The 44150-nt window shown below is 70.1% G+C and carries 48 protein-coding genes, 1 tRNA gene and 1 pseudogene; 24 read left to right on the forward strand and 26 right to left on the reverse strand.

Annotation, left to right across the window (positions count from 1 at the left end):
* The 3 genes from E1258_RS03145 to E1258_RS03155 form a co-directional block, all read right to left on the reverse strand.
* Positions 1 to 703, reverse strand: a 703-nt coding sequence (locus tag E1258_RS03145) for a lytic polysaccharide monooxygenase (protein ID WP_243715147.1), incomplete at its 3' end; no start/stop codon positions are given.
* Between the two features lie 234 nt (positions 704 to 937).
* Positions 938 to 2527, reverse strand: coding sequence for a cell wall anchor protein (locus E1258_RS03150; protein ID WP_243715148.1), 1590 nt, complete (start codon positions 2525 to 2527; stop codon positions 938 to 940).
* Positions 2528 to 2566: 39 nt separating this feature from the next.
* Positions 2567 to 3373 (reverse strand): SDR family NAD(P)-dependent oxidoreductase, encoded by an 807-nt coding sequence (locus tag E1258_RS03155; protein ID WP_207919374.1) that lies wholly within the window; start codon positions 3371 to 3373, stop codon positions 2567 to 2569.
* 137 nt (positions 3374 to 3510) lie between these two features.
* Here E1258_RS03155 and E1258_RS03160 point away from each other — a divergent pair, with 137 nt between their 5' ends.
* Positions 3511 to 4428: an aldo/keto reductase gene (locus tag E1258_RS03160; RefSeq protein WP_132396644.1), complete on the forward strand. Its 918-nt coding sequence runs from the start codon at positions 3511 to 3513 to the stop codon at positions 4426 to 4428.
* A gap of 50 nt (positions 4429 to 4478) precedes the next feature.
* On the opposite strand, the gene E1258_RS03165 is transcribed toward E1258_RS03160, so the two are convergent.
* Positions 4479 to 4715 carry a VOC family protein gene (locus E1258_RS03165; RefSeq protein WP_165949615.1) on the reverse strand — a complete coding sequence of 79 codons (237 nt, stop codon included), beginning with the start codon at positions 4713 to 4715 and terminating at the stop codon, positions 4479 to 4481.
* 10 nt (positions 4716 to 4725) lie between these two features.
* Positions 4726 to 5565, reverse strand: coding sequence for a DeoR/GlpR family DNA-binding transcription regulator (locus E1258_RS03170; RefSeq protein WP_132396646.1), 840 nt, complete (start codon positions 5563 to 5565; stop codon positions 4726 to 4728).
* A 295-nt stretch (positions 5566 to 5860) separates the two neighbouring features.
* Between E1258_RS03170 and E1258_RS03175 the strand changes: the two genes are divergently transcribed.
* From E1258_RS03175 to E1258_RS03195, 5 genes are read left to right on the forward strand one after another with little or no spacing between them, the layout of a single operon-like run.
* Positions 5861 to 7150, forward strand: coding sequence for a sugar ABC transporter substrate-binding protein (locus tag E1258_RS03175; protein ID WP_132396648.1), 1290 nt, complete (start codon positions 5861 to 5863; stop codon positions 7148 to 7150).
* 55 nt (positions 7151 to 7205) lie between these two features.
* Complete coding sequence (locus E1258_RS03180; RefSeq protein ID WP_132396650.1) at positions 7206 to 8159, forward strand: carbohydrate ABC transporter permease; 954 nt, start codon at positions 7206 to 7208, stop codon at positions 8157 to 8159.
* 1 nt (position 8160) lies between these two features.
* Positions 8161 to 9003, forward strand: coding sequence for a carbohydrate ABC transporter permease (locus E1258_RS03185; RefSeq protein ID WP_132396652.1), 843 nt, complete (start codon positions 8161 to 8163; stop codon positions 9001 to 9003).
* 31 nt (positions 9004 to 9034) lie between these two features.
* A complete protein-coding gene (locus E1258_RS03190; RefSeq protein ID WP_132396654.1) occupies positions 9035 to 9898 on the forward strand; it encodes a ketose-bisphosphate aldolase in 864 nt (287 codons plus the stop codon).
* 1 nt (position 9899) lies between these two features.
* On the forward strand, positions 9900 to 11108 hold the full coding sequence (locus E1258_RS03195) for an ADP-dependent glucokinase/phosphofructokinase (RefSeq protein ID WP_132396656.1): 1209 nt from the start codon (positions 9900 to 9902) through the stop codon (positions 11106 to 11108).
* 216 nt (positions 11109 to 11324) lie between these two features.
* Here E1258_RS03195 and katG read toward each other — a convergent pair whose 3' ends face one another.
* Positions 11325 to 13601 carry a catalase/peroxidase HPI gene (gene katG / locus E1258_RS03200; RefSeq protein WP_132396658.1) on the reverse strand — a complete coding sequence of 759 codons (2277 nt, stop codon included), beginning with the start codon at positions 13599 to 13601 and terminating at the stop codon, positions 11325 to 11327.
* Positions 13602 to 13624: 23 nt separating this feature from the next.
* A complete protein-coding gene (locus tag E1258_RS03205; protein ID WP_132396660.1) occupies positions 13625 to 14053 on the reverse strand; it encodes a Fur family transcriptional regulator in 429 nt (142 codons plus the stop codon).
* Positions 14054 to 14375: 322 nt separating this feature from the next.
* Here E1258_RS03205 and E1258_RS03210 point away from each other — a divergent pair, with 322 nt between their 5' ends.
* Positions 14376 to 14678, forward strand: a complete 303-nt coding sequence (locus E1258_RS03210; protein WP_132396662.1) for a helix-turn-helix transcriptional regulator — start codon at positions 14376 to 14378, stop codon at positions 14676 to 14678.
* Between the two features lie 113 nt (positions 14679 to 14791).
* On the opposite strand, the gene E1258_RS03215 is transcribed toward E1258_RS03210, so the two are convergent.
* Complete coding sequence (locus tag E1258_RS03215) at positions 14792 to 15781, reverse strand: helix-turn-helix transcriptional regulator (protein ID WP_132396664.1); 990 nt, start codon at positions 15779 to 15781, stop codon at positions 14792 to 14794.
* A 149-nt stretch (positions 15782 to 15930) separates the two neighbouring features.
* Here E1258_RS03215 and E1258_RS03220 point away from each other — a divergent pair, with 149 nt between their 5' ends.
* Complete coding sequence (locus E1258_RS03220) at positions 15931 to 16836, forward strand: oxidoreductase (protein WP_132396666.1); 906 nt, start codon at positions 15931 to 15933, stop codon at positions 16834 to 16836.
* 286 nt (positions 16837 to 17122) lie between these two features.
* Here E1258_RS03220 and E1258_RS03225 read toward each other — a convergent pair whose 3' ends face one another.
* The 4 genes from E1258_RS03225 to E1258_RS03240 all read right to left on the reverse strand — a co-directional run bounded on the left by E1258_RS03225 (position 17123) and on the right by E1258_RS03240 (position 19238).
* Positions 17123 to 17611, reverse strand: coding sequence for a YcxB family protein (locus E1258_RS03225; RefSeq protein ID WP_132396668.1), 489 nt, complete (start codon positions 17609 to 17611; stop codon positions 17123 to 17125).
* A 110-nt stretch (positions 17612 to 17721) separates the two neighbouring features.
* On the reverse strand, positions 17722 to 17865 hold the full coding sequence (locus E1258_RS03230; RefSeq protein ID WP_243715149.1) for a DUF664 domain-containing protein: 144 nt from the start codon (positions 17863 to 17865) through the stop codon (positions 17722 to 17724).
* Positions 17866 to 18045: 180 nt separating this feature from the next.
* A complete protein-coding gene (locus E1258_RS03235) occupies positions 18046 to 18666 on the reverse strand; it encodes a YdeI family protein (RefSeq protein WP_132396670.1) in 621 nt (206 codons plus the stop codon).
* 209 nt (positions 18667 to 18875) lie between these two features.
* Positions 18876 to 19238: a helix-turn-helix domain-containing protein gene (locus E1258_RS03240; protein ID WP_132396672.1), complete on the reverse strand. Its 363-nt coding sequence runs from the start codon at positions 19236 to 19238 to the stop codon at positions 18876 to 18878.
* Between the two features lie 96 nt (positions 19239 to 19334).
* Here E1258_RS03240 and E1258_RS03245 point away from each other — a divergent pair, with 96 nt between their 5' ends.
* Positions 19335 to 20216: an NAD(P)-dependent oxidoreductase gene (locus tag E1258_RS03245; RefSeq protein WP_132396674.1), complete on the forward strand. Its 882-nt coding sequence runs from the start codon at positions 19335 to 19337 to the stop codon at positions 20214 to 20216.
* A gap of 130 nt (positions 20217 to 20346) precedes the next feature.
* Here the strand turns inward: E1258_RS03245 and E1258_RS03250 are convergent, their stop codons facing one another.
* Together E1258_RS03250 and E1258_RS03260 are read right to left on the reverse strand one after the other, a co-directional pair.
* Positions 20347 to 20598 carry a hypothetical protein gene (locus E1258_RS03250; RefSeq protein WP_132396676.1) on the reverse strand — a complete coding sequence of 84 codons (252 nt, stop codon included), beginning with the start codon at positions 20596 to 20598 and terminating at the stop codon, positions 20347 to 20349.
* A gap of 204 nt (positions 20599 to 20802) precedes the next feature.
* Positions 20803 to 21642 carry an SAM-dependent methyltransferase gene (locus E1258_RS03260; RefSeq protein WP_132396678.1) on the reverse strand — a complete coding sequence of 280 codons (840 nt, stop codon included), beginning with the start codon at positions 21640 to 21642 and terminating at the stop codon, positions 20803 to 20805.
* A gap of 767 nt (positions 21643 to 22409) precedes the next feature.
* Between E1258_RS03260 and E1258_RS03265 the strand changes: the two genes are divergently transcribed.
* Positions 22410 to 22622: a hypothetical protein gene (locus tag E1258_RS03265; RefSeq protein ID WP_132396680.1), complete on the forward strand. Its 213-nt coding sequence runs from the start codon at positions 22410 to 22412 to the stop codon at positions 22620 to 22622.
* Positions 22623 to 22941: 319 nt separating this feature from the next.
* Positions 22942 to 23592 (forward strand): annotated as a pseudogene (locus E1258_RS03270) (tyrosine-type recombinase/integrase); the annotation flags it as partial.
* A 137-nt stretch (positions 23593 to 23729) separates the two neighbouring features.
* Here E1258_RS03270 and E1258_RS03275 read toward each other — a convergent pair.
* Both E1258_RS03275 and E1258_RS03280 read right to left on the reverse strand, forming a co-directional pair.
* Complete coding sequence (locus tag E1258_RS03275) at positions 23730 to 24002, reverse strand: hypothetical protein (RefSeq protein ID WP_132396682.1); 273 nt, start codon at positions 24000 to 24002, stop codon at positions 23730 to 23732.
* A gap of 4 nt (positions 24003 to 24006) precedes the next feature.
* Complete coding sequence (locus E1258_RS03280) at positions 24007 to 24381, reverse strand: hypothetical protein (protein WP_207919375.1); 375 nt, start codon at positions 24379 to 24381, stop codon at positions 24007 to 24009.
* Positions 24382 to 24495: 114 nt separating this feature from the next.
* Between E1258_RS03280 and E1258_RS03285 the strand changes: the two genes are divergently transcribed.
* Entirely contained in the window at positions 24496 to 25914 is a 1419-nt protein-coding gene (locus tag E1258_RS03285; RefSeq protein WP_132396718.1) for a helix-turn-helix domain-containing protein, read from the forward strand.
* A gap of 3 nt (positions 25915 to 25917) precedes the next feature.
* Here E1258_RS03285 and E1258_RS03290 read toward each other — a convergent pair whose 3' ends face one another.
* The 4 genes from E1258_RS03290 to E1258_RS03305 form a co-directional block, all read right to left on the reverse strand.
* Complete coding sequence (locus tag E1258_RS03290; RefSeq protein ID WP_132396686.1) at positions 25918 to 26484, reverse strand: NUDIX hydrolase; 567 nt, start codon at positions 26482 to 26484, stop codon at positions 25918 to 25920.
* Positions 26485 to 26723: 239 nt separating this feature from the next.
* Positions 26724 to 27053, reverse strand: a complete 330-nt coding sequence (locus E1258_RS03295) for a hypothetical protein (RefSeq protein WP_132396688.1) — start codon at positions 27051 to 27053, stop codon at positions 26724 to 26726.
* Between the two features lie 35 nt (positions 27054 to 27088).
* On the reverse strand, positions 27089 to 28006 hold the full coding sequence (locus tag E1258_RS03300) for a hypothetical protein (RefSeq protein ID WP_132396690.1): 918 nt from the start codon (positions 28004 to 28006) through the stop codon (positions 27089 to 27091).
* Between the two features lie 377 nt (positions 28007 to 28383).
* Complete coding sequence (locus tag E1258_RS03305; RefSeq protein WP_132396692.1) at positions 28384 to 28977, reverse strand: TetR/AcrR family transcriptional regulator; 594 nt, start codon at positions 28975 to 28977, stop codon at positions 28384 to 28386.
* A 183-nt stretch (positions 28978 to 29160) separates the two neighbouring features.
* Here E1258_RS03305 and E1258_RS03310 point away from each other — a divergent pair, with 183 nt between their 5' ends.
* The 5 genes from E1258_RS03310 to E1258_RS03330 all read left to right on the forward strand — a co-directional run bounded on the left by E1258_RS03310 (position 29161) and on the right by E1258_RS03330 (position 35194).
* Entirely contained in the window at positions 29161 to 30369 is a 1209-nt protein-coding gene (locus E1258_RS03310) for a YbfB/YjiJ family MFS transporter (protein WP_132396694.1), read from the forward strand.
* A gap of 83 nt (positions 30370 to 30452) precedes the next feature.
* Positions 30453 to 31127, forward strand: coding sequence for an alpha/beta fold hydrolase (locus E1258_RS03315; RefSeq protein ID WP_165949616.1), 675 nt, complete (start codon positions 30453 to 30455; stop codon positions 31125 to 31127).
* Positions 31128 to 32235: 1108 nt separating this feature from the next.
* Positions 32236 to 33780: a replication initiator gene (locus tag E1258_RS03320; RefSeq protein WP_132396696.1), complete on the forward strand. Its 1545-nt coding sequence runs from the start codon at positions 32236 to 32238 to the stop codon at positions 33778 to 33780.
* Positions 33777 to 33974, forward strand: a complete 198-nt coding sequence (locus E1258_RS03325) for an excisionase family DNA-binding protein (protein WP_132396698.1) — start codon at positions 33777 to 33779, stop codon at positions 33972 to 33974. The genes E1258_RS03320 and E1258_RS03325 overlap by 4 nt, the downstream gene beginning before the upstream one ends.
* A complete protein-coding gene (locus E1258_RS03330; protein ID WP_132396700.1) occupies positions 33974 to 35194 on the forward strand; it encodes a site-specific integrase in 1221 nt (406 codons plus the stop codon). The genes E1258_RS03325 and E1258_RS03330 overlap by 1 nt, the downstream gene beginning before the upstream one ends.
* A gap of 78 nt (positions 35195 to 35272) precedes the next feature.
* On the opposite strand, the gene E1258_RS03335 is transcribed toward E1258_RS03330, so the two are convergent.
* A tRNA-Val gene (locus E1258_RS03335) sits at positions 35273 to 35344 on the reverse strand.
* A 50-nt stretch (positions 35345 to 35394) separates the two neighbouring features.
* Complete coding sequence (locus tag E1258_RS03340) at positions 35395 to 35970, reverse strand: TIGR02611 family protein (RefSeq protein WP_371688558.1); 576 nt, start codon at positions 35968 to 35970, stop codon at positions 35395 to 35397.
* A 274-nt stretch (positions 35971 to 36244) separates the two neighbouring features.
* Between E1258_RS03340 and E1258_RS03345 the strand changes: the two genes are divergently transcribed.
* Complete coding sequence (locus E1258_RS03345) at positions 36245 to 36676, forward strand: SsgA family sporulation/cell division regulator (protein WP_007075525.1); 432 nt, start codon at positions 36245 to 36247, stop codon at positions 36674 to 36676.
* Positions 36677 to 36744: 68 nt separating this feature from the next.
* Here the strand turns inward: E1258_RS03345 and E1258_RS03350 are convergent, their stop codons facing one another.
* Positions 36745 to 37521, reverse strand: a complete 777-nt coding sequence (locus E1258_RS03350; protein ID WP_132396702.1) for a RhlG family 3-oxoacyl-ACP reductase — start codon at positions 37519 to 37521, stop codon at positions 36745 to 36747.
* A 221-nt stretch (positions 37522 to 37742) separates the two neighbouring features.
* On the opposite strand from E1258_RS03350, the gene E1258_RS03355 reads away from it, so the two are divergent.
* Both E1258_RS03355 and E1258_RS03360 read left to right on the forward strand, forming a co-directional pair.
* Complete coding sequence (locus E1258_RS03355; RefSeq protein ID WP_132396724.1) at positions 37743 to 38777, forward strand: AraC family transcriptional regulator; 1035 nt, start codon at positions 37743 to 37745, stop codon at positions 38775 to 38777.
* Positions 38778 to 38799: 22 nt separating this feature from the next.
* A complete protein-coding gene (locus E1258_RS03360; RefSeq protein ID WP_132396704.1) occupies positions 38800 to 39255 on the forward strand; it encodes an Rrf2 family transcriptional regulator in 456 nt (151 codons plus the stop codon).
* Positions 39256 to 39377: 122 nt separating this feature from the next.
* On the opposite strand, the gene E1258_RS03365 is transcribed toward E1258_RS03360, so the two are convergent.
* Entirely contained in the window at positions 39378 to 39926 is a 549-nt protein-coding gene (locus tag E1258_RS03365) for a flavin reductase family protein (protein ID WP_132396706.1), read from the reverse strand.
* Between the two features lie 590 nt (positions 39927 to 40516).
* Here E1258_RS03365 and E1258_RS03370 point away from each other — a divergent pair.
* On the forward strand, positions 40517 to 40696 hold the full coding sequence (locus tag E1258_RS03370; RefSeq protein ID WP_131056659.1) for a DUF4236 domain-containing protein: 180 nt from the start codon (positions 40517 to 40519) through the stop codon (positions 40694 to 40696).
* 247 nt (positions 40697 to 40943) lie between these two features.
* A complete protein-coding gene (locus E1258_RS03375) occupies positions 40944 to 41186 on the forward strand; it encodes a hypothetical protein (protein WP_243715151.1) in 243 nt (80 codons plus the stop codon).
* Here the strand turns inward: E1258_RS03375 and E1258_RS03380 are convergent.
* Both E1258_RS03380 and E1258_RS03385 read right to left on the reverse strand, forming a co-directional pair.
* A complete protein-coding gene (locus E1258_RS03380; protein ID WP_132396708.1) occupies positions 41149 to 42120 on the reverse strand; it encodes a hypothetical protein in 972 nt (323 codons plus the stop codon). The two genes, E1258_RS03375 and E1258_RS03380, sit on opposite strands and share 38 nt — an antisense overlap.
* Positions 42121 to 42187: 67 nt before the next feature.
* Positions 42188 to 42709, reverse strand: coding sequence for a VOC family protein (locus E1258_RS03385; protein WP_132396710.1), 522 nt, complete (start codon positions 42707 to 42709; stop codon positions 42188 to 42190).
* A gap of 47 nt (positions 42710 to 42756) precedes the next feature.
* Here E1258_RS03385 and E1258_RS03390 point away from each other — a divergent pair, with 47 nt between their 5' ends.
* Positions 42757 to 43218: a MarR family winged helix-turn-helix transcriptional regulator gene (locus E1258_RS03390; RefSeq protein ID WP_207919376.1), complete on the forward strand. Its 462-nt coding sequence runs from the start codon at positions 42757 to 42759 to the stop codon at positions 43216 to 43218.
* 60 nt (positions 43219 to 43278) lie between these two features.
* Positions 43279 to 44150: tetratricopeptide repeat protein (locus E1258_RS03395; protein WP_132396712.1), on the forward strand; the 872-nt coding region annotated here is incomplete at its 3' end.

Genomic DNA, 44150 nt, shown 5'->3' on the forward strand with positions numbered 1-44150 from the left:
GCGTGGTCGGGGGCGGCGTGGTCGGCGGCGGGGTGGTCGTGCCGCCGAAGTTCACGTCGCTGCACAGGTAGTAGGACTGGTCCGAGTGGCTGGCCTGCCAGATGGTGTAGACGATGTGCCGGCCGGTGCGCCCCGGCGCGTTGGCCGGGATCTGGATCGACACCCCCTGGCTCTCCTTGGTCGGCCACTGCGACGCCGGGGTGTTGCCGATCTGGCCGACCAGCTCCAGGTCACCCCAGGCCAGCGGCTTTGTCAGGGCGTCGAAGCCCTGCTTGGTCACGTACACCCGGATGTAGTCGGCGCCGTGACTGGCCTGGTCCCAGAGCTTGACCCGGAAGCTGTTGGCGACGTTGGTGGTCTTCCACGCGCCGACCGCGTCGAGCGAGTTGTACCGGCCGTCGCCGGTGCGGCCCGCGCTGCACAGCTGGCCGTCGGGGATGGCGGCCTGGTGGTTGCCGGCGACGCCCTCGCGGTACAGGCCGTTCCAGTTCCACATGGCCGAGCTGTTGTACTGCCAGGCCTGCCAGCACATCGGGTCCTCGGTGGCCATGGCCGGGTTCTGGAAGTCGGCGCCCCAGCGGGCCCAGCAGCCGTAGTTGCGGGACGCGGGGTCGACGGTGGAGCCGTGGGCGGCGGCCGGGTTGGCCAGGGCGGTGGTCAGCAGCAGCACGGCGGCCGCACCGACGGCGAGTAGCCACGCCACGAGGGGAATGCGACGTGGTCGGACAAGTGTGGACACGGAGCCCTCCAGGGAGAGTCGGACGACGACACCCGGACAGCCGGGAGTTGCCCGCTCCCGCGCCTGATTGGGTGGCTCCCGCTGCGGCCCTGCCTGGCAGACTCCCACATGCATTGAAACTAGTCAATCTATATCAGGTGGGCGCTACGGCACGCAGCGCCCACCTGATATGGCACAGGTCGAGGTGGTGCCGCCGGATCAGGCGGCGAAACGGGTGCGACGACGGCGGGCCAGCAGGTAGCCGCCCGCGCCGGCGGCGACCAACAGGCCACCGAGACCGGCGAGCAGGCCGGTGGGGGCACCGGTGATCGGCAGCGACCCGCCGTCACCGCCGCCGGTGCCGCCGGCCTGCTTGACCGTGATCTTCGCGGTGTCGTTGGCCGGGTCCAGGTCCTTGACCGGGCCGTCGCCGTCGAAGGTGTGCAGCTTCACCGTTCCGGTCTGACTGCCGGCCCGGTCGACCCGCAGCGTGAAGTCGAACGCCACCCGCTCGCCCCGGGGGATCGTGCCACGGGCAGAGCACTCGTAGACCCGCGCGCCGGGCTTGCCCGGCTTCCACTCGTCCTCGTCCGGGTCGACGCAGGACTTCGACACCGTCACGGCGGTGACACCCTCCGGCAGCGTCACCATGGTGGCGATGTTGAGGCCCCGCTGGCCGTTGGGCCCGATGCGCGCCGGGCCGTTGTTGCGGTAGCCGACGGTCAGCGGCACGGTGGCCCCGACCGCACCGGTGACGGTGGCGCCCTGCGCGGCGGCGTCGCCGCGCTGGTCACCGGCGACGGTCAGCGTGACCCGGGTTTCGTTGTCCACCGGGTTGGTGTCGGTCTGATCGAGCGCCCGGGCCTGTTGCGCACCGCCGGCCGACACCAGCGTCAGGGCCGCGTCGGTGCCCCTGCGGCCCAACGGCTCGGCCGGCGAGTACTGGGCACGGAACTCCTCCCAGTCGGCCGGGGTGAACCACAGGGCGAAGCTGTAGTGCAGGTTCGGCGCCCAGGCGTCGGCCGGGATGGTCCCGCCGAACGTGGGGTCCACCCGGACCGTCGCCCCGGGTGCCAGCGAATCGTCGAAGGTGCAGGCGAAGCTGCTGTCGTCGAGGGCCGGGTCGGTGTACTCGCAGTTCTCGTACCGCTTCGACGGGGTGAACCCGTAGGAGCCGGACAGGTACAGCACCAGGCCGTGCACGGTCTTCGTGCCCCGGTTGGTCACCGTCAGCGGGACGTCGACCCGGGCACCGGGCCTGCCGTCGAGCGGGAGTTGCCGCTCGACGGCGAGGTCGACCCCCTCGCCGGTGGTGACGGTGGAGCGGTAGGTCGCGGTGCCCACGCCGGGCGCGGTGACCGTGAACGCCAGGGTGCCCCGCTGGCCCGCCGCCGCGCCCGCCCGCGCCGTCACGGCCAGGCTGAGCAGGCTCGAATCCTCGCCGTCGTCGGTCATCGCGCAGGTGAGGATCTCGCCCGCCGTCGTACACGAACCCCGGTCGTCGCCCTCCTCGACCTCGGCGAACGCGGCGACCTCGCTGCGGTCCACCCGCACCGTGTACGTGCCGAAGGGCCGGTCGGGCAGCGAGCGGAGCGAGACCCACTTCTGCGGGCCGCCGGGCGCGACGGTCACGCTGTTGGCGTAGAGCGTGACGTCCTCGGCAGGTGCGGCGGCCACAGCGGCACCTGTGGAGACCGCGACGAACGCGACGGGCGCGACGAGCGCGGCCAGCCCGCGTCGGACGGGATGCGGGTGCATGGCGGGTGCCTCCGGTCGGGGGAAGAGGACGAGGTGCGGCCAGGCTCTCACGGATGATCCCGCCGTGGGGACCCGTACCGCGCCACGAGGTCACCGCAGGTGGATGCGGTTGCCGCTGATCAGGGCGGCGGCGTCGGAGGCGAGATGGCAGATCACCTCGGCGACCTGTTCCGGGGTGGCCAGGTGGGTGCCGCTGTCCGCGACGTACTGCCGGACGGAGTCGGTGACCCAGCCGGTGTCGGTCACCGGCGGGTGGACCATGTTCGCGGTGATCCCGAACGGGGCCAGCTCCGCCGCCGCGGACATCGTGTAGTTCTCCTGCGCGGCCTTGGCCGCGCCGTAGGAAACCTCCTCCGGGAAACCGCCGCTGCTGCCGGAGGTCAGCCCGACGATCCGTCCCCAGCGCGCGCCGCGCGCCGCGTGCCGGCGGGCGAACTCGCCGATCAGCAGCGCCGGAGCCATCGCGTCGACGGTGAACTGCTGCGACCAGGACGCCGCGGTGACCGGTTGCAGCGCCCGCCCGTGCCGGTCGGTCGAGGCCGGGGTGAAGGTGTCCGCGACCCAGCCGGTGGCATTGTTGACCAGGATGTCGACCGGCCCGAACGCCTCCTCGGCCGCGTCGAAAAGGAGGCCGGCGGCCTCCGGGACCCGCAGGTCCTGCTCGACGGCGACCGCCCGGCCGCCCGCCTGACGGATCGCCGACACCACCGGATCGGCGTCGCGGGCCCGGCTGCGGCGGTACTCGTCGGGCAGGCCGCGGCCGGCCGGGTCGTGCACCCGCCAGTACGCGCAGAGCACCGCGCAGCCGGTCCGGGCGAGCCCCTGGGCGATCGCCGCGCCGATTCCGTGGTTTGCTCCCGTGACGATCGCGACGTGGCCGTTCTGCGGACTGCTCACCATCTCACCTCCGATACGGCCGGTGTGGTTCCGGCTCCCGGCAGCATGGGCTGGGGGTCGCGGGCGATCAACCGCGTTTCCGCACACCTGGCATCCGCGCCGTCCCCGCCCGGCGGCCGGGGGTGTTAGATGGGATCGTGGACATCGTCGACCGGCTGGCCGGAGCCTCGCGGATCGGGCTGGGGCTGGCGGCCGTGGGTCGGCCGGGCTACATCAATCTCGGCCGCGCCACGGACCTGCCGGCCGACCGCACGGTCGAGGCCATGCGCGCCCGCGCCCACGAGCTGCTCGATCGCGCGTACGCGGCCGGCATCCGGTACGTCGACGTCGCCCGCTCCTACGGCCGGGCCGAGGAGTTCCTCGCCCAGTGGCTGCACGCCCGGCCGGACGCCCACGACGTCGTCGTCGGCAGCAAGTGGGGCTACACCTACACCGCCGGGTGGCGGATGGATGCCGAGGTGCACGAGGTCAAGGACCACGGCGTCGCCACGTTCGAGCGGCAGCTCGGCGAGACGCGGGCGCTGCTCGGCGACCGCGTCGACCTGTACCAGGTCCATTCGGTCACCGTGGACAGTCCCGCGCTGCGCGACGCGGAGCTGCACCGGCGGCTCGCCGATCTCGCCGCGCGGGGCACGGTGACCGGGCTTTCGACCAGCGGCCCGTCGCAGGCCGAAACGATCCGGGCGGCACTCGACGTACGGGTCGACGGACGGCCGCTGTTCCGCAGCGTGCAGGCCACCTGGAATCTCCTGGAGCCCAGCGCCGGGCCGGCGCTCGCCGAGGCGCACGAGGCGGGGTGCCTGGTCATCGTGAAGGAGGCGCTCGCCAACGGCCGTCTCGCCGTGGGTGCGCACGCCCCCGGCGACGCCGCCGCGCTCGCGGCGGCGCTGCGCCAGCCCTGGGCGACCATGGTGCTCTCCGGGGCCGCGACCGTCGACCAGTTGGCCTCGAACCTGCGGGCCGAGAGGGTCAGCGGCGATCCCGCCCGGCCCGAGGACATGGCCGTACCCAGCGTCCGGTACTGGGACGAACGGTCGCGCTTGCCCTGGGGCTAGGGCTCCGCCCATCTGCCGGCCCGGGTCGGCGGCGCCGGCGCGCCGGCCGGTCAGAGCGGGTTGAGCCGGGCCTTGCGCAGGCAGAACTCGTCGCCTTCGGGGTCGGCCAGGACATGCCGCTGCCCCTGTCCTGTCTGGCCGATGTCCGCCGGGCGCACGCCGAGCGTCAACAGGCGTTCGCGCTCGGCGTCCTGATCCCGGTCGGTGGCGTCGGCGTCGATGTGCAGCCGGGACTTCCCCTGCTCCGGCTCAGCCCTGCGGCTGGGGGAGCCAGGCGCGAACCTCACGGCCTTCGGCCTAGCTTCTGGCCTCGCGCGGTCGCGGTGTGGCCGCCGGGGTGATCAGTTGCACCTCGCTCGCGGCGAGGGCGTCCCTCAGGTCGGGCGGCGGCATCGCGTCGGTGACCAGGTAGTCAGCGGCGCCGAGCTCCGACACCTGGGCGAACAACCGGCGGCCGAACTTGGACGAGTCGGCGAGGATCGCCACGCGGGCCGCGCGCGAGAGCATCTCCTGCATCATCGCGGCTTCGGCGAGGTTGCTCGTCGTGTAGCCGGCGTCCGCGGAGACCGCACCGACGCCGATCAGCGCCAGGTCGCAGCTGATGTCCAGCTCCGCGCCGGTGTTGGCGCGGAAGCTGACCGGGCCGATCGTGGCCAGCGTGAGCGAGCGCACCGCGCCGCCGAAGATGTAGATGTCGCGGATGGCCGTCGACGGCAGCGCGCCGGGTACCAGCAGGTTGTTCGTCGCCACCGTGAGGTCGCGATGCTGGCGCAGGTTACGGGCGAGCGCGAGGGTTGTCGTCCCACCGTTGATCATGATGGTCGAGCCGTCCTGGACCAGTGCCGCAGCCAACGCCGCAATCTTTTCCTTCTCCTGCTCCTGAATGGTGAGCCGCTGGTCGACGGCGCGGTCGGTGCGGGAGATAGTGGCCAGGCTGACGGCGCCGCCGTACGTGCGCACGAGGACGCCCTCGGCGCTGAGCTGGTCCAGGTCGCGTCGCACAGTGTCGATGGAGACGCCGAAGCGCTCGGCCAACTCGCCCACCGTGACCTGACCGACGTCGGCGACGTACGCGGCAAGCTGGGCCTTGCGCCCGGCAGGCAGATGGCGCTGCCGCTCGTCCCTGTCCTCGCTCACTGATCCCCCTTCATCAATGCGGCAGTATGCCACGGACGCGCTTCAGTCACGCACATCACCGCACGGAACAGCAAAGGCAGGCCAGGACAGGCAGACGCCGCCACACCTGCCCCCAGCGACGAACCCACGACCCCGACCAGGTCGACCGACCATCTTCACCCGTCACCTCGCACAGCACTATGCCACAGTCCGCAGTTCTCTGCCGTTCTTCTCTTGTTTACATCCGTAACACGCTGCTAACGTGACCGCCAACACAGCACAGAACAGAGAGATCTAGATATAGAAGGAGCTCGCCATGACGACTCGCACTCTCCGGCTCAAGCGACTGATAGGGGCGGCGACGGTGGCCGCGACGCTGGCCGCCGTCGCGGCGTGCGGCTCGGGCGACTCGGGCGACGTCGCGGCGGACGGCACCGTGACGCTGGAGTTCGCCCAGTGGTGGGGAGCGGAACTCCCGGCCGGGGACTTCAACAAAATCATCGATGACTTCACGGCGCAGAACCCGAACATCAAGATCAAGCTGCTGAGCGCGCCCTACGCCTCGACCAAGCAGCAGTTGGTCACCGCCGCGGCGTCCAAGACGCTGCCCGACGTGGTCGGCCTCGACGGGGCCTGGGTCAACGACTTCGCCAAGCAGGGCGCGATCACCGATCTGTCCAAGCTGATGGCCGACTCGAACTACGACGCCAGCCAGCTCGCCAGCCAGATTCAGCGCGACGGCAAGACCTACATGATCCCGGTGGTCAACTTCGTCTACCCGCTCTTCGTCAACAAGGACCTGCTCACCAAGGCGGGCGTCGCAAACGTGCCCACCACGCGCACCCAGTTCCTGGACGCGGCCAAGAAGGTCAGCGCGACCGGCGACAACGTCAAGGGCTGGGCGCTCCCACTCGACACCGCCGTCCCCAACGGCATCCAGAACGACGTCATGTCCTGGCTCTGGGCCTCCGGCGGCAGCATGCTGACCGACGGCAAGCCGAACCTGACCAGCCCGCAGGTCAAGAGCACCGTCGAGTTCGTCAAGAGCCTGAACGACGCGGGCGTCATCGCCCCCGGCTCGCTCACCATGAAAGAGCAGGACAAGGTCGAGAAGTTCACCAACGGCCAGGTCGGCATGATGATCGACTCGCTCGCGCACATCAACCTGATCAAGAAGAACAAGCCGGACCTGAACTTCGAGGTGGCGGCCCTGCCGGCCGAGGACGGCTACACCGGCAAGCGGGGCATCCCGTACGCGTCGTGGGGCATCGGCATCTCCAACTCGACCAAACACAAGGCCGAGGCGTTCAAGTTCGTGTCCTACCTGATGAGCCAGGAGACCAACGCGAAGCTCAGCACGATCGCGAACGGCTTCCCCGGCAACAAGAACGCGCAGCCCGACTTCGGCAACAGCGACCCGCTGTTCAAGACCGCCTTCGACATCTACAAGCAGGGCTACCCGGCCAACGAGTTCGTCGGCCTACCCAAGGCCGAGGACCTGATGCGCAGCTTCGACGAGCAGCTCCAGCTCGTGCTGACCGGCAAGCAGAGCGTCGACGAAGCCCTGACCAAGTCGCAGCAGTCCTGGTCCTCGGTGATCGGTTAGTCCGCCAGGGCGCCGCGCCGGGCCACCGGCGCGGCGCCCGACCAAGGAGACAGCGATGACATCCGCCCAAGTCGAGCCCGTGAACGCGCCGGAGAGCGCGGCACCGGCCGAGCGGGCCGCCCCCGGCCGGACCCGCTCCAGCCCGGCCCGGCGCCTGGTCCCGTACGCCTACCTGTCCCCCACGATCCTGCTGATCGTGGTGCTGATGGTGATCCCCATCGTCATGGTGATCAGCTACTCGTTCCGCGACAACGTGATCGTCCAGGAGAACCCGGTGTTCGTCGGGTTCGCCAACTACACCAAGGTGCTCACCGACCTGGACTTCCTGGCCGCGCTGAAGAACACCGCCGTCTTCATCTCGGTCAGCACCGCGGCCCACCTGGTCCTCGGCCTCGCCTTCGCGATGATGCTCAACACGCAGTTGTTGAGCGGGGTCACGAAGGCCATCTTCCGGATCGTCTACATCCTGCCCTGGCTGTTCACGATCGCGGTGATCGCCGTCATCTGGCGGCTGCTGCTCGACCCGGCCGGCGTGGTCAACTACGTGCTGCACTCGCTGGGCCTCATCGAGGAGGGCGTGAACTGGCTCGGCGACCCGGGCAAGGCGCTCTGGGCGGTCACCTTCGTCAACATCTGGTCCGGCTACCCGTTCTTCATGATCAGCCTGCTCGCCGGGTTGCAGGGCATCTCTGCCGACCTGTACGAGGCCGCCGCCGTGGACGGGGCGAGCCCGTGGCGGCGCTTCCTCAACGTGACGCTCCCGCAGCTACGGCCGGTGATCGTCAGCATGGCGGTGCTCGACCTGATCTGGACCTCCCAGCAGTTCGCGCTGATCTGGATGATGACCGGCGGCGGGCCGCTGAACACCACCGAGATGCTGAGCACCTACACCTACAAGCAGGCCTTCAGCGAGTACGAGTTCGCGACCGCCTCCGCCGCCGCCGTGATCGTGCTGCTGCTGACGATGGTCCTGGCCTTCTTCTACGTACGACAGCAAAGGGAGCGGTGAGATGGCAGGCGTCAAGCGGCGGCACACCCTCGCGAAGGCCGGGGTCGTCACCGGGCTCCTCCTCGGCGCGCTGTTCGCCGTGCTGCCGGTGCTGTGGATGCTCTCCACCTCGTTCAAGAGCAACGGGGAGGTCTTCCAGAACCCGCCCCGCCTGGTCACCGAGAGTTTCTCGCTCGACGCCTACCGCGAGATCCTCGGCAACGGCGAGCAGCTCCGGTTCTTCCTCAACAGCTACCTCGTCGCCTTCGCGGTGACCGTCCTGACGCTCCTGGTGGCCATCCTGGCCGGGTACGCGTTCAGCCGCTTCACCTTCCCGTTCCAGCGCACCATCAACGCCATGATCGTCAGCGTCCAGGCGGTGCCGCCGATCACGCTCGTCATTCCGTACTTCGGGCTCGTCGTCGCGCTCGGCCTTTACAACACCTATTCCGGCCTGATCCTCACCCACATGGTGTTCACCCTCCCGTACGCGATCATCATGACCACCGCGTACCTGAACACGCTGCCCCGGGAGCTGGACGAGTCGGTCAAGGTCGACGGCGGCAGCGGCTGGACCGCGCTGTGGCGAATCCTGGTGCCGATCTCGGTGCCCGGCCTCATCGCGGTCGGGGTCTACACGTTCATGCTCTCGTGGAACGAGTACCTGTTCGCGCTCACGCTGACCCGGACCAACGACATGCGCACGGTGCCCATCGGCATCCAACTGCTCATGGGCCAGCACTCGTACGAGTGGAACCAGATGATGGCGATGAGCATCCTCGGCTCCATTCCCGTTCTCGTGCTCTTCCTTCTTTTCCAGCGCCGGTTCATCGGTGGGCTCACCGCCGGCGCCGTCAAGGCCTGACCCACCCTTCCGCAAAAGGAGAAACACCGACATGCTGACGACCGGCAAGGCGATCCTGGACGTCGCCAACGAGCACAGCTTCGCCGTGCCCGCGTTCAACATCAGCGACTGGGCGATGTTCCGCGGCATCGTGGACATCAGCGAGGAGAAGAACGCTCCCCTGATCGTCGGGATCCACCCCGACGAGGTGCGGCACATCGGCCGCGAGATGATCACCGGCATCGTCGAGCGCGCGCACAACGCGAGCGTCCCGATCGCGATCCACTGGGACCACGGCGCGACCTACGAGCAGATGCTCCAGGCCATCCAGTACGGCTTCACGTCCGTTATGATCGACGGCTCGCTGAAGCCGTTCGACGAGAACCTCGCCATCTCCAAGAAGGTCACCGATTCCGCGCACGCTCTCGGCCTGTCGGTGGAGGCCGAGCTCGGCACGATCGGGGCCAACGACAGCTACGCCGAGGCGGGTGCCGCCGAGATCATCTACACCGACCCCGACGACGCGGTCACGTTCGTCGAGGCCACCGGCGTGGACAGCCTCGCCGTCGCGATCGGCACGTTTCACGGCTTCTACCCGGCGCACCTGTTGCCGGAGCTGAAGCTCGACCTGCTCAAGGAGATCAAGAGCCGGGTGCGGATCCCGCTGGTGCTGCACGGCGGCTCCAACAACCCGGACGACGAGATCAGCGAGGCCGCGCGGATCGGCATCAACAAGATCAACATCTCGACCGACATCAAGGTCGCCTACCACAACAAGATGCGGGAGGTGCTGGGCAACGACCCGAAGGTGCGCGAGCCCAACGCCATCCAGCCCGCCTGCGTCGAGGCCATGAAGGTGGTCGCCGCGCACAAGATCGACCTGTTCGGCGCCACCGGCAAGGGGGCGCTCTACTGACATGGCCGACGCATCCCGGGTAGTCCTGGGCCTCGGCGGGTGCGTCGACCACGAGTTGACGCTCACCGCCGACGTCCTGGAACAGTTGGTCGTCGACCACGACATCGTCGCCGCGGAACTGACGTCGCCGCCCGTGGTGACCAGCGAGCGGGACCTCGTGGTGTCCATTCTCGGCTACGTCGCCCGGGGCGGGGGCGGCGAGCACTTCGTCGCCTCCGCCCCGGCGCTGGGGACCTTCGCCGGCCGGTTCCCGCACCGGACGACCCTGGGCGGCACCTCGGTGCGGGCCGGGATACTGCTGAGCCGGCTGGGCGTGCCCTCGACGCTTCACCTGGTCAGCGTCAACGACACCGTCCGGCGGCTCCTGCCGCCGGACGGCGAGTACGTCTCCAGCGGCGTCGAGGACACCTACCACCCCCACCTGATCGTCCAGTACCACCAGGGCCTGCGCGTCCACGTCGGCGACCTCGACATCACCGCGCCGTTCCCGAACCGGCTGATCTACGTCAACGACCCGGCCAACAGCGCGATGCTGCTCACCGACGACCTGGGCGACCGGCTCGGCAGGGCGGACGTGTTCCTCGTCTCGGGCTTCAACGCCATGCGGGACGAGGAGGAACTCGTCCGGCGGCTCGCCGAGCTGCGCACGCACATGCGGCGACTGCCGCCCGGGGCGGTGACCTACTTCGAGGACGCGGCGTACCACGAGCCCGCCTTCAGCCGCCGGGTCCGCGACGCGCTGCTCGACGTGATCGACGTGTACGGGCTCAACGAGGACGAGTTGCAGTCGTACCTCGGGCACCAGGTCGACCTGCTCTCGGCGGGGCAGGTCGCCGACGCGCTCACGGCGGCGCACGCGCTCATCCCCGCGCCGACGCTGGTGCTGCACACTAAGTACTGGGCGGCGGCGTTCGGCGAGCACGCCGGGCAGTACGCCGACGCCCTCGACACCGGCACCGTGCTGGCCGCGACCCGCTACGCCCACGGCGACGACTTCACCGACACCGACGTCGACCGGCTGCGCCGGCGACCGCGACGGCCCGAGTCGGTCGCCTTCGCCGAGGCGCTGCGCGAGCGGATGGATGGGGTGGTCCACTGCGTCCCCGGCTTCTCGCTCGACGTGCCGCAACCCACGACCGTCGGGCTGGGGGACACCTTCGTCGGCGGCTTCCTCGCCGCGCTGGCCAGGGAGAAGGCCGATGACTGTTGAGGTGCTGTCCGCAAACCAGCCCGAGACGTGCGTCGACCGGGCCGCGTGGACGCCATCTCGCCTCGACGGGCTTCGGGGCACGGCGGCGCGGCTGCTGCCCGAGGCCGCCGACGAGTTCTTCGCCGCCCGCCGCGTCGGCGGCGGCGACCGCCGCGGTGCGGGCGAGCCCCGGTCGATCGCTGGTGGATCGACCGGGGCTCGCCGGTGGAAACCGGATCAGGCGAGGTCGAACCGGTCGAGTTCCATGACCTTGGTCCAGGCCGCGACGAAGTCGGTCACGAACTTCTCGCGCGCGTCCTCGCTGGCGTAGACCTCGGCGAGGGCCCGCAGCTGGGAGTTCGAGCCGAAGATGAGGTCGACCGCGGTGGCGGTCCACCTCACCTCGCCGGTGGCCAGGTCCCGGATCTCGTACACGTGCTCGTCGGACTCCGACGCCTTCCACCGGGTGCCCGGGGAGAGCAGATTGGCGAAGAAGTCGTTGGTGAGCACGCCGGGCCGGTCGGTGAGGACGCCGTGCCGGGTGCCGCCCACGTTGTTCCCGAGGGCGCGCAGGCCGCCGACGAGGACGGTCATCTCCGGCGCGGTCAGGTTCAGCATGTAGGCCCGGTCGACGAGCAGCACCTCCGGCTGGGTCTTCTCCCCGGCCCGCAGGTAGTTGCGGAAACCGTCGGCGCGCGGCTCGAGGACCCGGAACGACTCGACGTCGGTCTGCTCCTGGCTGGCGTCGGTGCGGCCCGGGTGGAACGGCACGGTCACCTCGACGCCGGCGTCACGCGCCGCCTTCTCGACGGCGGCCGAGCCGGCCAGCACGATCAGGTCCGCGAGCGAGATCTTCGCGCTGCCGGCGGAGTTGAACTCCCGCTGGATGCCCTCAAGGGTCTCCAGGACCGTCGCGAGCTGCTCGGGCTGGTTGACCTTCCAGTTGCGCTGGGGTTCGAGCCGGATCCGCGCGCCGTTGGCACCGCCGCGCTTGTCGGTGGACCGGTAGGTGGCGGCTGAGGCCCAGGCGGTGGAGACAAGCTGGGCGGTGGTGAGACCGGACCCCAGGACCTTGGCCTTGAGGGCGGCGACGTCGGCGTCACCCACCAGCTCGTGGTCGACGGCCGGCACCGGGTCCTGCCAGAGCTGGGCCTCCGGGACCCACGGCCCGAGGAAGCGGCTGACCGGGCCCATGTCGCGGTGCAGCAGCTTGTACCAGGCCTTGGCGAACGCCAGCGCGAACTCGTCAGGGTTCTCCAGGAAGCGGCGCGAGATCTTCTCGTACGTCGGGTCGACGCGCAGCGACAGGTCGGTCGTGAGCATCGTCGGCTTGTGCTTCTTCGACGGGTCGTGGGCGTCCGGGATGATCGCCTCGGCGTCCTTGGCGACCCACTGCTTCGCGCCACCGGGGCTCGTGGTGAGCTCCCACTCGTAGCCGAAGAGGATCTCGAAGAAGCGGTTGCTCCACTGCGTCGGCCGGTCGGTCCACGTCACCTCTAGACCGCTGGTGATCGTGTCGCCGCCCTTGCCGCTGCCGTAGGTGCTCAGCCAGCCCAGGCCCTGCGCCTCCAGCGGGGCGGCCTCGGGCTCGGGGCCCACGTGTCCGTCGGCGACGCCGGCGCCGTGGGTCTTGCCGAAGGTGTGGCCACCGGCGATGAGGGCGACGGTCTCCTCGTCGTTCATCGCCATCCGGGCGAACGTCTCGCGGATGAAGTGAGCCGCCGCGGCCGGGTCCGCGTTGCCACGGGGGCCCTCCGGGTTGACGTAGATGAGGCCCATCTCGGTCGCCCCGACGCCGGCCACCATCTCCTTCTCGGAGGCGTAGCGCTCGTCACCGAGCCAGGTGTCCTCCGGGCCCCAGTAGATCTCCTCGGGCTCCCACACGTCCTCCCGGCCGAAGCCGAAGCCGAAGGTCTTGAAGCCCATCGACTCCAGGGCGACGTTGCCGGCGAGCACGAGCAGGTCGGCCCACGAGATCTTCTGGCCGTACTTCTGCTTGACCGGCCAGAGCAGCCGGCGGGCCTTGTCCAGGTTGGCGTTGTCCGGCCAGCTGTTGAGCGGGGCGAACCGCTGGCCGCCGTCGCCGGCGCCGCCGCGACCGTCCTCGATGCGGTAGGTACCCGCGGCGTGCCAGCTCATCCGGATCATCAGGCCGCCGTAGTGGCCGAAGTCTGCCGGCCACCAGTCCTGGGAGGTGGTGAGGACGTCGACGATGTCCCGCTTGAGGGCCTCGACGTCGAGCTTGGCGAACTCCTGGGCGTAGCTGAAGCCCGCCCCCAGCGGGTTGCCCTTGGACGAGTGGGCGTGCAACACCGAGAGGTCGAGCTGGTTGGGCCACCAGTCCCGGTTGGTACGCGGACGACCTCCGGTCTTCGGGGTCGGCGAGTCGATCGCCGGGTTCTCGCTCTCGCTGCCGTGCGCGGTGACGGAGTCGTGCGCGACCGGGCAGCCGGCCGCCTCCTTCCTGTCCACGCCCTGCGCGTTGGAGGGAACGTTGTCCTGGGTGTCGCTCATCTGTTTCCTTCCGGACTGGCGGATCACTGAAAGGTGCGGTCGGTCGCACAGCCGGGGCAGGTGCCCCAGTAGACAACCTCCGCCTCGTCGACGTTGAAGCCGTGGTCGTCGGAGGCGGTGAGACAGGGGGCATGGCCGACAGCGCAGTCGACGTCGGCGATCGTGCCGCAGGAGCGGCACACGACATGGTGGTGGTTGTCCCCCACCCGGCACTCGTACCGGGCGGTCGCGCCGGCCGGCTGGATGCGCCGCACCAGACCGGCCTCGGTGAGCGCACGCAGCACGTCGTACACCGCCTGGTGGGAGACCGTGGGCTGATCCGCCCGCACCAGGGCGATCACCGTGTCGGTGTCGACGTGCGGATGGTCGCGCAGCGCTGCGAGCACCGCCAACCGGGGCCGGGTCACGCGCAACGAGACCGCCCGAAGCTGGGTCTCGAAGTCGGATGGCACGAACCAAACCTAGCCCACTGTTCTGGAATGAATCAAGTATTACTCTGAGTCAACCCATATGTCTCGCCGCAGATCCGCCCGGCTCGCCTGCGCCGCCGTCGACGCGCAGGCGACCTGACGCATGCCGGCACGGGCGTCGGCTTAGCGGCCCCGCGGCTAGCTGCCAGCTGCCAGCTGCATGGTCAGGCGGTTCGGAGTCCCGGCCTCCGCGGCCAAGGGTTTCGGTGCTTGCCGGTCCGGCGCAGGGTGCCAGGACGCAGCGACTCTCCCGCTCGACCAATAAGTATCCCGGCAATACTATCCCGACACTAGAATCGGAGTCATGGTCAGGCTGCCACTCACACCCGAAGACGTCGAACGCGGGCAGCGCCTCGGCGCCCTCCTACGCCGCGCCAGGGGGCAACGCTCGATGCTCGGCACCGCGCTGGACGCGGGCGTCTCACCGGAGACCCTTCGGAAGATCGAGTCCGGCCGCGTAGCCACTCCCGCCTTCCCGACCATCGCCGCGATCGCCGACGTCCTCGGCCTCTCCCTCGACGCCGTGTGGTTTGAGATCAACAAGTCGGACGGCGGGGCCGAACTCGCGACATCAGGTCGCGGCACCGGCGAGCGGCTGGCCTCGTAGACCTCGACTCCGCACCTCCGTCGCGACTGCCGACGGCAGGAGGCAAGGTGGTGGGGCAAGCCTCACCGGCCTCGGCGGGGCCATCGTCGACTTCCAGGAGGCGGCGGAAGCCGCTACTCTGCTCGGGCTCGCCCGGTGGATTGATCTTCGCGACGGGCGGTCTCGCCGATGGGGCGGCGACCGTCGACTGCGCGGCGGCTTGTCGGCCGGCGCTCGTGGGTGGTATTCGACGGCTCCGCGTGCGGGGGCCGCCCGGTTGCGGGCGCGTGCAACGACGCCAGTAGTTGCAGCCGGTCCGCGTCGGCGCTGCCCGGCTCGGCGGTGAAGACCAGCATGACCGGGCCAGGGTTGCCGGGAAGTGGGTACGTGTCCCAGTACAGGACGATGTCGCCGACCTCGGGGACCTTGAAGGTCTTGGTACCGCTGACCGACTCGCGTACGTCGTGCCGGGCCCACAGCCGCCGAAACTCGGCGCTGCGGATGCTCAGCTCACCGACGATCGCGGTGGCGCGGGGGTGGGTGGGGTCGGTGGCGACGGCAGCGCGCATCATGCCGATGTAGTCCAGGACTTGGCGCTCCCAGTCCGGGCAGCTCCGTTCGCCGGTCAGCGTGTCGTCGAACATCAGCAGGAGCATGTTGAGCCGGTCGGGCGAATAGGCGTCCGGGTCGCCGAGTAGCGCCCTGGCCATCGGGTTCCAGGCGAGCAGGTCGAGGTGCCGGCCGAGCACGACCGCCGGGGTGTCCAGCACCCGCAGCAGCCGCCGGGTGCTGTCCGGCACCTGTTCCGGCCCGTGGTCCATCCGGACAGGGATCGGCCGGCGGGCGGCGTGGGCCAGGACGAACAGGTGCCGGCGTTCCTCGTCGTCGAGGCCGAGCGCGCCGGCGAGCGCGTCCAGGACGCCGTCGGACGGGCGTACCTCCCGGCCCTGCTCCATCCGCTGGTAGTAGTCGGTGCTCAGCCCGGCCAGCAGGGCCAGCTCCTCGCGCCGCAGCCCGGTGACCTTGCGCCGGCCGCCCGGCTCCAGACCGACGTCGCGCGGACGCAGCCGGCTGCGCCGGGCGCGCAGGAAATCGCCGAGTTCGCGAGCGTATGGATGGCTCATGCCGCAAGTGTGCCGCGGCCCGGACCGCCGACGGTAGGTCCGGCAAACCTAGGCAACCGAGAACGACCGAGCCGGCTCGCGTTCCCCCTAGCGTCGGCGGTCTACCGCACCGATGCGGTCCACCGCACCGACACTTCCAGGAGCAGCAGATGACCGGATGGACCAGCGACCGAATCCCCGACCAGCACGGCCGGATCGCTGTCGTGACCGGCGCGAACTCGGGCCTCGGCCTGGTCACCGCCACCGAGCTGGCCCACCACGGCGCGCACGTCGTACTCGCCGTCCGCAACACCGCCGCAGGCGAGGAGGCCGCCCGCCGGATCGGCGGCGACGTAGAGGTACGCGAGCTGGACCTGGCCTCCCTCGCCTCCGTACAGGCCTTCGCGGCGAAGCTGGCCGCCGATCACCTGGCAATCGACGTGCTGATCAACAATGCCGGCGCGGTGCTGCTCGGCCCACGCCGAACCTCCGCCGACGGCTTCGAGCTGCAGCTCGCCACCAACATGCTGGGCCACTTCGCGCTGACCGGCCTGCTGCTCGGCAACCTGGCGGCGGCGCGGGAAGCCCGCGTGGTCAGTCTCAGCTCGCTCGTCCACAAGAGCGCGCACCTCGACTTCGACGACCTGATGTTCGAGCGTGACTACCGGGCGGCCACCGCCTACCGCCGGTCCAAGCTCGCCACCACTGTCTTCGGCATCGAACTGGACCGCCGTCTGCGCGCCGCCGGATCGCCGATCGTCAGCGCGCTGGCCCACCCCGGTCTCACCCGCACCAACCTGGCTCCGCGCGCCTTCGGGCACCGTGGCCGGTCCGGGCAGGCGATCGCATGGCTCGGCCTGGTGGTCACCCAGTCGGTGAAGCAGGGCGCGCTGCCGCAGTTGCGCGCCGCAACCGATCCCGGCGTACGGGGCGGCCAGTTCTTCGGGCCGTCCAGGCTATGGGAGACGCGGGGCCCGGTCACCGAGGCCCAACTCAGCCACGAGGCCGCCGATCCGGCAGTTGGCAAGCGACTCTGGGCGGCGGCCGAGAAGCTGACCGGCGTCCGCTATCTCTGAAACCGGCGGTCACCCGCCGGCCGGCCACGATCCGCAGCGTCTCCACCGCTGGAGAAGGATGGCCGGCGTGCAGCTTCCGCCCTTGATCGGGCCGAGTCGGCGTCGCTGAGCTGGTCGAACACCGCCAACCATTCGGTTCGGGACGGAGAATCGGGTCAGGCTCGGCGTCCGCCCAGTCCGGCGCCCACCCGCCGTCGGCACCGCTCATCGACACGTCCGCGCGTCGCCACCTGTCAGCCGGCTGCGCTCCACGACGCTCGGTCTGCGGCAGATGAGTTCTCCGAAGCTAAAGCAGCCCGCGATCGGCCATATAGGCCCGCAACGTCTCGGCGTCCTCGGCGGACATCAAGCCACGTGGGATCACGGTCGCCGGCACCCGGCCGACGTACACGATCCAGAACTCAGGGGTGTCCCTTACCTGGTCGACCCCGTCCCAGGCGATGCCACCGGACTCCGAGCCGCTGCGCATCATGATGTTGTCGTCGGTGATGTCATAGGCGCCCTCGACAGCGTAGCGACTGGAGCGCCGCCGGGCCCGCCACCGCACCCACGGCGAGTACAGCATCGACAGCAGACCACCCACGACAATCGCCATCCACAGCGACGAGATCTGCTCGCCCCGTGCGAGCCCGCGCGAGACGGCGAACCCGATCGCCCCGACCACCACCAGCGACACGCCGATATAGCCGTACTTACGCAGCCGAACACTGCTGAGCGCAACGGCCACGCGGCCGGGGTAGCCAGGATCGGCGGGGACGTCAAAACGGATGTGCACGCCAGAACGATAGTGCCCCGCGCACGCCCTGGGCAGCGCCTGACTCCGCCCCGCTGGCCGGATCGTCGAGGCACCGTTGTCAGAGCGGCTGATGAGCGGACATCCGCGTGCTACTCGTTGATGAGCTGCTCTCGCAGAATGTCTGCGTGCCCACAGTGCTGGGCGAGCTCGCGCAGCACGTGAAGGTACACCCAGCGCAGCGGAATCGGGCCTCGCGGGTTGCCGTGAAGGATGTCGTCCAGATCCAGGGACACGTCGCACGGCGTGATGCTTCGCCCGGATGTGGGAAGACGAGCGAGATGGCCCCGTACGAACACGGCAACGAGCGGAGGGCCAAGAAGCATCCCCGCAACCGGCACCGGTAGAGCGCCCTACCGGCAGCTACTTGTTCAATTGGAGCTACGACCCGCGCCCGGCCAGGTGAGTGCGTTTGATCATGAAGATGTCGATGACGGCGAGTTCGGGGGTTTGGCCTTCTGTGGGTAGATCGTCTCGTGGCGGGCCAGCATGGCGACGAACTCGCCGATCTTCCGCTCGCGGGTTCGCGGCCGTTTGACGGCATTGACGCGGTAGATGAGAGCGAACCGATTGGTTTTGGTGAGTACGTCGAACATGGCCTGGGCGGCGGGGTCGGCGGCGATGGCGGCGAGGAGGTCGGCCGGCACCTCGGCTTCCGACGGCGGGGCGTAGGCGGCTGCCCACCGCCCGTCCGCCTTCGCGGCTTCCACCGCAGCGCGGCCCGGGGGCTGCATTCGCCCCTGCGCCTGTAGCCGGGCCACGTTGGCGACGTTGCGTTGCGACCAGGAACTGCTGGGCCTGCGCGGGGTGAACCGGATCCAGGAGGATTCCTGATCCCGTTTACGGGCCTGCCCATCGATCCAACCGAAACACAGGGCCTCGTCGACGGCCTGCTGCCAGGTCAGCGAGGTGACTGTGCCGCCCTTCTTGGTCAGGGCGAGCCAGACACCGGGCGACGTGGCGTGGTTGGCCGACAACCACGCGCGCAGCGCGTCGGCGTCCGCGACGATCAACTCATCCAGCTCGGCACTCGCCATGACGGCAGGCTAGCCGCTGCCCCATGGCCGGGCCACTGCCTGTCGGCCCAACCGACTCGCCGGCTGCCGGCACGCCGGTCGCTCGGCGGACCGTCGGGCTCCTGCGCGCCCGCAAAGCACAACTCGAACTCGACTTGGACCAGCGACCCACCGACTCCACGCCGGCCAAGGTGTCCACAACACTGTGACCAGCACTTCTATCAAATTCCCTAGCCCGCCTTCCCCTCCAGCCCTCGAGCGATCGGCCGCTCGCGTCCCCAGGCGGCCAGCGGCTGGAGTGCGTCGTTGAGGCGCATGCCGTCCTCGGTCAGCGAGTACTCGACGCGGGGCGGCACCTCGTCGTAGGAGACGCGGTGCACGACGCCGTCCGCCTCCATCTCACGTAGGTGAGAGGCCAGTACCTTTTCGGTGATCCCCGGCAGCAGTCGACGCAGTTCGCCGAAGCGGCGGTAGGGGTCCTCATGGAGTGCCCAGAGGATCAGAACCTTCCACTTGCCGCCGATCACCTCCATCGCGGTGTCGATCCCGCAGACGTGTCCGTCTGGTGCGCCCGGCCGGTTCAGCGTCGTCATGCCCCACTCTCCCGACGTGCTCGCTCACCCCGGGGTAAGTACCCACTCCGAAGTGCGTACTTGATCACCTCCGGGCCTGCGGCCAGCCTAATCGGCATGGCACAGAACGCTGTTGAGAAGACTCCCGTCACGCTGCTGGGCCTCGGTGCGATGGGCACCGCACTGGCTCGTACCTGGCTTGCCGCCGGCCACCCGCTCACCGTCTGGAATCGCACCCCGGCCCGCGCCGCAGCGCTCTCCGCCGAGGGGGCGAGGGTCGCGGACAGCGCCGATGAGGCTGTCGCGGCGAACGCCCTGGTCGTCGTCTGTCTATTGGACGACGCCTCGGTCGAGGAGGTGCTTGCCGGCACCGACCTGGCCGACAAGGATCTGGTCAACCTGACCACTAGCACCCCTGCCCACTCCCGCGCCCGTGCCGAGTGGGCCCGCGAGCGCGGCGCCCGCTACCTGGACGGCGGGATCATGGCTGTCCCTCCGATGATCGGCGTTTCAAAGGCCGGCGGCTACGTCTTCTACAGCGGCTCACGAGAGCTGTTCGAGCGGCACCAGGAAACGCTGGGCATCCCGGCCGGCACTACCTACGTCGGCCAGGACGCGGGCTTCGCGGCCCTGCACGACGTGGCTCTGCTCAGCGCCATGTACGGAATGTTCGCCGGGGCAGCGCATGCCTTCGCCCTGATCCGCAAGGAGGACATCGACCCCGCGTCGCTGGCCCCGCTGCTCGCCGACTGGCTCGTCACGATGGCCCCGGCAGTTCACCAGACCGCCGACCAGCTGCGGAGCGGCGACTACACCAAGGGTGTCGTCTCCAACCTCGCCATGCAGGTGGCCGGCACGCAGACCTTCCTGAGCACCGCCGAACAGCAGGGGGTCAGCCCGGAACTGCTCAGCCCCTACTTCGAGCTGATGCGCCGCCGCCTGGCCGAGGGCAGCGGCGAGGAGGACCTGACGGGCGTAATCGACCTGCTGGTGCGCTGACCGGCCACTTGTCGGCCAGCGGCGACCGTGCTGGTCACAGCCCGCACGAGTAGCTGTGACCAGCACTTCCACCACACGCTCTAGTCGTCGGCGCCTGGTGATGCTGACGGCGTAGTCGTCCTATGGAGTCTTAAGCGGTGCGGGGTTCGCTGCCCCACACGTCAGCTATCACCAGTCGATGTCGGCGACGGGTTCCGGCCGAGGCGATCAACGTCACGATCATTGTGTAGGCACCGAGCAGAGCGAACCCGGCCCACCAGGGAAGCGGGAAGTATCCGGTGGACGGCACGTAGTGCGCGGTTGCCTGCGGGTACTCGGTCGTTGTCTGCTCGACGGCGAACTGGACCCGGTCCGCCGAACCGCCGTCCGCGACGGGCGACAACTCTACCTCTCTGTGAAGGAGTTTGCCGTGCTGGAGGCACTGCTACGGACGAGCCGACGGTGACACGATCCACTGCGCATCAGCCAGGTCCGACGGATACCGCCGTTGTCGCTTTACGGCCTACTCATCGAGGCAGCCCACCTCGCGGGCCAGCTACGCCGTGTGGGACCTACTTCCAAACATTGCCTTGGGGAAAGACGAAGGTTAAGGCTTGCGACCCAAGCCGCCCGCGATGATCTTCCCGGCGAAGCTCATCGGGTCAGGTACGACGTCGTTCGGATCCGGACGCCAGAGCGGGTTGTAGACAACACCCGGCTCCAGCAACTCCATTCCGGCGAAGAAACCGCGGACCTCGTCGAAGCTCCGGAACCGTCCACTGCCCAGGCCGCCGAGCATCACCCGCTCGATCTCGGCGGTTTCCTCGCCGCCGTCGATGAAGTGGGTAATAAATATGAAGCTGCCCGAGGGGACCGCGTCCCGATAACGTGCAACCAGCTCGCCGGGGCGTTGCGAGTCATCAAGGTGGTGGAGTACGGCGACCATCAGCAGCCCGACCGGCCGGTCGAAGTCGATCAGAGCACATAGATCGCGGTTGTTCAGCACCGCGTCGGGTTCGCAGAGGTCGGCGGTGATCACCGTGGTGTTCTTGTTGTCTGCCAGCAACGCGCGGCCATGGACCAGCACCATCGGGTCATTGTCGACGTAGACCACCTTGGATTGCGGATTTACGCTCTGCGCGACCTCGTGGGTGTTCTGCACCGTCGGCAGGCCGGCACCGAGGTCGATGAACTGATCGATGCCCTGGCTGACCATGTGCCGGACGGCCCGACCCAGGACAGCCCGGTTGTAAAGCCCCACGTCGACCCCGCCGGGAGTCAGTTTCATGAGCTTGTCGGCGATGTCCCGATCGACGGCGAAGTTGTCCTTGCCGCCCAGAAGGGCGTCGTAGACCCGTGCCACGCTCGGCACCGTGGGATCCACACCGACCGGCTTTGTGCGCGTCGGCCGCTGAGCTTGGTCGAAGGGTTCGGCGATGCGATCCACTGTGAACTCCCGGTCAACAGGATACTAAAGGAGCACAGTGTATCCGGCCTGCCCAAGCCGCCCACCCGGCCCCTGCAGATCTCGCCCGAGTGGGCAGAGCGCGGCGACCGAACCCGGCCGGCAGGCTCCCGGCGAGGTCCACTACGTCGCGCGGGCTCGTGGCCGCGCGGCCCGACTGTCGGCCCCGCACCCACCGGGAAACGCCTGCCGTCATGCTGCGCACCGGGCTTCCCACCCTCCACGCCAACCTCAGAACGTATTGCGGGGCCGGAGTCGAAGCGCCAGTGGAGCGACGGTCGCGCGCCCTGGCGGCGGCGCGAACGACCCGTCAAGGGCCGCGTGTCGGTACCCGGTGCACTTTGGCGCTCGTCGAGCACGTCAGCGCGGTCTTCCTGCCAAATCGCTGGACTCGGCTCCGGAGTTGCTGAGCGGCCTTTCTGCCGCTGATGCGGGCCGCGCCCCGCCGGCGCGGTCGGTGGCCAATAGCCACGCTTCCACCCTCCGACGTCAGCCGCTCTCCCGGCAGTACCAGGAGACACCACGGACACCACCGACAGACACCGCTCCGGCGACCCGTGGCAGTTCGTCGCCCGCCCCCGCCACCCGCCTTGAGGCGAATTCATGTTCACCCTGCACCGCGCCATCCTCGCCGCCGGCCAGCCTCCCGCTAAGCGCTACCTCTCGCGGTGCGACGGCCGCCAGTCAGTTGGCCACCCAGGCTGGCTGGCGGGCTCGGACCCTGGCGGGTATGCCGTAGCGCCGATGGCATGGCAGCTCTGGTGGTGTCTCTCGCGGCGTTCGTGGTGTTACTGATCGCGGCGTTCATCTTTGTTGGTCGGCGAGACCGCAAGCGGCTGTCCTCACATGAGGATTCGGTTGCGGCGCGCGATGCTGCGTCCGCCCAGGCGCGATACGCGGCAAAGCGTCATGGCGCGCAGGGTGAGGTGTGGCGAAGCGGGCAAACCTCTAGCAGCATGTGAGCAGCAGCCTTCCTGGGCCGAGCAAGCGAACACCTCGGTGTGGACGTCAATCGTGCAAGCCCTCAAGCCTCAGCCGCCGCCATCTGATGCCGTACCGCATGGCCCGGGCGCGAGCAGAGAACACCCCCGCGTGCGTGGGGAACAAAGGCACCTTGCAGCCCACTGTGGACGCGGCCACGGTGCCGAGCCTGGACGCTGTGCGGTAGGCACGGAAAGACGGCGTCGAGGGGGGCTTCACCATAGTGCTGAAGGAGCGGCTGACGGAAATGGGCGTCGTACCGATGGAGCACCGCCGCCGTCAGCGGAGGCAGCGACTCACGGGCGACTCATGATCTTGGCTACCCTCGACCAAGCCAAAGCGATCCTTGCCGCCGCCGAATACAGCCGCCTTTACGCCTACGTCGTGCTGTCCCTGCTGACTGGAGCAGGCACCGAGGAACTGCGGGCCCTCACCTGGGATCACGTCGACCTGGACGGCCGGCCCGACGATGATCCCCCGCTACCGCCGTCTATCGCGGTATGGCACTCGGTCCGGGCCGGTGGCGACACCAAGACCAGGAAGTCACGGCGCACTCTCGCACTGCCGCTCCGGTGCGTGGTCGCACTGCGGCGGCACCGGGCGCGACCGCGCCAAGACCGGGAGAAGGCTGGCAAGGACTGGCAGTCCCGGAACCTCGTGTTCGCCAGTTCGACCGGCAACGCCCTGGACGCCGCGAACGTCCGGCGAGCGTTCCGGCGCGTCGCCGCTAAGGCCGGACTGACCGCCGCCGACTGGACGCCCCGGGAACTGCGACACAATTTCGTGTCGGTGTTGTCGAGTAGCGGCGTGAGCCTGGAAGACATCGCAGACCTGTGCGGGCACTCCGGCACCACGGTCACGGAGAAGGTCTACCGGCACCAACTCCGGCCCGTGCTGCTCAGTGGCGCGGTCGCCATGGATCGCATCTTCGCGCTGACCCCGGACCGTTAGTCACTCAGTTAGGTACTCAGGACGCGAAAGAGGGCACATCCATCGATTGGATGTGCCCTCTGACCTGGTGGGCGATACTGGGATCGAACCAGTGACCTCTTCGGTGTGAACTCGCGGCAGGCTGGCCGGATCGGGTGTCATCCGAGGTCATCTGGTGTGCTGGGGTCGGCTCGGGTCGGGTTCGGTGGGCTGGGTTGCTGTACTTCGCTGCTGTACTGCTCGTCGACGAGGAACCGCCCGAAGTGAGCGCGTCGCTGTAGCCAGTGCTGGCGGTCGTCGCAGGGGTGGGGCCGGCCGCACCGGCACAGGGTCAGGGCCGATTCGGCGTGCTTGGTCAGCAGGATGTCCGCGTGGGCAACCTGTGCCCTGGCGTACTCGCGGAAGGCCGCCGAGGTGTAGAGGGCTCCCACCCGGTCACCGCCTCGGCCTGGGGGCGTGGCGACGGTGCCAGAGGGCTTCGGCGACGGCGTCGACGGGGTCGATGTCCCCGGCCGCCAGGCGCTCGCGGGTGACGGCGATCCAAGGCGGTGAAGCGGGGGTGGCCTGACCGCAGGCGGTTCGCATTCCCTGCTGGGCGAGCTGGGCCAGCCGGCAGGGGTCGCGTTGGTTCTCGTGCCAGCAGCCGGCGACCACGCAGAAGCCGAAGCTGTCGGGTCGGTGGGCCTCCCAGAGGGCGCGGGCCAGTCGCCACAGCAGGCGGTGCTGGCATTCGGCGGGTGGTTCCACGGGCGGGTTGTCGACATCGAAGGACATGCGCCGACCATCCCGCCCGGCGGCGGCCGGTTCCATGGCCAGCGGTCATGTCACGGTGACATGGGACGGCTCGACCAGCACGAACGGTCGCCCTAGGCTGTCGACCTGAACACCTTGAGTAGTCGCAACGCGACGCTGGGAGCTGCCGTGCTGCCCGATCCGCTCGATCCCCTTCGGATTCCGAAGGATGCGTGGTCGCGCGGCGAGGTGCTGACCGTGCTGGCCGCCCGCGACATCGGCGGCCTGTTCCGCTGGATCACGAGTCTCACCGGGGCGAGCCAGAGCCGGATCGGGGCTGCCGTGGGGCTGGAACAGGGCTACGTCAGCCGGATCATGGCCGGACGCAAGGTCACCTCGATCGACGTCCTCGAACGGATCGCCGACGGCTGCCGGATGCCCGACCAGGCGCGTACCACGATGGGCCTGGCACCCAGACAGGCCACACCATTAACCGACCCTGAACGGCGCGTTCCCGGCGAGCCGCCGTTACAGCGGACCTGGCGCGACGACGTACGCAGTGCCGCAGAGCTTTGGCGAGGTGACGTGAACCGTCGAGACGTGCTCCGGCAGGTGGCCTTCAGCTCCGCCGGCTACACCCTGCCGGCGCTGCGCTGGTTCACCGCCCCCGACCCGGCCCCGGTCACGCAACCCGGACGCAACACGGTCGGTCAACCGGAGATTGACACCATCCGCGCGATGACCGCGACCTACCGCCAGCTCGACAACCAGTACGGCGGCGGGCACGCCCGCGACACCGTCGCCCGCTACCTCCACCAGGAGGTGACCCCACTACTCACCGACGGCCGCTACGACCACCCCACCGGCCAACGGCTGCTCAGCGCCGCCGCCGAACTGGCCCAACTCGCCGGCTGGCAGGCGTACGACACCGCCGAACACGGCATCGCCCAGCGATACCTGACCCTCGCCCTGGACTTCGCCCACGCCGCCGGAGACGACGGCCTCGGCGCGGAGATCCTCGCCGCGATGAGCCACCAGGCCACCTACCTCGGCCACACCGCCACCGGCCTCGACCTCGCCCGCGCCGCCGGACAGACCGCCCGCCGCGCAGGGATCCCCGTCCTGACCGCCGAAGCCCACGTCATGGAAGCCCACGCCCTGGCCAAGGCCAACGACGAACGGGCCTGCGCCGCCGCCCTGCACCAGGCGGAGCAAGCCCTCGACCGGGCCGACCGCAGTGCCGACCCGCAATGGCTCAGCTACTTCGACGAGGCGTACCTGTCGGCCAAGTTCGGCCACTGCTTCCACGCCCTCGGCCGCAACACCCACGCCGAACGCTTCGCCGCCCGATCCCTGCGCATGGACAACCGCTACGTACGCGGCAAAGCCTTCAACCTCGCCCTGCTCGCCAGCGTCCACGCCCAACAGGGCGAACCAGACCGGGCCTGCGCCATCGGCGCGGAAGCCCTGACCCTGACCACCCAGCTCCGCTCGGCCAGAGCCGTCCGCTACCTCCGCGACCTGCAAGCCCAGCTCACCCCGCACCGGCGGCTGCCCGCCGTCCGACACTTCACCGCCCGCGTTGACGCCACCCTCGGCCGGCGACGCTGACCGTCACAGCTCTCCCCGGGCCTTACGCGCGACCAGCTCCAGCACCGCAATCACCGTGCCAGCACCGACGATCTCCCCCCGCGACACCAGCTCGTACGCCTCGTCGAGGGGGATCCAGGCGACCTGCTCTGCCTCGTTCACGTCCACGGGCGCGCCGATGTGCTCGGCATGCCGGGCCAGGAAGAGCAGGTTCTCGGCGTCGGCAGTGCCGACCCAGGGTTGGAAGGACAGCAACGGCTCCACTGCCTGGGGCCGCCAGCCGGTCTCTTCCTCGACCTCCCGTACCGCACACGCCGCCGGGTGCTCCTCGTGGTCAACGTAGCCTCCGGGCAGCTCCCACACCCACCGGTCGAACACGAACCGGTGCCGCCGCATCAACAACAGGCATTCCTGGTCGTCGAGTACGGCGACCATGGCCGACCGGGGAGCCCGGATCACGTACTGCTCGAAGCGCACTCCGTCGGGCAACTCCACCTCGGCAATGCTCAGCCGCGCCCGCCGGGTGTCGTCCACGACCCGCTCGCCGTGGATGGTCCACCGGGTCAACTCCGTCGCCTGCTCCTCCACCACCCCGCCAGTATCCGCGTCGAACCCCTGCGCGTGAGACGGCCCTACTGCTACTGGACGCACCAACCCGGGCCTACCCAGCCACCCGACCTCTCGCTTGTAAGTTCTAGGCGCTCCGTCCGGGCGCGTCCGCGCACGTCTCTGACGTCGGGCGCTGATCCGTAGCCCTCCGTCGCTGGCCCCTGACGTCCGACCCTGTTGCTGTCACCGTTGCTGTCGACAGCAAGCAGGGCCATCGCCGCTTAGCGCTGGTCGGCAATCGACACTTGCTGCCCAAGGAACTCGCGGAGGAGCCGGCAGAGGTTCGAGATGGCGCGCTTGTGGTCGTCATCGCTGACAAGGCCGTCCTCGTTGGAACCGTCACCGAAGGTCTCCGAAAGCACCAAAGACCAGAAGGCAAGGCTGCTGCCATGGTGGCGGGCGGACATCCACTGCTGGAATGCCGCCAGCTCGCCCTGGCCACGCCCGAGGTCAAATCCCGTCAGCATCGAGAACGCGCGTTCGTACCTCGGCCGACCGACGTAGAGACCTAGCCGTTTCTCCACATGCCAAAGGAACTCCTCCCAGCCCACCGGCGGCACTATACTCCCCGATCTTGCAATAGTATCTACTGCTCCGTTTCCCTTGCCGACGTTGACTGCTGAGGTCCCTCGCCAGTCGCCTTGCTGGCGACAGAATCGCGCCTCTGCTCGACGTCTTGCGCTGAGGAGGGCGGCGGGTCCGGCATCCGCTCTTGCTTGGGCGATTCGGCTTGGCTGGGCGGAGCTGGCGTTATTTCGGCATCCGCAACCTCCGACCCTTCCGCAGCTACTGCCGCCGCCGGAAGCATCTTCTTGTGCAGTTCGGCAGCGCTGCGCCGCCTCCGTTCGAATTCATTCCTCAGTCGCGCGTCCTTGCGATCCCCGCTGCGCGCATACACAGAAAGCCCCCCACCACCACGCTCGCCCCACTTCTTAACGGCATCCTTGATTTCACGGAGCGCCTTAGCTGAGTGGTGAGGTCCGTAGATTGCGAGCCATTGACTGTTTTTGTAGACGGACCAATCGAGAGCGGCTACAGTGGGCTCCATTTTCCGCCCGCGAGCGTCCTTGTACTCAACCTTCACCACATGCTCATCGGGTAGGTTAGTGCGTTTGCGGTTCAAGCCGGAGTCCCAGAACGTTCGCCATTCCTGTTGCGGAACCAAGATCGGCAGCGCCTTGAAGAGTCCCACATCCTCGGTATCGGCACCTTGACCGGTGCTCCTCTTCAAAGTGGGCTGGGCATAGATGCGAACGTCGCGCGCTGCCGTTGTCCCGAAATTCTTGATGACGAGGTCAAGGAATTGCATGTCCGCCTGGCTGTGCTCCATGTAGGCCACCACGTATGGTTGAGCCTGCTCCTCGCGGAGTCGCCGCGCCTCTCGCACCTGCCGCAAGGCAGCAATGCTTGCAACAAGCGCAATCGCCGTTGTCGTCCAGCCCGCGCCAGCGGCCCACGCATCTGGATTGGTTTTGGAAATCCAGTCCCACAGTTGGGCGATCATAAACTACTCCCTGCAACTCATCCACAGGCGACGCCACATCGTATGCGCTCAACGCTCTGGAACGATCAGGGGACCCAAGCCGCCTGAGCTGCCAACGCGATTTGGCCAGGCCGAAGCCGCCGACGGCCAGAGCGGTAGTCCCTCACGATCAACCTCCGGCAGCCTGGTGGCGACCTGGACCCTGACCTCGTCGACCCCTTGACCCCCAGGCAACGATCACGGGGCTCTAAGCTGCTGCATCACGGGGCCTGAACTGCCGGCAACGGTCCTCGCCCGTCCACGCTCGTCCACTGGTGTCCGTCGCGATCGTCACCCAATTAGTCACCCGGCAGAAGCGGCGGACGTAGGAGCGGACCGGAGGAGATTTCAACCCCGCGTCAACATTCGAGGCTGGTTCGGGCCGACAGTAGGGTGAGGGCGGCACGGCGAGCGTGGTCGCCGGCGCCGACTGCAGAGTGATGTGCGGCGACGACCGTTGCACCCTCCACCAGGATGAGCAACTGCCTCCCTAGGAGGTGCGGATCGGCGGCGCCGGCGCGGCTGGCGATGCCGGTCAGGAGTTCGAGGTAGCGGCCCAGGTGACGCGCGGTGATGGCACGTACTGCCTCGACATGGTGCTGGGCGGCAGCGTTCAGCATCGCGCAGCCGCGGAAGACGGGCTCGTCGTACCACTGCCCAAGTGCGTCGAACACCGCGCTGAGCTGGTCGGCGGGGTCTTGTCCGGCCGCCGCGACGGCACTGGCCAGCCAGCTCATCACCCGGTCGCTGCGCACCTCCAGCACGGCTTCCACGAGCGCGTCCTTGGTGCCGAAATGCCGGTAGAGCGTCTCCTTAGATATTCCGATCCGGGCGCATAGTTCGGCGACACCGATGCCGTCGAGCCCACGCTCGTACAGGACCGGGGTGGCCGCTTCGAGGATGGTGGCGCGGGTGCGCTCCGGATCGATCGTGGAGCCCTTGGCGACTGGCATGACACAGATGGTACCGATCGGTTCGATCAACTGCTAGCATCCGAGATCGAACCGATCGGTTTGACCATTGGAGCCCGCCATGCCAGACCTACCCCTCATCGGCCCCCGCAGCGATCGGGGCACTGCGGCTGCCTGGCCCGTCCCGTCCAGCGGCTGCCGTGCGACGTCCCAAACCCAGGACCAATGAGGTCACCGGTCCTGCGCCAGGGGGTACGGCAGGCGGCGCGACTGGCTCTGGGCACCGCCTCGGCCCTCGGTCTCGCGCGCTTCGCCTACGGACTGCTTCTGCCGGCCATGCGTGACGACCTCCACTGGACTCTGGCCGAAGCCGGGGCCATGGGCACCGCCAACGGGCTCGGCTACCTCGTCGGCGCACTGGCGACCGCCCCCGTCGTCCACCGCTTGGGCGCCGCCGCCGCTTTTCGATGGGGTATGGCCCTCACTGCGGTGGCGCTGGCCACAACTGCGGCCGGCGATGACTACCTGGCGCTACTGACCGCGCGAGCCGCGGCCGGAGCGGCGGGGGCAGTGGTGTTCATCACCGGCGGCGTGATCGCATCGCGCATCGCCGCCCGAGTCGCCTCCGGCGTGCCCATAACCGTCTACTTCGCGGGCACCGGGTTGGGCATCGTCTTCAGCGGCGCGACGATCCCAGCGCTAGGGGATCGCTGGCGCCTCGCCTGGGTCGGCCTGGGTGTCGCCGCCGCTGTGGCGACGCTGGTCAGCTGGACCGCCGCGCATACGGAGCGGGACGCGACGGACTCTACCGCCGGACGGGCACGTTTGCGCCCGCTGTGGGGAACCGCCCTGGCCTACCTGCTGTTCGCCGCCGGATACATCACCTACATCACCTTTCTGTCGGCCTATCTTGCCGACCGGCGCACCCCAATCGTGCAGGTGGTGGCCATCTGGACGGCGCTGGGTTTGGCTGTGGTGGCGGCACCCGCTCTGTGTAGCCGTCCGACCACCCACTGGCCCGGCACCCGGGCCCTGGCCACATTGCTCGGCGTCCTGGCTGGTGGAGCAGCACTGGCGCTAGCGGCGCCCGCACCGCCGGTCATCCTCGCCTCCGCGATCGCCTACGGGGCCACGTTCATGAGCGTTCCCGCCGCCGTCACCGCGCTCATCCGGGCCAATACCCCGCCCACCGACTGGACCGCCACACTGGCGGCCTTCACCACGCTGTTCGCGGTCGGTCAGACGGCTGGCCCCTGGATCGCCGGCATCGTCGCCGATCACACCTCGACCGACGCTACCCTGGCGTGGACCGCGATCCTGTGCGCCGTGGCGGCCCTGATCGCCGCCACCGCAGGCCGTTCCCGTCTCTCCACCGCGACCACGGTGCGCGACCCGGTGCCATCGAGACAGGTGCCTGAGGCCAGGGTCCAGTGATCTCGCATCCGAAGTCCCACGCGGCCAGCGGCAGCTCGGCCGCGTCCGAGTAACAGAGTCAAGCAACGACAAGGAGCACGATCGTGGCAACGTTTGTCCTCATCCCCGGCATGTGTCATGGCGGCTGGTCCTTTGGAGAACTCACTGAACAACTCCGCGCCGATGGGCATCGCGTCTACCCAGTGACATTGACCGGGATCAGCGAACGCAGCCATCTCCTGCACTCCGGAGTGAACCTCGAAATGCACATCCAGGACGTGACCGGCGTACTCGCGGCCGAGAACATCCAGGATGCGGTGCTAGTTGGCCACAGCTACGGGGGAATGGTGATCACGGCGGTCGCCGACCGCATGCCCGAACGGGTGGACTCTCTGGCGTACCTGGACGCCGTGGTGCCTGCGAACGGCGACTCCTGCTGGGCCCTGGTCTCCGACCAGGAGCGGCGATGGTACCTAGACGTCGTGGAGAACGGCTACGGTGTGCGGCCTTTGCCGTTCTTCGACGCACGGGCCACGCCTCACCCGCTCGCCTCATTGCTTCAGCCGCTACAGCTAACCAGCGACCTTGCGCACATCCGGCGCAGGGTCTACGTGTACGCAGCCGGGTGGGACGGCGAGTCACCGTTCACCCCCTTCTACCACCGGCTGCGTGAGGACCCCTCCTGGACGACGTACGCACTGGACAGTCGGCACAACCTCATGCGGGACGCGCCAAAGGACCTGTTGAAGATCTTGCGAGAGGTCGTTGAACCGCGCTGATCATTGAGGAGCCGGACGGCCAAGATTCGCAGAGCTGACGCTAGTACGTCACACTCGCGATTCGGCTGCCATCCCGTATGCCGTCGACCCGCCCCGCTGGGGAGCGGGCCGCCGCCCGGCCCGCCACGTCAAGCGGACCTTGACGGCTCGTACGGGCGCTGGCGGGTCGGGCGGTGGTCTGCTCGGCTTGCACGGGTCGATGGCAGGCGGGATGGCCTACCGCAACCACCCACCGACCGCGACCCGCCGACGGAGCCCCGGCCATCCTGGAGCCGGAGCGCCCCCGCCGGAGGCGCCCTAATCGCAACCCCGCGACCGCCGCCAGCTCGCCGACGCGGCCGGCGTGCGCTCCCTTACGCCGCGCGGGCACGTGGCCGCGCGGCCCGGCCGCTGCCGGCCCACCCCCACTCGCCCTGTCGTTCTGCGGCGGCCCCCGGGCTTCCCGCTGTCCGCGCCAGCCGCCGGGCATCAGGCGTGACGGCCGCAGAGCGACAGCGGCAGCGGCCGGCGCGCGCCCAGGCGGCGGCGCGTGCGGCCCCTTGCGGGCCGCACTTGATAGACGTACAGAAAGTTCTCCCACATTGGCCGGTAGCCGGTCCGGCCCCGCTCGGCACCGAGGTTCACGACGGGTTGACGAGTCGGTACCCGGTGCTACTCTGGCGGTCGTCGAGCACGCCAGTGCGGCCTTCCTGCCGGATCGCTGGACTCGACCACGGAGAGCTGAGCGGTCTTCCTGCTGCTGATGCGGGCCAAATCCCGCCGGTTCTCGATCACCTTGGCCGCGATGTCGGTCCCGGAATCCGCTGAGTGGCCCAGCACGGCCTTCCCGCCGTCACGATGGCCCGGATTCGCTCTCCTCGACGGGTGGGGCTCGCCTGCGGCAACCCGCCGGATGCCGACCTTCAGGCACCCCACCCGTCCCGGCCTCACCCAGGCCCAGAAACTGGAAGATCCACGTCCCCAACGGCGGTCAGCCACATCCGCCCTCCGGCGTCAGCCGCCCTTCCAGGCGGTGCCAGGAGACACCACGAACACCACCGACGGACAGCGTTCCGACAACCGGTGGCGGTTCGTCGCCCGTCCCTGCCACCCGCCCTGAGGAGAGACCGTGTCCACCCTGCACCGTCCCGGCGTCGCCACCGGTCGTGCCGCCCAGGCCCTGCATCGGGCCACCACCCTTGACTACTTCGGCTGGCTCGAACACACTCGAACCGCTGGCGGTTGTGCCCGTCCGATCCGGCTGACCGGAACCATGACCGCCGTCGACCGGGACACCGGACGGGTCCTAACCGAGCAGCACACCGATGAGTTGCCCGATCGGGTGCTCTACAAGGCGTGCGGCAACCGGCGTGCCGCCCAGTGCCCGGACTGCTCCTGGGTCTACGCCGGTGACGCCTTCCAGGTCGTCCGCTGCGGTCTCACCGGCGGCAAGACCGTCCCCGCCTCGGTGGCCCGGCATCCGGTCGTCTTCGCTACCTTCACCGCGCCGTCGTTCGGCGCGGTCCACCACCGGCACGTACCCCGGCACACCTGTGCCGACCGGCGGCGCTGCGACTGCCGACCGGCTCCCTGCCATGCCCGCCGTGATGCTGTCGCCTGCCCGCACGGGCGGCCCGGGGCCTGTTTCGTCCGTCACGACTCCGCCGATCCGCAGCTCGGTCGGCCGCTCTGCCTGGACTGCTACGACCACGATTACCAGGTCGTCTGGAACGTCTTCGCGGGTGAGCTGTGGCGACGCACCAAGCAGGCCGTCGAGCGGTACCTTGCCGTCCTCTGCCGCCGACGCGGTGTCCCGAAGGTCGAGGTCGTCACCGACTCCGGCCGGGTTCGGCGGGTGCCGCCGGTGCGGGTGTCGCACGGGAAGGTCGCCGAGATGCAGCGCCGGGGCGCGGTGCACTTCCACGTCCTGTTGCGCCTCGACGGGGCCGATCCCGACGACCGGCAGGCCCTGGTCCCGCCACCGGCCGGGATCACCGTGGACGACCTCGTTGCCGCCGTGCACGCCGCCGCCGGGCAGATCACCTTCGCTACCCCGCCGCATCCCGACCGGCCGCAGGGTTGGTCGATCGGCTGGGGCGAGCAGGTCGACGTGCGCCGCATCGGCACCGGCGACGGGGACGTGACCGACGCCAGGGTAGCCGCCTACCTGGCCAAATACGCCACCAAGGCCACCGAGGCCACGGGCCACTGCTCCACCCGGCTCACCCCGGACACCGTCGACGCCTACGCCGATCCGGAAGGCGACCACCTGGCCCGGCTCATCGACGCCTGCTGGCGACTCGGCCGTCCCATCCGGCAGCGCACCAGCGACACCGCCGCCCATGCCGAGGACCGTCAAGGCGACCTTGACAGCGGATCGCACGCCTATGCCGGGCTGCGTCGGTGGGCGCACATGCTCGGCTACGGCGGTCATTTCCTCACCAAGGCCCGCCGGTACTCGGTCAGCTTCGGGCTGCTCCGCGACACCCGCGCCGCCTACCGTCGCGCCGATGAGGGCTCCGTCACTGTCGGCACCCTGGCCTTCGTCGGCTCAGGGTGGCTGACCGACAGGGACGCCCTGCTCGCCAACACCGCCGCCGCCCAGTACCGGGAACGCAGCCGCGTCGGCCGGGAGGAACTCGCCCACGAGATGTGGTCGGGGGTGGCGGCATGACCCGACCTCTCACTCCGCGCTGGTACTCCCCTGCTGAGGTCGCCGTTTTGCTCGGCTTCGGCATCTCCAAGGTCAAGATGAAGATCGCCACCGGTGAGCTGCGCTCCATCAAGGACGGCAAGTATCGCCGCATCCTGCCCGAATGGGTCGACGACTACATCCGCGAACAGGTCGAACGGCAGGAGGCCGCCTGATGCCCGCCCGTGCCCGCGCCAACGGGGAAGGCTCGATCTTCCCGTACCGCAACGGCTTCGCCGCGTACGTCTGGGTCACCAAGCCCGACGGCAGGCGCACCCGCAAGTACGTCTACGGCAAGACCCGGGAGGCCGTCCACGACAAGTGGATCAAGCTGCACCAGCAGGCGAAGCAGGGGCCGGTGGCGACCAGCGTCCCGACGGTCGGCGGCTTCCTCACCTACTGGCTGACCGAGATCGTCCAGCCGAACCGGGCACCGCTGCCGTACGCCACCTACGAGACGTTCGTCCGGCGCTACATCGCCCCCAGCCTCGGGTCCAAGCGGCTCGACCGGCTCCAGCCCCGGGACGTGCAGACCTGGCTCAACCAGGTGGCCCGTACCTGCCAGTGCTGCGCCCAGGGCAAGGACGCCGCCCGCCGGACGGAGAAGCGTCGGTGCTGCGCGGTGGGCCGCTGTTGCCAGGCCGCCCCGTCGCCCCGGACGGTCAGCGACATCCGGGCCGCGCTGCGGGCCGCCCTCACCCACGCCCAGGCCGAAGACCTCATCACCCGGAATCCGGCCGTGCCGGTCACCCTGGCCACGGTCCGCCGCCGACGGGGCAGGTCCTGGTCGAGCGACGAGGCCCGTCGGTTCCTCGAATCGGCCCGCGCCGACGAAGACCCCCTCTGCGCCGCGTACGCCCTGGTCCTCGTCACCGGCCTGCGCAAGGGCGAAGCCCTCGGTCTGACCTGGGCGGACGTCGACCTCGACGCCGGTGAGCTGACCATCGGCCGGCAACTGCAACGGGTACGCGGGCAACTCCTGCACCGCGACACCAAGACCCAGGCGTCCGACGCCACGCTGCCCCTGCCCGACATCTGCGTGGCCGCACTGAAGCTGCGACGCGTACAACGCGACGAGGCACGGGCGACCGCCGGGAAGGCGTGGCACGAGAACGACCTCGCATTCACCACCCGCTACGGCACGCCCATCGAGCCGCGCAACTTCCAGCGTTCCTGGCAAACGCGGTGTGACCGGGCGGGCGTCCGGCCGATCAACATTCACGACGCCCGCCGGACCTGTGCCACCCTCCTGGCCGACCTCGACGTGCATCCACGGGTTGCCATGCAGATCCTTCGGCACGCCCGGTTCTCGGTGACGATGGAGATCTACACCCAGGTCTCGTCCACGGCGACCCGGGAGGCCCTCAAGCGCCTCGGTGAGTCACTCGGGCACTGACGAGAACTGCTGTACTTCGCTGCTGTACGGGTAGCAAAAAGGCCACTCCCATCAATGGGAAGTGGCCTTTGACCTGCGTGGGCGATACTGGGATCGAACCAGTGACCTCTTCGGTGTGAACGAAGCGCTCTCCCGCTGAGCTAATCGCCCTCAGCGCCGATGACTCTACCTGATCGAGGGACCGGACCGCGAATCCGGGGTCAGTGGGTCGCGAGGTAGTGCAACAGCCTCGCCACCAGGTCGATGCCGAGGCTGTACTTGAGCGACAACCAGACCACCGTGGCGACGAAGACGAGGCCCACGGAGCCGAGGACGAGCCGCACCGGCAGGGACCGACTGGCGACCCACCTGGTCCAGGCGTGCACGTGCCGGCGGGTGAAACCGAGTAGCCGGCGGGCCCAGTGGAACTCCACGGCCCAGATGCCCAGCCCGGCGATGACCAGCAGCCAGCCGGGGCCGGGTAGCGGGATGAGCGCGATACCGACGGTGACGACGATCGCACCGGTGACGGAGATGAATATCTTGAGGGTGACCCGGCCCGTGGGGTTGGCGCGGATCAGGTCGAGGGTGGTGCCGATCCGTTGCCGTAGGCGCCCGCCGCGCCGTTCGGCGAGCGCCGTCCCTCCCCCGGTCGCCACGTCGCGGGGCCCCTCCGGCCCGCGCCGGCCATGCTGTTCCTTCGGCACTGCGTACCCCCGCCTTTCGGCTGCCCGCACCCCGCCGTTCGGGTCTCCGGGCCGGGCCATGGCATCCACTGAGGATCGCTTCGTGGTCATTTCGTCCTCCAGTGTCGCTCCGGCCCGTCACTCCATCGGACCACTGGACGTTACCGGAGTAAGTCGACGTCTGAACTACCCCGATACCGGGCGGGATCAAGCAATGGGCAAAACCGGATATCGTACAAGAATTTTCACATTCTAGCGGCGTTTCCGACCCCCTTCCCACCACAGGGTGAAGTCAGCGTATGGCGGAGCGTAGCCAGAGGTAGCACCTGAGTATGGGGAAAGCGGGACATGCGCGTTCCGCAGCGGTGCCGGGGGGAGAACGTCCATGAGTGTCATCCGACCGACGACCGTAGAGGTCGAGACGTCGCTAAGGCTCGTCGCGCCTGACGCCACCGCCTTGCCGGTGCGTGCCAGCCTGCGTTACGACCCTGCTGACCCGTATGCGGTCCATGTCCTGTTCCATGCCGAATCGGCCGGCGGCGAGGCGGTGAGCTGGTCGTTCGCCCGCGAGCTGCTGGTCACCGGCCTCGACGAGCCGGCCGGCATCGGCGACGTGCGGGTCTGGCCGTGGGCCACCCCGCGCGGCGACTTCGTCGCGCTGGCGCTGTCGTCCCCGGACGGCAATGCCCTGTTCGAGGTGCCGCGCAGCGTCCTGGTGCGTTTCCTGCGGCGGACCTACGTCGTCGTGCCGCGCGGCCGGGAGGCCGACCATCTGGACGTCGACACGGCGGTGACCCGGCTGCTCGCCGGCCGCTGACCACACCCGGGCCCGCGCGGATCTGCCGAGTCCGCGCGGCCCGGGTGCCATCCGTCAGGGGTACGCGTTCAGCCGTGCGTCGTGATCCCGCCGTCGACCGGGATCACCGCGCCGGTCAGATACGCCCCGGCCCGGGACGACAGGTAGATGGCGGCGCCCGCCATGTCCTCGGGGCGCCCGATGCGCCCCAGCGGCACCTGCTGCTCGATGGCCGCGCGCGGCTGCGGGTCGTCCAGCGCGAAGGCCATCATCTTGCTCTCGAACGGCCCCGGCGCGATCGCGTTCACGGTGATGTGCTCGCCGGCGAGCTGGTGAGCGAGGCTGCGGGTGAGCATATGCACGGCCGCCTTGGTCGCCGAGTACGCGTAGACCTCCAGGTACGGCACCCGGATTCCGTCGACCGAGCCGATGTTGATCACGCGGGCCGGGTCGTCGGCGCTGGCCGCCGCCCGCAACGTGGGCAGCAGGGCGGTGGTGAGCCGGAAGACGGCCTTGACGTTGACCGCCCAGAGCTTGTCGAAAGCGCTCTCCGGATACGCCTCGAGCGGCGCGCCCCAGGTCGCCCCCGCGTTGTTGACCAGCACGTCGAGCCGGTCGGTGCGCTCCCGCACAGCCTGGGCCAACCCGAGCGCGCCCTCGTCGCGGCCGAGGTCGGCCGGGATCGCCTCGCAGCGGCCCTCGGCGGACAGTTCCTTCGCCACCGCCTCGCACACGTCCGCCTTGCGGGACGAGATGATCACCTGTGCGCCGGCCCGCACGAAGCCTCGGGCGATCATCAGCCCGATCCCCCGCGATCCGCCGGTGACCAGGACCGTCTTGCCTTCGACCGAGAACAGATCCGTCATGCCCATCCCCTCGCTGCTCGGCGGTCCGCCGGTGGTCCGCCGAACCCAGGCGCTACCGATCGGTAACGTAGCCCGCCCGCCGCACCCCGACAAGCCACCGGGCCGACCGGGGAGAGGCGGAAGGCGGGAACGGCCGAGGGAAGCAGGAAGGGGCCGGGCGCGGCGGGACCGGGAACTCGCCGGGATGCGACCGTCCCGAGCGCGGGATACCGTCACAGATGATGGTCCCCTCCGGTCAGCTTTCCCCGGCGACGCGTAGTGACCTGGCGTCAGCCCGTACCGACCTGGCGCCTGCCCGGATCGCACCGGCGTCCGCCCCCACACCAGCGAACGCACGCACCGCGCCAGCGGCGCCCGGCACCGCCGCGGCGGCCCGGGTCGGCGACCCCCCGGCCCGGCCCGCCGACATCACCACCCTCACCCTCGACGACCTCGCCGGTGGCACCGGCTGGCGACGCCCGGTTCTGCTCGACGCGGACCTGATCGTCCTCGTCACCGGCGGCCACGGCACCGCCGAGCTGGACTTCCGGTCGTTGCCCTGCCGACCCGGAACGCTGCTGCGGGCCCGCCCGGGCCAGACGCTGCGCTGCGGGGGTGGCCAGCTCGACGCCGTGGTGGTCCGCTGGTCGGCCGCGGCCCTGCGTGGCCTCGACGTCGACGCCGCCGACGACGTGCCCGCCCACCGGCAACTTGCCGGCGAGGACGCGGACGCGGTGGTCAACGAGGTGACCCAGTTCATGGTGGACTGCCGGCGGCACCCGGATGTGCCCGCCGCCCGGGCGCTGCTGCGCCACCAGCTCGCCGTACTGCTGCTGCGGCTCGCGCTGCTCCCAACGGGACCGGCGGGCGCGGACGGAGGCGGAGGCGCGGACGCGGCCGGGGCCGGGCGACGCGCCGAGAGCACCACCTACCGCCGGCTCTGCCAGGAGGTCGAGCGCGGCTACCGGCACAGCCGGCGGGTGGAGGACTACGCGGCGCGGATCGGCTGCTCGGTGCGTACCCTCACCCGAGCCTGCCTGGCGGTGACCGGGCGCAGCGCGAAGCAGGTGATCGACGACCGGGTGACGCTGGAGGCCAGCCGGCTGCTCGCCGCCACCGACGAGCCGATTGCCCGCATCGGCAGCCGGCTCGGTTTCCCGGAACCGACGAACTTCGGCCGGTTCTTCACCCGGGAGGTCGGCATGAGCCCGGGCGCGTTCCGGTCGTCGAGGGGCGGGTTGCCCGGCAACGGCCGCCCACCGGCCCAACGAGGATGACAGGGGCGGGCATGATGAGTGGGTGCAGATCTCCGCGCGCGGCGACTACGCGGTACGGGCGGCCCTGAGCCTCGCCACCGCGTACCCCTCCCTGCTGTCGACCCAGTCCATCGCTGCGGAGCAGGACATGCCCCGCAAGTTCCTGGAGGCGGTCCTGGCCGACCTGCGCCGGGCCGGGCTGGTCCGGGCCCAGCGGGGCGCCGAGGGCGGCTACACGCTGGCCCGGCCGCCAAAGGAGATCACCATCGGCGCGATCCTGCGCGCGGTCGACGGCCCGCTGGCCGGAGTGCGGGGCATGCGTCCCGAGGAAACCAGCTACGACGGGGCGGCGGAGAACCTGCCCCGGCTCTGGGTGGCCGTGCGGGCGGCGGTGCGGCAGGTGGTTGACCAGGTGAACCTGGCGGAGATGACCAGCGGGCGGCTGCCGGGCCACGTCCGGCGGCTGATCGCCCGCCCGGACGCCTGGGAGCCCCGCTGATCCGACCGTCTGGCCGCACCGCCCCCGCACCGGTGCGGCCCCGTTCCGCGCAGGCGGGGGCACGGCGGGGTCATGGGCACGGCGGGGCGACCGGCCCGACGGGCCCGGTCACGGGTGCGCTGCTACTGCTCGTCGGCGTCGACGTGGCCACCCCGGTGGTGCACCAGCGGGGCACCGTCCTCCCCCACACCGAGGGCCAGCGGTTCGGCGATGACGATGGCGTGGTCCCCCGCCGACACCCGGTGCGCTACCCGGCAGAGCAGCACCGCGGGCGCCCCCTCGACCAGCGGCACACCGAACGGACCGAGCGCCCAGCCGGGGCGCGCGGCGAACCTGTCGACACCGCTGGTGGCGAAGGTGCGTGCCACCTCCTGCTGACCGGCCGCGAGCAGGTGCACGGCGACGTGCTCGGCGCGTTCGACGGTGGGCCAGTTCGACGACGCCCGGCCGAGGCAGAACGACACCAGCGGCGGCTCCAGCGACACGGAGGTGAACGAGGTCGCCGCGAACCCGGCCGGGGGCAGCGCCGGCCGGCCCCGGCCTCCGGAGCGCCCCGGCGTGGTGACCACGGCGACCGTGGTGGCCTGCCGGTGCAGCAGCGCGCGGAGCAGGTCGATGTCGACCGGGCGCAGCTCGGTGGTGCCGGCCACGGGCCGGTCCACGGTGGTCATGCCGGCCGCCGCAGGCAACGTCGCCGGTCGGTGCCCGGGAGGCCGGCTGCCCGCTGACAAGCGGGCACCGCGTCGACGAGAGGGTCGACGAGAGAGTGGTGTGTCGTGCGACGGGAAGGGGACACGGCTGTCTCCTGATCTGTCCGCGGGGCGGTGCGGCCACGCCGCGCGGCGGGCGCCGTGCGGTGCGGTGCGGGACGCGGCGGCGCGCCGACCGGGCTCCGAGCGGACGGGCGGAACGGTGGCCGGGCGACCGGTCACCTCAACAGAGCGCGCCCGCGTGTCGGACCAGGTCGACGTGCACGCGGGCGATGGGAAGGAACTCGTCCCGCTGCGCCATCACCCCATGGTGCCGCCGCCTCCTTCGAGCGGTCAACGCCCTTCCACAATATGAGATATGAATCGCCTTTCATCTGGACACCCACTCCCTACAGCAGAGAACCGATCGCAAATTCCTATCTGTTGAGTGTGAATTCCCGGGTCGGGTGGGCGGCGGCGTCCAGTGCGGACGGAGGCGGGTTTCGCGAATCGGGGTTTCGGGCATGTTCGAGTTCGACACGGCAGGGAGTGGTCACGAAGGGAGCCCCGCGATGGGCCTGATGTTCCGCAAGCGCAAGAAGTACGGCCCGCTCATCCTGAACTTCACCGAGAACGGGTTCTCCTCCTGGAGCATCAAGATCGGCCGCTGGTCCTGGAACTCGCGGGCGAAGGCGCACCGCGTCGACCTGCCCGGCCCGCTGTCGTGGAAGCAGGACAAGTCCCGGGCCTGACGTCCCGGGGTCGAACGGGGCGCCGGTGACCGACCGGCGCCCCGTTCGACGTCTCGTCCCCGGCCCGACCTACGGCGGGGCGGGCCGGCCGGTATCCCGCTGCGGCCCGGGAGCCCGGCGAGAATCGCCCCATGGCGCGGGGACACCACCGACCCGTCAGCGCCGCGGGGCGGCACTGTCGGTCCTGCTACTGCTGGTCGCCTACTTCACAGGGCTCGTCGAGCAGGACCCGAACGACCTTCGGCTAATGGCACGCCGCGCTGTCACGGTGGTGCTGGTGACCGCCGTGGCGTGGCTGGTCACCAACCTGGTGCGCCGGCAGCTCGCCGTGGCCGACGACCCCGAGCAGATAAAGGTCCGGTCGCTGGTCGGGCTCATGGTCGCCTGGATCGTGGTCTGCCTCCGGATGGTCTTCAGCATCGGCGTGGTCACCACCGGAGTGTCCATCGCGGTCAAGCAGCTGATCCGCCGTTTCCGGCCACCGCCCTGATCAGCACGTCCCCGCCGAGCCGACCGTGCTCCGGGTCGCGGGCCACCGCTTTCGCGTCGAGCAGGCCGGTCAGCGCCCGGGTCGCGTCCGCCGCCCGGTACACGGTCGAGGTGAGGGCGAACCGGCGCAGCTCGGTCACCGTACGCGGACCGCACCGGCCCAGCTCGGCGAGGAGTTCCCGGCGCAGCGGACCCGGGTCCGGGTCGAGCGCGATGTCGAGGGCGCGCCCCTGCGGATCGGCCGGGTCACGGTACCGGAGGCCGGCAGACTCGTCGACCGCCCAGAGCGCGTCCTTGAACGCCTGGAGGCTCCGGTCCGACCCCGTCGCGAACGCGATCCGCAGCCCCGCGGCCCCGCCCGTCGGGAGCCCCTCGGCCCCACCCGTCGAAGCGCTGCCCGCTCCGGCGACCGCGTCGCTGCCCAACGCGGCGAGCAGGTCGACCTCGGCCACCAGCGGGAAGCCGGCGGCGTCCAGCGGCGGCCGCAGGGGCACGCCGAGCGCGGTGGTCAGCAGCAGGTCGGCCGGGCGGCCGGACCGGGCGGCGGCCAGCAGTGCCGGCGTCGGGGCCGCGCCGTGGGCGACGGTCAGCAGCGGCGCCCCGGCCGCGCCGGCGGCCTTGAGTGCCACCGGCAGCCGCGCCGAGCCACCGGGCACCACGTGCACGGCCACCTCGGCGGGCAGTGCCGCCTCGGCCGCGCCGAGGCGGGCCGGCAGGCTCTCGTCGCCCTCGGCGAGGACCAGCACGGTCAGCCGGAACCCGCGCAGCCGGTCGGCGAACTCCCCCACCATTCGCAGCGCGGCGTCCGCGCCGCCGCCGTCGGTCCCGGCGTAGGCCAGGGCGAGGGTGGCCCGCCGCGAGCGCTGAAGCGCTGCGGGCAACCAGGCGTCGAGCTGTCGGACGAGCAGCTCGCGGAGGACGGCATCGGTCGGCATCCTGCCGTTCTACCCCACCGCCCGCCGCCCGGACGCGGCGATCCCCCGCGCCGGGCCGGCACGGCGGTCAGGCCGGGACGGAGATCCCGACGCCACCGCGGGTCTGGCCGCCGTAGCGCTGCCGCTCGCGGTCGAGGTCGAGGCGACCGATCCGCTTTCGGGCGGTGAGCGCGGCGTCGTCGAGTCGGTCGGCCGGCACCAGCCAGACGATCTCGAACTCCAGCCCGTCCGGGTCCTGGCCGTAGAGGCTCTTGGTGGTGCCGTGGTCGGAGCTGCCGGCCAGCGCGCCGGCGGCGGTCAGCCGCTCGGCGGCGGCGGCGAGTTCGTCGAGGGTGTCGACCTCCCAGGCCAGGTGGTAGAGCCCGACGGTGGCCCGGCCGGCCGTGGAGCGCCCGGCGGCCCGGCCGATCTCGAACAGACCGAGGTCGTGGTCGTTGGTGGAGCCCGGCGCCTGAAGGAAGGCGGCTCCCCGGAAACCGTCCGGGGTCATCGGGATGACCCGGAAGCCGAGCACGTCGCCGTAGAAGGCGACGCTGCGCTCCAGGTCACTGACGTAGAGGACGGCGTGGTTGAGGCGATGGATTCCCATGGGCCCCACGGTAGCGCGCTTTAGTTGAGCGCTCAACGACATACGGTATGATTGCGGTCATGACCCGCTGGCTGAACCCCGACGAGCAGCGCACCTGGCGGGCATACCTGGCCGCCTCGCGGGCGCTGATGGAGAAGCTCGACCGCGAGTTGCAGCGCGACGCCGGGATGCCGCACGCCTACTACGAGATCCTGGTCCGGCTCTCCGAGGCCCCGGACCGGCGGCTGCGGATGAGCGACCTGGCCGACGCGACCGGCTCCTCACGCAGCCGCCTCTCGCACGCCGCCGCGCGGCTGGAGGCGTCCGGCTGGATCCGGCGCGAGGACTGCCCGACCGACCGGCGGGGACAGGTCGCCGTGCTCACCGACGCCGGGTTCGCCGCGCTGGCCGCCGCCGCGCCCGGCCACGTCGAGGGCGTACGCCGGCACCTCTTCGACGCGCTCAGCCCCGCCCAGGTCGACCAGCTACGGCGAATCAGCGAGGCGATGACCGACCACTTGACCGGATGATGACCGAATCGCGATCGTCGGGGGGTTGTACATATTGTCGCGGTGCGGCCACGATGGGACGTGTCTCCCGCCTTCGGTGAATTGACCGGCCAGGCGCACCAGCTGGTGTCCGCCGGCGACCTGGCCGGCGCGCAACAGCTGCTCTCCGACGCGTTGAGCGACGCCGACCCCCGCCCCGACCACGCCTCGCCCGAGCTGGCCGAGGCCGCCGGCCTTCAGGCCCGCGTGCTGGTCGCGCTGGGCGAGCCACACTCCGCGCGCGGCTGGGCCGCCTTCGCGTACGCGGCGACGACGCGGCTGCATAGTCACTCCGACCCGCGCGCCGTGGCGGCGGCAGCCACCCTCGCGGCGGTGCTGCACCGGGTCGGCAGCTACGCCCGCGCCGCCCGGCTCTACTCCGACGTCATCATCGAGCTGACCGCGTCGGACGGGCCGGAGTCGCTGCGGGTGCTGGCCGCGCACGCCGACCTGGCCACCGTGGAGTACGCGCGGGGCCAGTGCGAGGTGGCCCGGGACCGCCTGCAGGACGCCTGGGAGTTGCACCGCGAGGTGTACGGCGACGGGCACCTCAGCGGCATCAAGATGCTGGCCCGGCTCGGAGCGATGCAACGCGACTGCGGGGAGTTCGCCGAGGCCCACGACAACCTGGCCCTGGCCCGGGAGCTGTGCCGGCAGCACCTCGCCGCCGACGACCCCCTCGCCGGGCAGGTGGCGGCCCTGGCCCGGGCAGCCGCCAACCCCGACCACGTCTGTGGGCGCACGCCCCCGGCCGAACGGGAGACGCCGGTCGCCCCGCCCGAGGCGGTCGCACCCACCGTGCCGGCGGCCCGGGTGGCGACGCCCGCCGAGGGGCCCCCGACGTACCAGCCGGCGTGGCCGCCCCAGGAGGAGCCCCACCCGGACGGGTGGCCGCCGGAAAACGAATCCCATCC

The organism is Micromonospora sp. KC207 (genome assembly GCF_004348615.1).
Classification (GTDB): Bacteria; Actinomycetota; Actinomycetes; order Mycobacteriales; family Micromonosporaceae; genus Micromonospora.

Bases quoted from the DNA above. Each gene is read 5' to 3' on its own strand.
- E1258_RS03175 (WP_132396648.1), top strand. From the start codon at position 5,861: ATGACGACTCGCACTCTCCGGCTCAAGCGACTGATAGGGGCGGCGACG.
- E1258_RS03180 (WP_132396650.1), top strand. From the start codon at position 7,206: ATGACATCCGCCCAAGTCGAGCCCGTGAACGCGCCGGAGAGCGCGGCA.
- E1258_RS03185 (WP_132396652.1), top strand. From the start codon at position 8,161: ATGGCAGGCGTCAAGCGGCGGCACACCCTCGCGAAGGCCGGGGTCGTC.
- E1258_RS03190 (WP_132396654.1), top strand. From the start codon at position 9,035: ATGCTGACGACCGGCAAGGCGATCCTGGACGTCGCCAACGAGCACAGC.
- E1258_RS03195 (WP_132396656.1), top strand. From the start codon at position 9,900: ATGGCCGACGCATCCCGGGTAGTCCTGGGCCTCGGCGGGTGCGTCGAC.
- katG (WP_132396658.1), bottom strand. From the start codon at position 13,601: ATGAGCGACACCCAGGACAACGTTCCCTCCAACGCGCAGGGCGTGGAC.
- E1258_RS03210 (WP_132396662.1), top strand. From the start codon at position 14,376: ATGGTCAGGCTGCCACTCACACCCGAAGACGTCGAACGCGGGCAGCGC.
- E1258_RS03215 (WP_132396664.1), bottom strand. From the start codon at position 15,781: ATGAGCCATCCATACGCTCGCGAACTCGGCGATTTCCTGCGCGCCCGG.
- E1258_RS03220 (WP_132396666.1), top strand. From the start codon at position 15,931: ATGACCGGATGGACCAGCGACCGAATCCCCGACCAGCACGGCCGGATC.
- E1258_RS03235 (WP_132396670.1), bottom strand. From the start codon at position 18,666: ATGGCGAGTGCCGAGCTGGATGAGTTGATCGTCGCGGACGCCGACGCG.
- E1258_RS03240 (WP_132396672.1), bottom strand. From the start codon at position 19,238: ATGACGACGCTGAACCGGCCGGGCGCACCAGACGGACACGTCTGCGGG.
- E1258_RS03245 (WP_132396674.1), top strand. From the start codon at position 19,335: ATGGCACAGAACGCTGTTGAGAAGACTCCCGTCACGCTGCTGGGCCTC.
- E1258_RS03265 (WP_132396680.1), top strand. From the start codon at position 22,410: ATGGCAGCTCTGGTGGTGTCTCTCGCGGCGTTCGTGGTGTTACTGATC.
- E1258_RS03280 (WP_207919375.1), bottom strand. From the start codon at position 24,381: ATGGAACCGGCCGCCGCCGGGCGGGATGGTCGGCGCATGTCCTTCGAT.
- E1258_RS03300 (WP_132396690.1), bottom strand. From the start codon at position 28,006: ATGATCGCCCAACTGTGGGACTGGATTTCCAAAACCAATCCAGATGCG.
- E1258_RS03305 (WP_132396692.1), bottom strand. From the start codon at position 28,977: ATGCCAGTCGCCAAGGGCTCCACGATCGATCCGGAGCGCACCCGCGCC.
- E1258_RS03310 (WP_132396694.1), top strand. From the start codon at position 29,161: ATGAGGTCACCGGTCCTGCGCCAGGGGGTACGGCAGGCGGCGCGACTG.
- E1258_RS03325 (WP_132396698.1), top strand. From the start codon at position 33,777: ATGACCCGACCTCTCACTCCGCGCTGGTACTCCCCTGCTGAGGTCGCC.
- E1258_RS03330 (WP_132396700.1), top strand. From the start codon at position 33,974: ATGCCCGCCCGTGCCCGCGCCAACGGGGAAGGCTCGATCTTCCCGTAC.
- E1258_RS03340 (WP_371688558.1), bottom strand. From the start codon at position 35,970: ATGACCACGAAGCGATCCTCAGTGGATGCCATGGCCCGGCCCGGAGAC.
- E1258_RS03345 (WP_007075525.1), top strand. From the start codon at position 36,245: ATGAGTGTCATCCGACCGACGACCGTAGAGGTCGAGACGTCGCTAAGG.
- E1258_RS03350 (WP_132396702.1), bottom strand. From the start codon at position 37,521: ATGACGGATCTGTTCTCGGTCGAAGGCAAGACGGTCCTGGTCACCGGC.
- E1258_RS03355 (WP_132396724.1), top strand. From the start codon at position 37,743: ATGGTCCCCTCCGGTCAGCTTTCCCCGGCGACGCGTAGTGACCTGGCG.
- E1258_RS03365 (WP_132396706.1), bottom strand. From the start codon at position 39,926: ATGACCACCGTGGACCGGCCCGTGGCCGGCACCACCGAGCTGCGCCCG.
- E1258_RS03370 (WP_131056659.1), top strand. From the start codon at position 40,517: ATGGGCCTGATGTTCCGCAAGCGCAAGAAGTACGGCCCGCTCATCCTG.
- E1258_RS03375 (WP_243715151.1), top strand. From the start codon at position 40,944: ATGGCACGCCGCGCTGTCACGGTGGTGCTGGTGACCGCCGTGGCGTGG.
- E1258_RS03380 (WP_132396708.1), bottom strand. From the start codon at position 42,120: ATGCCGACCGATGCCGTCCTCCGCGAGCTGCTCGTCCGACAGCTCGAC.
- E1258_RS03385 (WP_132396710.1), bottom strand. From the start codon at position 42,709: ATGGGAATCCATCGCCTCAACCACGCCGTCCTCTACGTCAGTGACCTG.
- E1258_RS03390 (WP_207919376.1), top strand. From the start codon at position 42,757: ATGATTGCGGTCATGACCCGCTGGCTGAACCCCGACGAGCAGCGCACC.